Origin of the sequence: Niveispirillum sp., from assembly GCF_052437035.1 — a bacterium.
Taxonomy (GTDB): Bacteria; Pseudomonadota; Alphaproteobacteria; order Azospirillales; family Azospirillaceae; genus Niveispirillum.
Genome location: NZ_JBQVOH010000009.1, coordinates 171,874 through 229,544, shown reverse-complemented (window position 1 = coordinate 229,544; position 57,671 = coordinate 171,874). Strand labels below are relative to the sequence as shown.

The window sequence follows — 57,671 nt, the reverse complement described above, 5'->3', positions numbered from 1 at the left end:
GCGTCGCAAAGCTGGTAATGGTGGAGAAGAACTGCAGAAGTCGCCCGTCGGGATGGTGCAGCATGGTAGTCACCATCGGTGACGGCCCCGCCGCCAGGTCCCGGAAGCGCCAGCTGGCTGGCACATCGGGATAGCGCAGGCATTCATCCAGCAGCGCCTTCGCCATCCGGTCGGCCGGGTTCATCGCTACTTCCTGGTACAGATGGCGCAGCAGGTCCCCGGCAATCTCATGCCAGTTCGCCACAGCGTCGCGGAACGGGCCGGGATTGAAAATCTGCCGCATCATATTGTCGTGCAGGGCGGGCGCACCACGCGTGACGCAATCATTAACCCGCGCCGCCGCCGCATTGGCCTGAATGATGTTCCAGCGCCGGTCCAGCACGAAGGCCGGATAGGGTTCCTGTTGTGCCAGAATGGCCTCAATGGCCTGTTTCATCCCCACCAGCTTCGGCGTGCCAAGGCCGGTTTCCCGGAAGATCGGGGCGAAGCCGCCGGCCACAAGCAAGCCATTACGTTCACGCAGCGGCATTTCCAGGGCGTCCGCTAGCCGCATCAGCACTTCGCGAGAGGGCTGCGCCTTTCCGGTTTCGATATAGGACAGGTGCCGGGCGGAAATGTCCGCATCCAAGGCCAGATCCAGTTGGCTCAACCGTCGCGCCGCCCGCCATTCGCGCAGCATGACGCCCAGGCTGGCATTGGACGGAAAGATGACGGGGTGGGATTGCGTCTGTGGCTTGATCATGGGGAGCAGCGTAAGGGCTGAATGCAGCCCAGGACAATAACCTCCCAGGTCATATCGCCATGATCGGGGGCGTCATTGAGGGCATGACCCCTGCTCGGCATTGCTTGTGGCCTGTCCACCAGAACTGTGAGCCCTGCCATGAACCGCCGTTCCTTCGCCCTGTCCAGCCTGGGTCTGCTGGCCGCTACCGCCCTGCCGGTGCGTCATGTCCTTGCCAGCCCCGCTATACAAGCGGTCGAAGCCCTTGATGCCAGAGCCTTTAATGCCGCCCGCCGGTTTTTGAAAACCGGCTTCGGCGACATTGCGTATGTGGAGCGGGGCCAGGGTCCTGCCGCCCTGTTCCTGCACGGATTTCCGTTGAACGGATTTCAGTGGCGCGGACAGCTGGAGCGTCTGTCACCCTGGCGCCGCTGTCTGGCCCCGGATTTCATGGGCCTTGGCTACACCAAGGTGCGGGCCGGCCAAAGTCTGGCACCGGCGGCACAGGCCGACATGCTGGCCGCCTTCCTGGACGGGTTGGGCGAGCGCTATGTCGATATCGTCGCCAATGACAGCGGCGTCGCCGTGGCCCAGCTTTTCCTGGTGAAATATCCGGATCGGGTGCGCAGTCTGTTGCTGACCAATGGCGACACCGAAATTGATTGCCCCCCACCCGCCTTGCTGCCCGTGATTGAACGGGCCAAGGCCGGCGCTTTCGCCCGCGAATGGCTGGCCCCCGATCTGGCCGATCATGACCGCGCCCGTTCCAAGATCGGCCTGGGTGGCCAGACCTTTACCTATCCGGCCCGGATGGAGGATGCCACGATCGACATGTATCTGGCCCCCTTGGTCGCCAACCAGAACCTGACCAATGGCTACGCCTTGGCCCTGGAAGCCAATTCCCTGGCCGGGACCGAGGCTGTATTGCGCCAGAAAGGACAGCCCGTCCGCATCATCTGGGGCACTGGTGATCCGATTTTCACACCCAAGGCACCCGCCTATCTGAACGCCCTGTTCCCGAACGCCATGGGCGTGAGGGAGATACCCGGCGGGATGCTGTTCTTCCCGGAGGAGTTTCCCGACACGATCGCCGAAGAGGCCAAGCGCCTGTGGGGCATCGCCTGACATTATCTCTAACCATCTGAAAGGGCTGATAAAGCCCGTGCGGACCTGCTGGTCCGCGCGGGCTTTCTTTGTGCCCCCGATATTTCTGCATGGCTGCCGAGGCGGCCCATGCCTTGCTTATAGTAAGCATGCTTATATTATGTATGCCTATGAGCAACCTTGATCCCACTCCCCCATTCGGCGCCTCCCTGGCGGATACGGCCCGGCTGCTGCGCAAGCGCTTTGACCAGCGGCTGCGCTTCACTGGCAGCACGCGCGCCCAATGGCACGCCATCTTCAAGATCTCCAAACAGGAGGGGATGAAGCAGGCGGAGCTGGCCGAGGCGCTGGATGTGGAACCGATCACGCTGACCCGCCTTCTGGACCGGATGGAGGAAGGCGGCTGGGTACAGCGTCAGCCCGACCCGACCGACCGCCGCGCCCGGCTACTGTTCCTTACGGAAAAGGCGCGGGAGGCGCTGGCCCCCATGCGGTTGGTGGTTGACGAGATTTATGAGGAAGCGCTGGCCGGCCTGGACAAGGCGGAGCGTGAACAACTGATGCATCTGCTGTCGCGGGTGCGGACCAACCTTTCCAAAGGTGAAAATCATGAGTGACACGGCAAAGCGCCCCCTGCCCGCTTGGCGCCGACTGGCGCTGGGCCTGGCCCTGCCGGTCGTGCTGGCGGGTACCGGCGCCTATGTCTGGGCCACCGGTGGCCGCTATGTCAGCACAGACAATGCCTATGTGAAGCAGGACAAGGTGGCCGTGGCACCAGAGGTGCAGGGTCTGGTCACCGCCGTGCATGTGGCGGAAAGCATGCCGGTGAAGCGTGGCGACGTGCTGTTCGAGATTGACGCCCAGCCCTACCGCATCGCCCTGGCCCAGTCCGAAGCCGCCATCGCGACCGCCCGGCTGAATGTCGAGCGCATGCGTGCCGACCTGTCGCAGAAGCGGGCCGAACTGGCAGAAGCCGAACAGGAGCTGGAGTTCCGGCAGCGCGACCACGACCGGCAGGCCAGCCTCGCCCGCAACGGCTATGCCGCCCTGGCCAAACTGGATGAGGCGCGCAATCAGCTCCGCGCCGCCGAACAGGGTGTTGCCAAGGCCCGGCAGGGTGTGGCGGCCGCCCTGGCCGACCTTGGCGGTGACCCTGCCATCGCCACCGACAGCCACCCGACCGTGATGCAGGCTCTGGCCGCGCGTGACCGGGCCACCCTGGATCTGGAGCGCACTCTGGTCCACGCGCCTGCCGACGGCATCGCGAGCCAGACGGATCGGCTGCGTGTGGGACAGTTCGCCCTGCCCGGCATGTCGATGTTGAGCGTGGTGGAAACCCAGGCCACCTATGTGGAAGCCAATGTCAAGGAAACCGACCTGACCAACATGAAGCCGGGTCAGACCGCGACCATAGAACTGGATGCCTATCCGGGCCGGACCCTGACGGCAAAGGTCGTCAGCATCGGTGCCGGCACGGGGTCGGAATTCTCCGTCCTGCCCGCACAGAACGCGACAGGCAACTGGGTGAAGGTGGTGCAGCGCGTGCCCGTCCGTCTGCAACTGGCAGAGGGGCAGCAGGTACCGCTGCGTGCCGGCCTGTCCGCCAATGTCGATATCGATACCGGCCATAGCCGCGGCCTGCCCGGCTTTGCCACCGCACAGGCGGCGGCCCGGTAACGCGGGGGATCCGCCATGACCGACACAGCCACCATTAAAAAGGGCCCCCTGACTGTCGCCATCATGATGGCGACGATCATGCAGGTACTGGACACAACCATCGCCAATGTCGCCCTGCCCAGCATGCAGGGCAGCCTGGGAGCCGCACAGGATAGCATTACCTGGGTGCTGACCTCCTATATCGTTGCGTCTGCCATCATGACGCCGATGACCGGATGGCTGACCGACCGGATCGGGCTGAAACAGCTTTTCCTGATCTCCGTGGTCGGCTTCACGGCTGCCTCCATGCTGTGCGGCACCGCCGGCAGCCTGACGGAAATGGTCATCTGGCGGCTGCTGCAGGGCGTGTTCGGTGCCGCCCTTGTGCCCCTGTCACAGACGGTGCTGCTGAACATCAATCCGCCCGACCGACATGGACAGGCCATGGCCATGTGGGGGGCGGGTGTCATGGTTGGCCCCGTCATCGGCCCTACCCTGGGTGGCTGGCTGACCGAAAGCCTGAACTGGCGCTGGGTTTTTTACATCAACGTGCCCATCGGCATCATGGCCTTCCTGGGCATCCTGGCTTGGCTGCCCAAGGCGCCGACGCGGCAGCGGGGGTTTGATTTCGTCGGCTTCGCGCTGCTGTCCATCGGTGTGGGCACGTTGCAGCTGATGTTGGACCGGGGCGAACAGCTGGACTGGTTCGCCTCTCCCGAAATCTGGCTGGAACTGGGTGTGGCGGTATCGGCGTTCTGGGGTTTCAGTGTGCATATGATGACGACGGAAAAGCCGTTTCTGCCGCCACATCTGCTGCGCGACCGCAACCTGCTGCTGGGGCTGGTCTTCATCTTCATTATCGGCATCGTCGTCCTGGCCGCCATGGCCCTGCTGCCACCGATGCTGCAACGGTTGATGGGCTATCCCACCATCACTACGGGCATGGTGATGGCGCCGCGCGGCGTGGGCGTAATGATCTCCATGCTGATGGTCGGACGGCTGATGCGGGTGGTGGATCCGCGGCTGCTGATCCTGACGGGTCTTTGCGTCACCGGCTGGTCACTGCATATGATGACGGGCTTCACCATCGTGATGGATTCGAGCCCCATCATCCTGTCCGGTGTGATCCAGGGTTTGGGGATCGGCATGGTGTTCGTGCCACTGTCGACCATGGCCTTTGCGACCCTGGCCCCCGCCGACCGGCCCGATGCCGCCGGCCTGTTCAGTCTGGTACGCAACATGGGCAACAGCCTGGGCGTGTCGGTTGTGACGGCGGCGCTGGCGCATTTCACCCAGGTCAACCATGCCGAACTGTCCGCCCATATCAGCCCTTTCAACACCAACATTGACGGGCCGATCAGCATGGTAGGACAGGCCGCCCCGGAAGTGCTGGCCGCTGCCGACCTGATGGTGAACCGGCAGGCAGCGATGATCGCCTATCTCAATGATTTCCATATGATGATGCTGGTCACGCTGGCGGCGATTCCGCTATTGCTGCTGCTGCGCAAGCCGAAGGCGACCGCCGCAGTGGACAAGCATGCCGCCGTGATGGAATGACCGCACCGCGCCGGCTGCACTTTTCATTCGCATGCAGGTTGCATTACTGTGGTCGCATCTGAAGAGGTGACGGTATGAGCGACGCGATCCGGCAAATCAGGGCACGCGCCCGCCGCAAGGCGGCGGGGCTGGTGCGGCTTGAATTCTGGGTGCCGGCCACACGCCGGGACGATGTGCGGGCCGCCGTGGCGGCTGTCCTGGCCGATGAACAGGCCGACGACGTAGCGTCGATGGCAGAGGTGCCGGACGCCACGACCGGTGGTGCCGACAATGTCCCGGTTGTGCAGCGGCGTCAGCGGTTGATGACCGATATTGACGGTCTGCTGGACTGATCAGCGGCGCGCCGGCCCCGGTGCCGTCAGCGGCAGTTGCGACGATTGCAGCGAGGTTGACAATCCCAGATCGCGCAGCATCACCGCCAATGTTCCATCCGACGCCAATGACTGGATGGCAAGGTTCATTTCGGGCACGGTCACTGGACTGGCGGGACTAACCAGACACACGCGGTCACGCGCGGCAACCGGGATAAAATCCGGTCTGGCGACCATTGCCAGGGCCTCGTCACGCGATACAGCCAGACGCCATGTCGCCAGCGGCAGGATAACCGCATCCAGGCGCCCGCCCTGCAGCTTGCGCAGATTGCCATCGGCATTGCGCGCATCGATACGTTCCGCCTTTCCACTGCTGAACAGCGCTTCGACGGCAGCAGGGTAGAGAAAACCCAACACCGTCCCCACCCGCGCGCCCAGCAGCGAGTCTATTGCCGCCGGACCGCGCAATCCGGCGGACAGCAGCACGATGTCGTGATCAGTGAAGAATGACTGGGTGAAACGGTCGGGCGCGAAGGCCGGATAATAGGGCTGTGCCGCCAGACAATAGGCATCGACGCTGCCAGTAGAGATTTCAGCAGCGATACGATTACGCGGCACGAAGCGGAACGCGGCATCCAGACCCAGCCGTGAGGCCAGCGCCCGGCCAAACTCCAGTGCGAACCCGCCCTTCAACTGCCCATTTTCGACAATGGCGAACGGTGCCTCGTTATGGTCACCAAAGGCAAATGTCAGGGGACGGGCCATGGCTGGGATGGATATCATGATAACGGCCAGAAGGGCCGCCAATCGCCACCACATTCCGCTGAAACGACCGGTCATCCCGGTTCCCCCTTAACCCACGGGATATGTTCCGTTCACATATCGCAGGTTTAAGGATTTTTTAATAAATTTTTTGTGGTTAATGCGAAATATTGCAACCTTGAAACAAAAGGTCACATGCCGGGCTGGGCATGTGACCTGAAGGCTTGGAATCTGGTTAAAGCCTCGACTTATTCGAGGAAGACAGCTTGTCAAGCCAGCCCATGAGCACCGCCGAAACCACAAAGGTCAGGTGGATGATGACCAGCCACATCAGCTTGTCATTCGTTACCTTGTCGGCATCCATGAAGCTTTTCAGCAGATGGATGGACGAAATGGCCACGATGGAGGCGGCGACCTTAACTTTCAGCGTGCCGCTATCCAGCTTGCCCAGCCAAGACAGCTTCTCATCATTCTCATCCAACTCAATCCGGGAGACGAAATTTTCATACCCACTGATCATCACCATGATCACAAGACTGCCCACAAGGACCAGATCAACCAGCGTCAGGGCCGCCAGGATCAGATCAGCCTCGCTTTCCCCATAAAGGGCGTAACCAAACAGGTCTACCAGTTCCACGCCGAACCGGACCGTGAACGCGATCAAGACAAGGGCGAGACACAGATACATCGGCACCAGCAGCCAGCGGCATGCGTAGAGAGTGCGCTCAATATAGCGTTCGATCACGGGGCTTTCTCCATCGGGTCGGGCGTGGCCAGCAGATGCCCGAGCGCAGGGCCTCTGTCAACCGCATCGGCATTGCCTAATTTTTACGCGCTCCAATCAGGCAGGTTGCCCGCAACTGCGCCATATGCTGGCGATCCATCCAGCGATTCTGGCGATTTATGGCTGGCACGAACCTTGCTGCTATGCAGCGTATTAAAGGTGGCTAGGGTTCCGGCCGTGGATGACACGGGTGTCTGGTCCGAGAGCTGCCGCCAGACACGGCCTATCGGCCCCGTCTGGTACACGGCGGGACAAAAGCCCGGGAGATCGAGGTGGGTTGGCGCCCCCTTACGGTCTCCGCCAACCCCCAAACCGGTTTGGAACGATAGGGGTTGGATGATGAAGACGCGCCGCTTCCTTGGAAAATTGACCGCCGGCCTGGTTGCCGCCTCGCTGCTCTCCCTTCCCGCCTATGCGGCGCCGAAGAAGGACTTCAAGCTGGCCTGGTCCATCTATGTCGGCTGGATGCCGTGGCAGTATGCCGCCGACCAAGGCATCGTGAAGAAATGGGCCGACAAGTACGGCATCAAGATCGAGGTGGTGCAGTTCAACGATTATGTTGAAAGCATCAACCAATACACCGCCGGCGCCTTCGACGCCGTCACTGTCACCAACATGGACGCCCTGTCCATCCCCGCCGCCGGTGGCGTCGACACCACCGCCGTCATCGTGGGCGATTTCTCCAACGGCAATGACGCCGTCATCCTGAAGGGCAAGGATAAGCTGGCCGACATCAAGGGCCAGAAGGTCAATCTGGTGGAATATTCGGTCAGCCATTATCTGCTGACCCGCGCGCTGGAAAGCGTGAAGCTGACGGAAAAGAAGGATGTCAGCGTCGTTTCCACCTCCGACGCCGACATGGTCGCTGCATGGTCCACCGCGGATGTCACGGCAGTGGTCACCTGGAACCCTCTGGTCGCCGAGATCCTGGCCACGCCGGGTGCGAAGAAGGTGTTCGACAGCAGCCAGATCCCTGGCGAAATCATCGACCTGACCGTCGCGAACACTGATGTGCTGAAGGACAATCCGGCCTTCGGCAAGGCGCTGGCCGGCATCTGGTATGAGACCATGGCCCTGATGTCCGCCGACACCCCCGCGGGTGTAGCCGCCCGCACCGCCATGGGCAAGGCGTCAGGCACCGATCTGGCAGGCTTTGAGGCGCAGTTGAAGGCCACCCGCATGTTCTACAAGCCTGCCGACGCGCTGGGCTTTGTGCGCGGGGCCGAACCGAAGGCCACCATGCAGAAGGTGGCGGGCTTCCTGTTCGACCACGGCCTGCTGGGCAACGGTGCACCGTCGGCAGAAGCCGTGGGGATCGAGTTCCCGGGCGGTGTCACCTACGGCAATGCCAAGTTCGTGAAGCTCCGCTTCACCGACACGTACATGGCGGCGGCAGCAGACGGGAAGCTGTAAGCGGCGGCGGCAGCAATCTCTCACCTTTCATTTGCTTCCCCCGCGAAAGCGGGGGTCCAGGGTCACAGGCACGACGGCCCCTGTATCCCCGCTTTCGCGGGGAAGGCAGCGAGAGACAGCGTGACAAACGCCCAACCACGGGACCCCGCCCATGCGTCTGATCAACAAGCGACCCGATCGAACAAGCTGGATGCTTCTGGCAGCCCTGCCCTTTCTGGCGGTTCTGATTGCCTATGCGTTGGGGTCGGCGGTGCGGCTGGCCGAAAACCCGGCGGACAAGTTGCTGCCGGGTTTGACCGCCTTTGCCGATGCCATCGACCGCATGGCGTTTACCGCCGACAAGCGCACGGGCGATGTCCTGCTGTGGCTGGATACCGGCGCCTCGCTGGCCCGGCTGGCGGTGGGCATCGCCATCGCGGCGGCGGGTGGATTGCTGGTTGGGTTGTCCGCCGGTCTGCTGCCCTATGTCCGCGCCACCCTGTCCCCGTTTGTTACGGTGGTGTCGATGGTGCCGCCGCTGGCCGTGCTGCCTATCCTGTTCATCATGGTGGGGCTGGGAGAGGCATCCAAGATCACCCTGATCGTGGTCGGGGTCCTTCCCTGCCTGATCCGCGACCTGATGCTGAAGATCGACGATCTGCCACGACAGCAATTGATCAAGGCGCAGACGCTGGGGGCCAATAGCTGGACCATCGCCATCCGCGTGGTGCTGCCACAGATATTGCCGCGCCTGATCGACAGCATCCGCCTGAACCTTGGGCCCGCCTGGCTGTTCCTGATCTCGGCAGAGGCGATTGCCAGTGAAAGCGGCCTTGGTTACCGCATCTTCCTGGTGCGCCGCTATCTGGCCATGGATGTGATCCTGCCCTATGTCGCCTGGATCACTCTGCTGTGCTTCCTGATGGATCTGGGCTTGCGGGTGCTGCAACGCCGCGCCTTCCCGTGGTTTGAGGATGCGAGGGCCGGGGCATGACACAGATTTCCGTTCGCAATGTCTGGAAGGAATATGGCGAGCAGGTGGTTCTGGAACAGATCAATCTGGAAATCGCCCCGCGTTCCTTCGTGGCCCTGGTCGGCCCGTCCGGCTGTGGCAAAACCACCTTTCTGCGCATGCTGCTGTCACAGGAAACGCCGACCAAGGGCGAAATCCTGATTGACGGCTTACCCATCTCGCCCGAACCCGGCCCTGACCGGGGCGTGGTGTTCCAACGTTATTCCGTTTTCCCGCACCTGACGGTGCTGGGCAATGTGTTGCTGGGGGCAGAACTGAAGGGCGGCGGCGTGTTGGGTCGCCTGTTCGGTGCCGCCCGGCGTCAGGCCAGGGATGAGGCGGCCCGGCTGCTGGATGCGGTCGGCCTGAGCCACGCGCTGGATAAGTACCCAGCCCAACTCTCCGGCGGCATGCAGCAGCGGCTGGCCCTGGCCCAAGCCTTGATTGCCAAGCCCAAGGTGCTGCTGCTCGATGAACCGTTCGGCGCGCTGGACCCCGGTATCCGGGGCGATGTGCATAAGCTGATGCGCAAACTGTGGCACGAACATCCGATGAGCGTCGTCATGGTCACCCATGACCTGTCGGAAGCCTTCCACCTGGGCACCCGCGTCATAGCCTTTGACCGCCGCCGTAACCTGCCGGAAGAACGGCTGCGCTATGGTGCCAGCATCACCAACGATATCGAGGTCTGGCCCCGCCGCGTGGCGGGCAATCCAGGCTCCGGCACAGACCCCAATCCGCCCCGCCGGGACGACCCGGCCACTGTCGACGGGCAACCGGACCGGGACGACCCGACCGACGCCGCGTGAGGAGGGAGCATCATGCCCCGCCAGACCCTAGAACAGATCGCCGCCAACCGCGCCCGTTACCTGGAACTGAAATCCGCCGGTGCCGGCCATGCGCCGCTGGTCCTGCCGCCGCCAAGCCCGCGTGACATGGCTCGGCCCAGCGCCGACAGCATCATTCTGTCCGAGAGCCTGCCCGGCGGCTGGTACTGGACCGGGGTGATCCGGCGCCGGCAGGTGCTGCGCATCACCAATCCGGGGGCGACGCCGGGCGTGTCGCTGCTGGCCTGGAATCTGGCCGACCCGTCGGAACGGTACAACCACGCCGACACGATTAAGATTCAGTGGACGGCTGACCTGCGGAAGGGCCGGGTCCTGTTCTCCGACATGGGCCGGGTGCTGCTGTCCATTGTGGAGGATAGTTGCGGGCGGCATGACACAGTGATCGGCGGGTCCACCCCGGCCTCTGTCACCCGTACCTATGGCCCCGACAGCGGGGTGCGCAACGCGCGGGATAATTTCATCCTGGCAGCTGGCAAACATGGGCTGACACAGCGGGATATCCCGCCCTGCATCACCTTTTTCGCCCCCGCCAGTGTAAGTGCGGACGGCACCTTCGCCTTTGATGCCAGCGCCGTGACGCCCGGTGATTTCGTGTCGCTGCGCGCCGAAATGGATCTGATCCTGGCCATCTCCAATACCCCCCACCCGCTGGCCCCCAAGGTTGAGCCGGCGCCAGTAGCGTTGACCATCCACACGGCCCCCGCACCAGCCACGGATGATCTGTGCCGCACCGCCACGGCAGAAGCTGTGCGCGGTTTCGTCAATACTGATGCCTATCTGTCGGCCTGAACCGGGGGAGGGAAGAGATCATGAGCAACAGCACATTCACCCCCGTCCTGTCCAACCGCGACATGGCCACCGCCATCCATGACGAGGTGATCCCGGCGGAACATCCCTGGTCCGGCATCGTGCGCAAGGGCCAGGTCTTCCGCATCATCGACAGCAAGGGCTGTCAGGCCGTCGACACCCTGTTCTATAGCCTGGCCGACCATACCGAGCGTTACAGCGCGCAGGATACGGTGCTGGCCCAGGGCACGCCCTATATCGGGCCGGGATCAGTGCTTTATTCCAATCGGGGCAACCCGTTGGCCACCGTGATTGCCGATACCAGCGGCAGCCATGATACATCCGCCGGGGCGTGTAGTTGCGAAAGCAACACTGTGCGCTTTGGTCATCAGACCAAATACATGCATGCCTGTCGGGAAAACTTCCTGATTGCCGTGTCGCGCCATGGCATGGGCAAGCGCGATATCGTGCCCAACATCAATTTCTTCATGAATGTGCCCATAGACGCCGACGGCACGCTGGCCATTGCCGATGGCGTGTCATCGGGCGGGGATTATGTGGAAATGGTGGCGCATCAGGATTTGCTCTGCGTCATCTCCAACTGTCCCCAGGTGAACAATCCCTGCAACGGTTTCGACCCCACGCCCATCCGGGTGCTGGTCTGGGCTGCCTGACGCCAAAGGGGATATGTGATGTTCACCAAGGTCCTGATCGCCAATCGTGGCGAGATCTGCGCACGGGTGGTCAAAACCCTGCGGCGCATGGGTATCGCGTCTGTCGCCGTCTATTCCGACGCCGACCGTTTCACCCTGCCGGTCCTGTCGGCGGACGAGGCCGTGCACATCGGCCCCGCGCCCGCCAAGCAATCCTATTTGGATATTGATGCCGTCATCGCCGCCTGCAAGGCGACGGGGGCGCAGGCTGTTCACCCCGGCTATGGCTTCCTGTCGGAAAATGCCCGGTTCGTGGAACGGCTGAATGAAGCGGGCATCACCTTCATCGGCCCGCGTGTGGAACATCTGCAAGGTTTCGGCCTGAAGCACACGGCCCGCGCCCTGGCCAAGGCGGCAGGCGTACCGCTGCTGCCCGGCACCGACATTCTGGACAGCGTGGAACAGGCGCAGGTGGCGGCCGCCGAAATCGGCTTCCCCGTTATGCTGAAAAGTACCGCGGGCGGCGGTGGCATCGGCATGCAGCTTTGCCATTCCGCCGAGGAGCTGGCCGCCAAATTCGCCGCCGTACAGCGCATGGCCACCAGCAGCTTTGGCGATGCGCGCGTCTATCTTGAACGGTTCGTGGCCGAGGCGCGGCATGTCGAGGTGCAGATTTTCGGCGATGGCAAGGGCGGGGTCGTGGCGCTGGGGGAGCGCGACTGCTCCCTGCAACGCCGTAACCAGAAGGTGGTGGAAGAAACGCCCGCCCCCGGCCTGCCTGATCCGGTGCGCATGCACCTGCGCGATGCCGCCATCGCCCTGGGCCAGTCAGTCAAGTACGCATCCGCTGGCACGGTTGAGTTCATCTATGACGTGGCCCGCGCCCGGGTCTATTTCCTGGAGGTGAATACCCGGCTGCAGGTCGAACATCCGGTGACAGAGGCCGTGTTCGGCGTCGATCTGGTGGAATGGATGGTGCGGCAGGCCGCCGGTGATTTCACCCTGCCCTCCCAGGAAAGCCTGATCCCGCATGGGGCCGCGATTGAGGTCCGGCTTTATGCCGAAAATGCCGCCGCCGATTTCCGCCCGTCCACCGGTCTGTTGACAGAGGTGACCTTCCCCACCGACATCCGTGTCGATGGCTGGATGGCGACCGGCACGGAGGTGACGGCCAATTACGACCCGATGCTGGCCAAGCTGATCGTGCATGCGGATACGCGTGATGCGGCGATTGACAAGCTGTCAGCCGCCCTGGCCGCCAGCCGCGTGGCGGGGATTGAAACCAACCTGTCCTATCTGGCCGCCATCATCGGGTCGGATGTGTTCCGCCAGGGGAAGGTCGCCACATCGGTGCTGAAGGATTTCGCCTTCACCCCGGCCACGATTGAGGTGCTGGCCCCCGGTGCCCAGACCTCCATCCAGGATTGGCCGGGGCGGCTGGGATATTGGGATGTGGGGGTGCCGCCATCGGGGCCGATGGATGATAAATCCTTCCGTCTGGCCAACCGGCTGCTGGGCAATGCAGATGGTACGGCGGCGCTGGAATGCACCCTGACCGGACCCACCCTGCGCTTCAATACCGATACCACCATCGCTCTGACGGGTGCCATCATGGCGGCCACCCTGGACGGTGCGCCCGTAGCCCACGGCACGCCGGTCACCGTCAAGGCCGGGCAGACCCTGGCGCTGGGCCGCATCCAGGGGGCGGGACAGCGTACCTATCTGGCCGTGGCCGGTGGCTTTGATGCGCCGACATATCTGGGCTCCAAGGCCACCTTCTCGCTCGGCCGCTTTGGCGGTCACGCCACCGGTTGCCTGAAGGCGGGTGACACGCTGACGCTGGCGGGGCTGCCGGTGGGTCCGGCGGAAGTGCCTGCTCTGCCCGTTCTGTCCAACGATTGGCAATTGTCCGTCCATTATGGACCGCACGGCGCGCCTGACTTTTTTCAGGAAGACGACATCGCCGACCTGTTCGCCGCGACCTATGAGGTGCATTTCAATTCCGCCCGTACCGGCGTCCGCCTGATCGGTCCCCGCCCGAAATGGGCGCGGGCGGATGGGGGGGAGGCGGGGCTGCACCCTTCCAACATCCATGACAATGCCTATGCCATCGGGGCCGTGGACTTTACCGGTGACATGCCCATCATTCTTGGCCCCGATGGCCCCAGTCTGGGCGGGTTCGTCTGCCCCGTGGTCGTCACCAAGGATGATCTGTGGAAGGTCGGGCAGTTGCGGCCCGGCGATAAGGTTCGGTTTGTGCCGGTATCCGTGACGCCCAGCGCCCCCGCCATCATCACCCACGCCACCCTCCCCTCCCCCATCCTGTCGCGGATCGACGGGCCGGTGCTCGTCGTCTATCGCCGGGCGGGGGATGATTATCTGTTGGTCGAATACGGGCCGATGGCGCTGGATCTGGGCCTGCGGCTGCGCGTGCATCTGCTGGTCACGGCGCTCCGCGCCCGCGCCCTACCCGGCATCATCGACCTGACACCGGGCATCCGCTCTCTCCAGGTTCATTACGATAGCGGAACGTTAAAGCTATCCACGCTGTTGCGTGTGCTGGCGGAGATCGAGGCGGGCCTGGGCAGCATCGAACAGGCCAAGGTGCCCAGCCGCATCGTGCATCTGCCCCTATCCTGGAACGATCCCCAGGTCCGGCTGGCCATGACCAAGTATCAGGAACTGGTGCGGGCCGACGCCCCCTGGTGCCCGGACAATATCGAGTTTATCCGCCGTATCAATGGGTTGGACAGCCAGGAGGATGTGAAGCGCATTGTCTTCGACGCCTCCTACCTTGTCTATGGATTGGGTGACGTCTATCTGGGCGCGCCGGTAGCCACGCCGCTGGACCCGCGCCACCGGCTGGTGACCACCAAATATAATCCCGCCCGCACCTGGACCCCGGAAAATGCCGTGGGCATCGGCGGAGCCTATATGTGCATCTATGGTATGGAGGGGCCGGGCGGATACCAATTGTTTGGCCGCACCATTCAGGTGTGGAATTCCTGGCGCAACACCCCGCCTTTCCAGCAGGGTAGCCCCTGGCTGCTGCGCTTCTTTGACCAAATTCGTTTCTTCCCCGTAACGGAACAGGAATTGGCGGAAGCGCGCGAGGCCTTCCCCCATGGCCGATATCCGGTGCGGATCGAGGAAACCACCCTGGATTATGCCGCGCACCTGGGCTTTCAGGCTGAGAATGCCGCCAGCATCGACGCCTTCAAAACCCGCCAGCAGGCGGCGTTCGAGGCCGAGCGGGAAGATTGGAAGGCTCGTGGCCTGGACAGTTTCGTCAGCGACGATGGCGGCCCGGTGGCCGACAATACCAGCATGCCCGATGGTTGTTCCGGTGTCGAAACGGGTGTAACGGGCAATGTGTGGAAGGTGATGGTGGAGCCGGGCCAGGTGGTGGCCGCCGGTGACACCATCCTGATCCTGGAAAGCATGAAGATGGAGATGGAGGTCAAGGCCGCCAGTGCGGGCCGGGTGCGGGAAATCACCGTGAAGCCGGGCCGTACCGTCAATGCCGGACAGACCGTCGCCATCCTGGAGGATATTGTCTGATGCTACCCGAAAAACTGACCATCCAGGCCCTGACCGAGCTTTATCGCAGCGGGGCCAGCAACCCGGTGGCGGTGATAGAGGCGGTGCTGGCACGTCTGGCCGCCAACCCCGACCCCGCCGCCTGGATCAACACGGTGCCCGCCGATCAGTTGCGCGCCGAGGCAGCGGCGCTGACGGCGGGTGGATACGATCCGTCAAAGCCGCTCTGGGGTATCCCCTTCGCCGCGAAAGATAACATCGACGCCGTCGGCCTGCTCACCACCGCCGCCTGCCCTGCCTTTGCCTTCACGCCCGCATCCGACAGTACGGTGGTGGCCAGGCTGCGCGCCGCCGGGGCCATCCTGGTGGGCAAGACCAACCTTGATCAGTTCGCCACGGGCCTGAACGGCACGCGCAGCCCCTATGGGGCCCCGCGCTGTGTGTTCAACAGCGACTATATCTCTGGTGGGTCCAGTTCCGGGTCGGCGGTGGTGGTGGCGCACGGGCAGGTGGCCTTCGCGCTGGGCACCGACACGGCGGGATCGGGCCGGGTGCCTGCCGCCTTCAACGATCTGGTGGGGATCAAGCCCAGCAAGGGCCTGCTGTCCACCAGCGGTCTGGTGCCCGCTTGCCGCTCGCAGGATTGCATCACGGTTCTGGCCCATGATGTGGCCGATGGCGATCTGGTCCGCCGCGTGGCGGAAGGGTTTGATGCCGCCGACCCTTTCTCCCGCCCGGTCCAGACCCGCCCCTTGCGCCTGTCTGGCTTCCGCTTTGGCGTGCTGACGGGGGCGGAGAAGGAGTTCTTGGGCGATCACGCGGCAGCGGCGCTGTATGACGCATCGGTGGAACGGTTGATGTCCCTGGGCGGCACTGCGGTGCCGTTTGATTACAAGCCGCTGCGCGAATGCGCCCATCTGCTTTATGGCGGCCCCTGGGTGGCCGAGCGGCTGGCCGCGATTGAGGAGTTTTTTGAGGGTCAGGCCGATGCCATGGATCCGACCGTGCGCGCCATCATCGCGGGGGCCGAGGGCAAGACAGCGGTGGAGGCCTTTGTCGGCCAGTATTCGCTGGCCTTCTATACCCAGGAAATCGCCCGTATCTGGTCCGAGCTGGACCTGCTGCTGCTGCCCACCACACCGACAATCTATTCGGTGGCAGACATGCTGGCTGATCCCGTGCGCCTGAACAGCAATCTGGGCCGCTACACCAATTTTGTGAACCTGCTGGACTGTGCCGCCGTGGCCGTGCCCGCCGGGTTCCGCCCCAATGGCCTGCCCTTCGGCGTCACGCTGATCGGGCCGGCCTTCACCGATCATGGCTTGGCCGTGCTGGCCAGCCGCCTGCATGGCAAGGGAGAGATCATGCCGACCGCACCCGCCGACTGGCTGCCCATCGTGGTGGTCGGTGCCCATCTGTCAGGCATGCCGCTGAACCAGGAGCTGACCAGCGTCGGCGGGATCAAGCTGGGCGATGTCCGCACCGCGCCGGATTACCGCTTCTATGCCCTGGCCGGGACGGTCCCGCCGAAGCCCGGTCTGGTGCGCGAGCCGGGCTTTGCGGGGCCGGGCATCGTGGCAGAGGAATGGGCCCTGCCGCCCGCCGCCTTCGGCCAATTCGTCGCCCGCATCCCCGCCCCGCTGGGCGTAGGCAAGGTGGCGCTGGATGATGGACGGCAGGTCACCTGCTTCCTGTGCGAAAGCCACGCCCTGGCCGGTGCCACCGACATCACCGAATTCGGGGGCTGGCGGGCCTATCGCGCCAGCCTGGGATAGGTCGCCGCCAGATACCCGCAAAATCTGCGGCAATCTTGTCCGCTGTCTCTTCGCTATATCCTGTCCCCGGCACGGGCCATGCTGGCCTCAACGGCGGCATCTGACCGCCGCGTGGATGGGGACAGGAAACATGGCCAAGACAAACGCGTGGAATGCCGCCTATATGGCGGGGCTGCTGACCGGCATCGCGGTGCTGCCCGTTTGGGCGCAGGAGACGGGCCAGGGCGATACGTTGGCCCTGGAAGAAATTGTGGTGACGGCCCGGCGGTCGGCGGAGCGGCTGCAGGATGCACCCGTGGCCGTAACGGCCCTGTCGGCGGATGCGCTGAACCGACTGGGCGCGTCCGACCTGGGCGACCTGCAGGCCGCCGTGCCCAACCTGACCCTGCATGAGGGCGATGCGTCCAACGCCGTCGTCTATATCCGCGGCGTGGGGCAGATCGACAGCCTGGCCTTTGCCGATCCCGGTGTCGGCATCTATCTGGATGATGTCTATCTGGGCCGTGCCCAGGGCGCCTTCCTGGATGTGTTCGATACGGAGCGGGTGGAGGTGCTGCGCGGTCCGCAGGGCACGCTCTATGGCCGCAATACCATTGGCGGCGCTGTCAAATTCGTCTCCAAACAGCCCGACGACCGCACCGCCGCCAGTGTCGAGGCCACGATCGGCGACTATGACCGCCGCGACGTGAAGGCCTCCGTCCGGGGTCCCTTGATCCCTGAAAAACTGGCCGGCAGTGCCGCCGTGGCCTACCTGTCGCGCGATGGCTACGCGAAGAACTCGGTGGGCGGCAAGGATGATGGCGATCAGGAGACCTTCGCCTGGCGTCTGGGCCTGAAGGCCACGCCCAATGACCGGCTGACCATCAGCCTGTCCGCCGATGGTTCCGATGACCGGCCCGACACGTCGCGGACCCCGGCCCGCGCCACCGCCGTCTTCGGCACCCCGCCCAATGCCGACCCGTTCAAGGTCGATGCCGATTTCAACGGGTTGAACAAGCTGTCGGTGCGCGGTGTCGCCGCCCATATCGACTGGGACGCCAGCGAGGCCGTCAGCCTGAAATCCATCACCGCCTACCGGACCATGGATTACAAGACACACCTGGACCTGGACGCCACGGGTGCGGCCATTTTCGGCGTCTTCGTGGATGAGGCGCAGAAGCAGTTCAGCCAGGAATTCCAGGCCAATGTGAAGAGTGACCGGTTCAACGGCGTCTTCGGCCTTTATTATTTCCGCGAGCATGACGAGACGGAAAGCGGCCTTGCCGGCCCTGTCATCAGCCTGGTCACCAACTCCCTGAATGATCAGACCAACCGCTCCTATGCCGCCTATGGTCAGGGCAGCTATCACGTCTCCGACGCCCTGTCCCTGACCGCCGGCCTTCGCTACACCTATGAGAAGAAGTCCTTCGACCGTATCCAGGAATTCTTCGCGGCCACGGCCCCGATCCCCCCGGCGCTGGGCACCGGCCTGCGGATCACGGATGTGAAGACGGGTGACAACTGGTCATCGCTGTCGCCCAAGCTGGGCCTGGATTACAAGGTCAGCGACGATGTCATGGCCTATGCCAGTGCGGCGCGCGGGTTCAAGAGCGGTGGCTTCGATGGCCGGTCCAACAACCCGGCCCAGGCGGTTGCCTATGATCCGGAGACCATGTGGTCCTATGAAGTCGGCCTGAAATCCAGCCTGCTGGACCGCCGGATGACGCTCAATCTGGCCAGCTTCTACAATGACTACAAGGATTTGCAGCTTTCCAGCTTTGTCGCCGATAGTACGGGCGGCTTTGCGGCCCTGTTCACCAATGCCGGTGCCGCCACGACCAAGGGGCTGGAGCTGGAAATGACGGCGCGGGCCACGCAGGACCTGACCCTGTCGGCCACCGCTGCCTGGCTGGACGCGCAGTATGACGAATATAAGGGGCCGGGCGGGGCCGACATTGCCCACCTGCGCACCCCCGTCAATTCCCCGGAATGGAGCTTCCGCCTCGGCGCCAACTGGCAGCGAGAGATTGGCGATGCCGGTCGGGTCATCGTCGATGGTGACCTCTCCTACCGCTCCAAGACCTATCCCACCGTCAGCAGCAGCGAAGTGCTTGCCCAGTCCGGCTATGCCCTGCTGAATGCTCAAATCGCCTTCCAGACGGCGGACGAGCATTGGACCGGCACATTCGGCGTCCGCAACATCACCGACAAGCGCTATGTGAGCCACGGTTTCGACCTGTCGGACAGCCTGGGTTACCAGCTTGCCTATTACGGCGCGCCGCGTACCTGGTCGCTGGGCCTGAAATACCGCTACTGACGGGGAGTGGCCGATCGTGACGCTGGACCCCCAGTCCCTCGCCCTTCTTGAAAGCTTCCGACAGGCGGGCGGCACCGCCATCGATGATATCGACATGGCAACCGCCCGGCGTGACTACGACCTGCTGTTCACACAGCTGGGCGGGCTGGTAGCGGATGATGTCTCCATCCGGATGGAGGGGGTGCCCCTGGCCGATCATCCCCTGCCGCTACGGATCTACCGTCCGCAGACGGTCCGGGGGCCGGCACCGGCGCTGCTGTTCTTCCATGGCGGCGGCTGGTCCATGGGGGGCCTTGCCTGCTATGACGCGCCGCTGTCGCATCTGGCGGCAAAGAGCGGGTTCATTGTGGCCAGTGTGGGTTACCGTCTGGCCCCGGAGAACCCGTTTCCCGCCCCGCTGGACGATGCGTTGAACAGCACACGCTGGGCGCTGGCCCGCATCGGCGATCATGGCGGGGACCCGGCCCGGCTGCTGATCGGCGGCGACAGTGCCGGCGGCACCCTGGCCGCTTGCGCCTGTCAGTTGCTGTGCCCGACGGAGCGGCGGCCAAGGGGCCAAGTGCTGTTCTATCCCGTGCTGACCCTGGCCGATGGCGATCCGCGCCTCCCCTCCCGGCAGACCAAGGGTAATGGCGAATATTTCCTGTCGCGGGATGGCATCGCCTGGGCCAAGGGCAACTACCTGACCGATCCGGGTCTGGCCTTCCTGCCGGCGGTATCGCCCCTGCTGTCACCCGATCTGCGCGGCTTGCCGCCGGCCCTGCTGATCACCGGCGGATATGATCCGCTGCATGATGAAGCCGCCTTGTATGCCACGCGGCTGCGCGATGCGGGCGGGCGGGCCGAACACCTGACCTACCCCGGCACGTTCCACGGTTTTATATCCTTCTGCGGTGTTCTGGATGTCGCAAAGCAGGCGATCACCGATACGGCGGAACGCATGCGCGCGATGGTGTAAGGGGCGTACCCGACCAACCCCTGAATTCGGAGTTAGTGACGGACCGTCTCCGACCTGATTTCGGTTTCGTGCAACCAAGTGAAACATAAAATCAGGGGGTGTTACATGACCCACGGCGCGCGCCAGTCCGAAAGCCGATGGCTCCGAATAGCGTTGGACGCGTTTATGCCGTTGATGTGGACAGCATAGCAAAAAGAGGGCTGGAAGTCAGCAACTCCGGCCCTTTGCCCTGCCAGCGACTGATGTTTTCAACCGTCTCCCACCGCCGATCCATTTGACGGCGGTCCTCCCCTCCCGTCCCAGGACGGGAGGGCTTTTTACATGCCGGCCAGAGCGATGAAACCCAGGGCAAAGACAGCCAGCAGCGCCGTCTGTCCCACCAGGGCCGCCACCGGGCGCGGACCCAGGGCCGCCATATCGCGCAGGCTGGTCTTCATGCCCAGCGCCGCCACAGCCACGACCAGACAGCCGCGCGACAGTTCACCCATCACGCCAAGCGCAACCGTCGGCAGCAGACCCAGGCTGTTGACAGCCACCAGCGCCATGAAGCCCAGCAGGAACAGCGGAATGGTCGGAAGGCTGGCCTTCTTTGCCCCATCCACCGCACGGTCGCGGAAAATCCAGGCCACCGCCATGACCACCGGCACCAGACAGGCCACCCGCATCAGCTTGACGATGGCCGCCACCTCCGCCGTGTGGTCGGAAATCAGGTAGCCTGCACCCACCACCTGCGCCACATCATGGATGCTGGCCCCGAAGAACAGGCCCGCCTGTTCCTCCCCCAGACCCAGCAGGCGGGCCAGCAGCGGATAGGCCAGCATGGCGATGGTGGACAGCGCGGTAACACCGACGACGACCAGCAAGGTGGGCTTTTCCGCCTGATGGCGGGCCGGCAGGGCCGCGGAAATAGCCAATGCCGCAGATGCTCCGCAGATGGCGACGGAGCCGGCGGACAGCAACGCATGCGCCGGCGGCAGTTTCAACATCCGGCCAATGACATAGCCACCCGTCAGGGTCACCAGCAGGCCGGACACGGCGAGCGCCACGGCGCCCCAACCCAGGCCCAGCATATCGCCCAGCGTCACCTTGGCCCCCAGCAGAGCCACGCCCAGGCGCAGGATCGGTTTGGTCGCGATGGTGATACCGGGGGTGCAGCGGGCATCGGCCGCCAAGAAATTCAGCCCCATGCCGAAGACCAGGGCGTAAAGCATGACCGGCCCACCCTGCCACGCCGACATATGGGCCGCCGCCAGCGCCACGATAGCGGCCAGCAGCAAACCCGGCAGCACATCCCGTCCCCGCTGGACCAGCGGATGGCGCGTCTGCTGGCTGGTCCAGGGGGCGAAGGTCATCGGGCCAGCGTCCCAGGCGCCATCATGGTGCGGCGGTCGCGGTGGGTGACCATGCGTTCATGCAGGCGGCGGATCGTGTTGCTGCCCGTCTTCACGAACAGGAAGGGGAAGAATCCGTGCAGGATGCAGGCAATCGCCGCGAACAGCATCGTAAAGCCGAAGGAAAAGGCCTGCCCCATATGGGCCAGATAGCTTTCACCGACAGAGGCCGGATGGTCTGTGAACAGGCGGTGCAGCATGGCTTTCCTCCAGGTGCCGGAAACAAGGAAAGCCTATCACCAGCTTCGGGTGATTTTTGTCTAAACTTTGTGGTATCTTGCGGCCAACTTCGTAATTTTCTTCTACCTATTGCGCATAATGGAGAAGATTTTGGATCAGATCGACCGCAAGATCCTGGCCACCCTGCAATCAGACGCGTCCGGCTCCGTCGCCGAAATCGCCGAACGGGCCGGTGTGTCGCAGACCCCCGCATGGCGGCGGATCAAGCGGCTGGAGGATGAAGGAATTATCCGCAAGCGCGTGGCCCTGCTGGACCCGGCAAAGCTAAACCTGGGCCTGACCGGCTTTATCCTGATCCGCACCGCAACCCATTCAGAGGAATGGCTGCAGAAATTCTCCGAAGGGGTCAGCCGGATTCCAGAGGTGATCGAACTTCACCGCATGTCGGGCGACATCGACTATCTGGTGAAGTTCATGGTGGACAGCATCGCCGGTTACGATGCGCTGTATAAGCGCCTGATCAAGGTAGCCAACCTGTCGGACGTGTCCGCCGGCTTCTCCATGGAATGCCTGAAATACACGACCGAACTGCCGCTGGATTATGTGAAGGGGTGATTTGTTGTTCCCTTAATCGCCGGACGGCGGCCTCCGCCGCCTTGGTTTCCGGCGCACGAGCGCCGGGCAGGCAGTCTCCGGCCTCCAGTGGCATGAGTCAGAAACTCATGCCACTGGTATCAACCCCTCGCCGCCAGCGCCCGGCCCACCTTGCTGCCATTGGGACGGTTCAGTTCCCCGCTGATCCAGTTGCCGATAGCAGCTAGCGCGTCCAGGTCCACGCCCGTAGACAGGCCCATGCCGTTCAGCATGTACAGCACATCCTCCGTCGCGACATTGCCCGACGCGCCCTTGGCGTAGGGGCAGCCGCCCAGCCCCGCCACAGCCCCATCGAACACCCGCGCGCCCAACTCGATACAGGCCAGGATATTGGCCAGGGCCTGTCCGTAAGTGTCATGGAAATGCAGGGCGATGCGGCCCATGGGCACCTCTTCGGCCACGCGTTTCAACATGGACCGGGCGGCGCGCGGGTTGCCGACGCCGATCGTGTCGCCCAGGCTGACCTCGTAACAGCCCATGGCCATCAGGCTGGCCGCCACCTCGGCCACCTTGCCCGGATCAACCGCCCCTTCATAGGGGCAGCCCAGGACGCAGGAGACATAGCCCCGCACCTTCACGCCCGCCAGCTTGGCCCGGTCAATCACGGGGCGGAAGCGGTCCAGGCTTTCGGCGATGCTGCAATTGATATTCTTCTGGCTGAACGCCTCCGACGCGGCCCCGAACACCGCCACCTCCGTCACACCCACGGCAAGGGCTGCTTCCAGCCCCTTCTCATTGGGGACCAGGACCGGATAGGTGACGCCGGATTTGCGGGTGATGGCATGCATCACATCCGCGCTGTCGGCCATCTGCGGCACCCATTTCGGGCTGACAAAGGCCCCGGCCTCCACCACCGACAGGCCGGTGGCGGATAGCCGGTTCACCAGTTCGATCTTGGTAGCCAGCGGCACCAGGGTCTTTTCATTCTGAAGCCCGTCGCGCGGGCCCACTTCGACAAGGCGGATGTCGTGCATGATCAATCGACCGTGAGGATGGGAAAGGGATATGATGGGGTCAGGTCGCCTTGGCAATCCCGCCGCCACCGCTGACCGGGCGCTGCGCCAGGACGGCATTCACCTGCGGCATCAGGCCGGCAAAGGCCGAACTGCGACCGATACAGAGATGATAGGGCTGTGTGGCCAGGATATTGGGCAGTTCCACCAGCCTGCCATTGAACTCCGGCGCAGCCAGCCGTACCCGCATGGATACGGCATTGTCGACCAGCGCATCGACACGGCCATTGGCGACCAGACGCATGGCGCCCGTCAGATCGGCCGCCCATTGGATATCCAGTCCCAGGGGCCGCAGATTGGCATCGGCCCAGCCGGAGCCGATATAGTGACCGACACGGAAGGACCGCAGATCCTCCAGCCGCCTCACCTGATGCAATTCGGTCAGGCGCGGACTGTCGGCGGCGGCGATGATGCACATGGGAAAGGTGAAGACGGGCCGCGCGCTGGCCAGCACGTAGGACAGGCGTTCGGTGGTCGGCACCGTCAGGAAGCCATCCGCTTCCCCACCGCGCACCATGGCCTGGGCACGGGCCCAGGGAAACCCCTGATGCTCCACCCCCTGGCCAAGCTTTTCGCGCAGGAGCGTTTCCGCCGCCTCCACAAACAGGCCGCGCACCCGACCGGTATCGTCCACCTGCGAGAAAGGGGCGAAATCCCCGAAATAGACCATGCGGAAGGCCGCAGGAAGGGCAAGCGCCGGACGCCACAATGGAAGCGTCCCGACGGCGGTCAGTCCTCTCAGGATTTTCCTGCGAGAGAACATGGCGGTTCCTCACCGTGCCTGCCTTGGATATCAACTCTAATCCCCTTTGGTCCGAAGGGAAACGAAGTTGAATGCACACTCACATGACATTTTCATGCAAGTGTGCATGTCTCGCCTACCATCAGGCAGCCTCAAACCCGACAAGTTCAACCCCTTCACTGACCTGATCACCCACCTGATAGCGCAGATGCGTGACCTTGCCGTCGGCAGGGGCCTTCAGCGTATGTTCCATCTTCATGGCTTCCAGCACGATGACGGGCTGGCCCTTGGCTACGCTGGCGCCTTCCTCCACCAGGATAGCGATCACCTTGCCCGGCATCGGGGCCGTCAGGCGGCCATGGCCGCCATGATCGGCATGGGCGCCGGCGTGCGGATCAACCAGGGACAGGGTGCGCGTCGTCCCGGCATGGAACAGGCTGACATGATCGCCCCAGCAGACCCAGCGTGCCGTGACCCGCGCGCCGCCCAGCGTGGCCGTCAGGGTGCCATCGGCAGACAGGCTGCCGGCAACGGACAGGGTTTCACCAGCAGCGGTGACGGTAAAGCCGCTGCGTGCCCAGGTGACATCCACCTTATGGGCCGCGCCCTCCTCGCCTGCTTCCTGCCACTCGATCCGATCGGTGGCGGGCAGGTTCAGCAGAAAGCCGCCAACGGAATCCCACGGATCGCCGCCACCGGCGCGGCGGGACAGGGTCAGGCCCAGGCTGAACAGGGCCAGGGTGGCCGCGTCCGGCGCGGTGGCCGTGGGCAGAAGGTCGGCCTCGTACCGCTCGATGAAGCGTGTATCCAGATCGGCGGCCAGAAAGCCGGGGTGCCCCGCCACGGCGGACAGGAAGGGCACATTGGCGTTCAGGCCCGCCACTTCCGTCTCGGCCAGCGCCTTTTCCAGACGGCGAACAGCGCTGTCGCGGTCCTTGTCCCAGACGATCAGCTTGGCGATCATCGGGTCGTAGAAGATGGAAATGGCATCGCCCGACCGCACGCCGGTATCCACGCGCACATGCTCGCCCTGTTCGGGGAAGCGCAGATGCGCCAGCGTGCCCGTCTGCGGCAGGAACCCCTTGGCCGGGTCCTCGGCATAAAGCCGGACCTCGATGGCGTGGCCGTTGATGGTCAACTGCTCCTGGGTCAGGGGCAGGGGTTCGCCCGCCGCCACCCGCAACTGCCACTCGACCAGATCCTGGCCCGTGATCTTCTCCGTCACGGGATGTTCCACCTGCAGGCGGGTATTCATCTCCATGAAATAGAAGGAGCCGTCGGTATCCAGAAGGAATTCAACAGTACCGGCGCCGACATAGCCGATGGCCTTGGCGGCGGCGACCGCGGCCTGTCCCATGCGGGCGCGGATGGCGGGGTCCATGCCGGGGGCCGGGGCCTCCTCCACCACCTTCTGGTGACGACGCTGGATGGAGCAGTCGCGTTCGAACAGATAGACGCAATTGCCGTGGCTGTCGGCAAAGACCTGGATTTCCACATGGCGCGGACGGGCCAGATACTTCTCGATCAGGACACGGTCATCGCCAAAGCTGGCCTTGGCCTCACGCTTGGCCGATGCGAGCGCCGCCGGGAATTCTTCGGCGCTAGCGGCCACCTTCATGCCCTTGCCGCCGCCGCCAGCGGAGGCCTTGATCAGCACAGGGAAGCCGATGCGGGTTGCTTCGGCTGCCAGCAGGGCACCGTCCTGATCCTCGCCATGATAACCCGGCACCAGCGGCACGCCGGCCTTTTCCATCAGGGCCTTGGCCTCTGATTTGCCGCCCATGGCGCGGATGGCGCTGGCTGGCGGGCCGATGAAGATAAGGCCGGCAGCGGCCACGGCATCGGCAAAGCCGGCATTTTCCGACAGAAAGCCGTATCCGGGATGGATGGCATCCGCCCCCGTTGCCTTGGCCGCCGCGATGATGCGGTCGATGACCAGATAGCTTTCACGCGCCGGGGCCGGGCCGATATGCACCGCCTGATCGGCACTGGCCACATGCAGGGCCTTGGCGTCGGCATCGGAAAAGACGGCGACGGTGCCCAGGCCCAGGCGCCGGGCGGTGCGCATGACGCGGGCGGCAATCTCGCCACGGTTGGCGATCAGGACTTTCGAAATCCGGCTCATTTCACCCATCCCGGCTTGCGCTTGTCAAAGAAGGCGGACAGGCCCTCGCGGCCCTCATCACCCGACCGTGCATCGGCGATGCGGGCGGCAGTATCGGCGACCGTTTCGTCGGTGACCGGGCCATCGACGGCGCGGATCAAATCCTTCGCCGCGCCCAGCGCCATTGGCCCGGCCAGCAGCAGATTGTCGATATGGCGTTCGGCGGCGGCGTCCAGATCATCCTGACCCACCACCTCATGCACCAGACCCAGCCGATGCGCCTCGGCCACGCCAAACCGCTCTGCGGTCAGGAAGTAGCGGCGGCAGGCGCGTGCGCCCATGGCGGCCACCACATAGGGGCCGATGGTGGCGGGGATCAGGCCCAGCCGCACCTCTGTCAGGGCAAACTGCACCGGATCGGCGGCGATTGCGATATCGCAAGCCGCGACAAGCCCCACAGCACCGGCAAAGCAATGGCCATGGATGACGGCGATGGTCGGTTTCGGCAACTCGTTCAGGGTCCGCAGCATGGTGGCCAGACCGACGGCATCAGTCAGGTTCTCCACCCGGCTATAGCCGGCCATGCGGCGCATCCAGTTCAGGTCGCCCCCGGCGGAAAAGCTTTTGCCCGCACCGCGCAGCACCACGATGCGCACAACCGGGTTCGCCCCCAGATCGCGGAAAATGCGGGTCAATTCCGCAATGACTTCATCGTTGAAGGCATTGTGGATTTCTGGGCGGTTCAGGGTGACGGTCGCCACCCCGCGCGCGTCAATATCGGTCAGGATCATCACCGCCCCCATCACATCCGGAACACGCCGAATTTCGCCGGCGGTATCGGCGCGTTCAGCGCCGCCGACAGCGACAGGCCCAGCACCGACCGCGTGTCTGCGGGGTCGATGACCCCATCATCCCACAGGCGGGCAGAGGCGTAATACGGATGGCCCTGTTTCTCATACTGGTCGCGGATGGGGGCCTTGAACGCTGCCTCCTCCTCCGCACTCCATTCCTTGCCGGCAGCCTCCATCCCGTCACGACGGACGGTGGCCAGCACGGTGGCCGCCTGCTCCCCGCCCATCACGGAGATGCGGGCATTGGGCCACATATAGAGGAAGCGGGGGCTGTAGGCGCGGCCACACATGCCGTAATTGCCGGCCCCGAAGCTGCCGCCGATGATCAGGGTGATCTTCGGCACATTGGCGCAGGCCACCGCCGTCACCAGCTTGGCCCCGTCCTTGGCGATGCCCGCATTCTCGTACTTGCGGCCCACCATGAAGCCGGTGATGTTCTGCAAGAACAGCAGCGGGATCTTGCGCTGGCAGCACAGTTCAATGAAATGCGCGCCCTTGACCGCACTTTCGCTGAACAGGATGCCGTTATTGGCGATGATGCCGACGGGCATGCCCCACAAGCGGGCAAAGCCGCAGACTAGGGTGGTGCCATAATTGGCCTTGAACTCATCCAGTTCAGAGCCATCCACGATGCGGGCGATGATTTCGCGTACGTCATAGGGCTTGCGCGTGTCGGTGGGGATGATGCCGTAGATATCGTCGGCGCTGTACAGCGGCTCGCGAACCGGTTTGATATCAACCTCCGGGGCCTTCACCCGGTTCAGGTTGCCGACGATACGCCGCGCGATGCCCAGGGCATGGCCGTCATCGCTGGCCAGATGGTCCGCCACGCCGGAGATGCGGGTATGCACATCGCCGCCGCCCAGATCTTCCGCTGACACAACCTCGCCCGTCGCGGCCTTCACCAGCGGCGGGCCGCCCAGGAAGATGGTGCCCTGGTTTTTGACGATAATGCTTTCATCCGCCATGGCCGGCACATAGGCGCCGCCCGCCGTGCAGGACCCCATCACCACCGCAATCTGCGGCACGCCATTGGCCGAGAGCGTGGCCTGATTATAGAAGATGCGGCCGAAATGGTCGCGGTCGGGGAAGACCTCGTCCTGGTTGGGCAGGTTCGCCCCGCCGCTATCGACCAGATAAACGCAGGGCAGGTTGTTTTCCCGCGCGATATCCTGCGCCCGCAGATGCTTCTTCACGGTCAGCGGATAATAGGTGCCGCCCTTGACCGTCGCGTCATTGGCCACGACCACGCATTCCTGGCCATTGACGCGCCCGATACCGGTAATGATGCCAGCGGCGGGCACATCATCGGCATAGACCTGATAGGCGGCCAGCTGGCTGAATTCCAGGAAGGGCGTGCCCGGGTCCAGCAGGGTGCGTACCCGGTCGCGGGGGCTGAGCTTGCCACGGGCCAGATGCTTGGCCATGGCCTTCTCCCCGCCGCCCAGGCTGATCCGCCCGATGGTGGCGCGCAGATCATCCACCTGCGCCTTCATGGAGGCCGCGTTCTCGGCAAAGGCCGGGCTGCGCGTGTCGATGTTGGTGGGAAGGACGGGCATGGGCGCCTCGCGATCGTTTCTTCCCCTTTCCCGTCATCCCGGCGAAAGCCGGGACCCAGGGGCCAAGCGCCCAACCTTTCGGCAGCGTCGCTGGTGGCAAGGGGAAATGGTGATGCCTGGGGCCCCTGGGTCCCGGCTTTCGCCGGGATGACGACAGGGGTAACGAAAGGAAATTGCGTCAGCTGTTACGCCGTTTCCTTGAACAGCTCGCGCCCGATCAGCATGCGGCGGATTTCGCTGGTACCGGCGCCGATTTCGTACAGCTTGGCATCGCGCAGCAGGCGGCCCGTCGGGTATTCGTTGATATAGCCGTTGCCGCCAAGGATCTGGATGGCGTCCAGGGCCAGCTGCGTCGCCTTTTCGGCAGCCAGCAGGATGGCACCGGCGGCGTCCTTACGGGTGATGCGCTTGGCATCCGCCGCACGACCGACGGCATAAACATAGGCGCGGCAGGAATTCAGCGCGACATACATGTCCGCCACCTTACCCTGGATCAGCTGGAACTCGCCAATCGACTGCCCGAACTGCTTGCGCTCATGAATATAGGGCACAACCACATCCATGCAGGCCTGCATGATGCCCAGCGGGCCGGCAGCCAGAACCGCACGTTCATAATCCAGGCCGGACATCAGCACGCCGACACCGCCATTCAAGCGACCCAGCACATTCTCTTCCGGGATTTCGCAATCCTCGAACACCAGCTCGCCCGTGTGGCTGCCGCGCATGCCCAGCTTGTCCAGCTTTTGCGCGACCGAGAAGCCCTTAAAGCCCTTTTCCACCAGAAAGGCGGTGATGCCACGCGGGCCGGCATCGGGGTCGGTTTTTGCATAGACGACCAGGACGTCAGCGTCTGGCCCGTTGGTGATCCACATCTTGGTGCCGTTCAGGACGTAGCGATCACCCTTCTTGTCGGCGCGCAGGCGCATGGACACGACGTCCGAACCGGCCCCCGGCTCGCTCATCGCCAGCGCGCCCACGAAATCACCGCTGATCAGCTTGGGCAGGTAACGGCCCTTCTGGTCGGCATTGCCGTTCAGGCGGATCTGGTTGACGCAGAGATTGGAATGCGCGCCATAGGACAGGCCGACCGAGGCCGAGGCGCGGGAGATTTCCTCCATCGCCACCATATGCTCGATATAGCCCATGCCGGCACCGCCATATTCCTCTTCCGCTGTCACGCCCAGCACACCCAAGTCGCCCATCTTCTTCCACAGGTCCATGGGGAACTGATCGGTGCGGTCGATCTCCGCCGCGCGCGGCGCAATCTCATCCGCCGAAAAGCACGCCACGGCATCGCGCAGCGCGTCCGCCGTCTCACCAAGGCCGAAATCGAACAGGGGCAGGCTGTTGCGCAGCATGTGCGGGGCATCCTCTCTTGATTGTCAGCCCGGATCAGGGGCGTTTATAGAAACGGTCATACGTTTTTTTAGTAGCCATTTCAACAAGGAATCCTGCGGGCCTCGCCGCAGGATGCATGCGTGAATTCCGGTTGACGGCACCCCCTTCCCCGCCGCAGTTTGCGCCAAGGATGATTCTGTCAATGAAGAGAGGCCGTTGATGGCCCGTACCGCCGGCAGCCATGGGCCGAAAACCATGGAAGCGATCCGCAAGGCGGCGCTGACCCTGATCTATCGCAAGGGGTATGAGGCAATCACGCTGCGCCAGCTGGCCGACGCCGTCGGCATCCAGCCGGGGTCGCTCTACAACCATGTCCGCAACAAGCAGGACATCCTGTTCGATCTGGTCCATGACCATATGACCACCCTGCTGGCGGAGGTGGAACAAGCGGTACCGGCGGGGGCCGCACCCCTGGCGCAGCTTGAAGCCTTCATCGCCTTCCATGTCGGGTATCATATCACCCGGCGGGAGCAGGTGTTCATCGCCAATTCGGAATTGCGCAGCCTGGAAGCCCCCAACCATTCGGTGATCGTGGGCCTGCGCAAGCAGTATGAGGGCGTGCTGATCGACATCCTGCGCCGGGGGGGCGCGGATGGGTCGCTGCGTGTGGATGAGCCGACCATCGCGGCCTATGCCATCTTATCCATGCTGACCGGCATCTGCTCCTGGTACCAGCCGTCAGGCCGCAAATCCGCCGAACAGGTGGCCACCCTGCACCGCGACCTGATCCTGCGCGGCATCGTTGCATAAAAAAGGCCGCGACCCGGAAGGTCGCGGCCTGAAAGATGGAAACAGCGGGCGGCGTGGGTCCGCCCCTGCCCTTGAACTTAAAACTTCACATTCACACCGGCGTAGAAGAACCGGCCACGATTGTCCCAGTTGCCGGACGTGGCGCTACCGGTACCCTGATAGACCGTCGGGTGGTTCGGCGGACGGTCATTCATCACGTTCTGCACGCCGGCGCGCAGCACCAGATCCTGCGTGACCTTATAGAGCACGCGGACATCATGGTACCAGACGTCGCCCGTGTAGAACGGGATACGCGGCAGCGGCTGGCCATCGGCAATCGGCAGCAGGGTTTCGTCCGCCACCTGATTGTCTTCGAACCGGGTAGTCCAGGCGAAGGTGAAGACATCGTCGGAATAGCTGGCGGTACCCGACAGCTTCCAGGACGGGGTGCCGGCGGTACCGGCATACTTGCGTGCCGCCTGCCCGGCCTGGGCAACGAAATCGTACTGCAACAGGTGCGTACCCTGGAGGCTCAGGTCGATACGGCTGTCATCCTTGGCCGCGTCCAGCATGTCCTTCAGGTCAAAACCATAAGCAACCGAGAAGTCGATGCCACGGTTCTTAAAGCTGGCAATGTTGGACTGGGTCAGGCTGACACTGTCGACACCGCCAACGACATTGGTCCGCGCACCGGTCTGGTCACGCACGATCAGCTGGCAAAGCGGGCTGCCGCCGGCCGTGTCATAGCAGGCCTGGAACACGCCCGACAGGGCCGGCAGGTTGATCGCGTCCTTGATGTTGATGTCGTAGTAATCGACGGTGGCCGAGAAACCATCCAGGAAGGTCGGCTGAATGACCGTACCAATAGTGAAGGTCTCTGCCGTTTCCTCATTCAGGTTGACGTTGCCGCCCTGCAAAAGGCGCAGGGAGGAACGGCCCGTGCCGATATTGCTGTCGAACGTGGCGGCGTTATAGCCGGGGATATCGCGCGTGCAGTTGGCGACGCGGATATTTCGGGCCTCACCGGTCAGCGTGGCGACACGGGAACGGTCGCAGGGGTCCTGCTGCGTGCCCGTGAAATTCTCACCCGTGGGGGCATACAGTTCGATGATGTTCGGGGCGCGCACCGATTCCGAATAGGTGCCACGGAAGCGAATATCATCGACGGGGGTGTAATCCAGACCCACCTTCCACTGGCTGACACCGCCAACCGTGCTGTAATCGGCCCAGCGATAGGCACCATCCAGGGTCAGTTCCTTGGCCAGGAACATGTCGGACAGCAGCGGGACCAGCGCTTCGGCGTAATATTCGGCAACGTCATAGCCACCCTTGCGGCGCGGAATGGCGTTGGTGAACAGCAGGCCCTGGGCGGTGGCGCTGTCGGTTTCCTGATCCGACTTCTCCTCGCGGTACTCGGCACCGACGGCGATGCCCAGCGGGCCTGCCGGCAGGTCGAACAGGTCGGTGGTCACGTTGAACGCGGCCACCTGCTGGCTGGCCTGACCGATGGTGACGGAGGTCGCCTTGGAGTAATCGATGGCGGCCTGGCTGGGTCCGTTCAACCAGTCGAACGGGATACAGCCGGCGGCGGCAGCGCGGACACCGGCGTCGGTGGACAGCAGGTCGCGGCAGATCGGGCGACCCGTGGCGGGATCGATCACCGAATCCAGCTGACGGGCATAGCGGTCCTTGTTGAACTGACCACGGTTCAGCGACTTACCGTCCAGCTGGCCGTACTGGTAGTAGGTGTCCCACTTGACGGTGCGGTCGCCCGCCTCGAAATCGCCTTCGAAGCCGATCACGGTGCGGATCATGTCGCGCTGCTGTTCGATCACGCGCTGACCGAATTCTTCCGTGAAACGGTACAGTTCCGCCGACGCGGTGGGCGCCGTCAGGCCATTGGCGTCGAAGATGCGACGCAGTTCGACGGCGTTCGCGCTGGTTCCGGCCAGGAAGGCATTGTCACGACGAACATTGTGACGGAACGAGGCCGTGCCCGTGAAGGCCGGCTGGGCGCGCGGGTTGGAGCTGTCGACACTGGCGGCGCCGATTTCCGCCGTCATCTTCACGTAATCATTGATCTGGTACGACCCATAGGCACGGCCCAGCAGACGCTCGCTCTCCCCCTGCAGCGTCGTATAGATCGACGTGTAATCCAGCGAAGGATCATCGCAGAGCGGGGTGGCAGCCGTCGGGTTGTTGCGCGGGGCCAGACAGTTGGCATTCAGACCCTGAACCGACCGCGTCTCAAAATCGATCGACACGCCGGCCTGCGCGTTGGCGGCCAGCGGACCGGCGCCCGGATTGGCGACCAGGGTGCGGAACACACCGCCACGGCCCGTACGGCTCTTCGGGTTCTGGATGGAGGTATTGGGCGTCACCAGCGTGTTGAAGGTGATGCCGGGGCTGGCCCAGTTGCGGTCATCAGCGAGGACGCTATCGACCTTGGTATATTCCACGCCGGCCAGGATATAACCCTTGCCCTCGTCGAATTTCGCGCCGAACACGGCACTGTGCTGCATCTCCTGCCCGTCACCATGTTCGGTGATGCCATAGGAGCTGTCGACTTCCACACCCTGGAAATCCTTGCGCAGCAGGACGTTGACCACGCCGGCCACGGCCTCTGAACCGTACACGGCGGACGCACCGCCGGTGATGATTTCCGTACGCTGCACCATGCTGGTCGGGATGGTGTTCAGATCGACGGCGGAGCTGTCGAGCGCGCCCGTGATGTGGCGCTTGCCATCCACCAGCACCAGCGTGCGGTTGGTACCCAGGCCGCGCAGATCGACGCGGCTCTGCCCGCCCACAAACAGGAAGCCGCCCGAGGACTGCCCATTCAGGGCCGGCGCCAGTTGCGGCGCGGCGGACACGGCATCGGCCAGATTGGTGAAACCGGCGAAGCGGATTTCCGTCTCGCCCACCACATTCAACGGCACCGTGGAATTCAGGTTGGTGCGCGCAATGCGCGAACCGGTAACGACGATCTCTTCCAACTGCTCCTGGGCCATGGCGGTGCCCGTCATTCCGACCGCCGCCCCCAGCATCAGAAGTCCGCGTAGCGCGCGTATGGTCTTGCTGTCCGTCTTTGTCATTGCATGCCTCTCCGATTGCGCCCCGCCGGTTCTTCTATGGCGAGGGCGTGGTAAGGCCGCGATTGAGACATCGCAGAAGCATGTTGATCAAATAATAATCGTCATCCAAGAATCCAAATCAAGTGGTCGTGTTATATTTAACACCATTGATTTCAAATTTGCAAAAATCTTTGCAACGACAAAACAAAAAACAACTGAACCAAACAAGTACAAATTCACTTCTCTTTAACCATCCAAAATCTGTCGAGCAGACAGCTGTTGTATATTTCATTTGTTACAGCCATTGGCACCATCCCCGCCAAAAGAAAAACGGCGGGTCCCGAGGGACCCGCCGTGAGTGATGAAGCAGAGATGACGACCGGGATCAGAACTTGACCGAGGTCGAGATAAAGAACCGCTGCCCCAACGCGTCATACGTGTTGGTGAAGCTGTTCTGCTGGGAACCGATCATGGTGTCGGGCAGCATCGGCGGCTGCTTGTCGAACAGGTTGGTGACACCGGCCGACACGGCGACACCCTCGACAACCTCGTACGAACCGGACAGATCGAACAGGTTGTAGGAACCGACCTTCGGATAGACCAGCGTGGTCGGGTTGGTACCGAACAGGATGGCATCGTTCTTCCAGGAACCGATATAGTTCCACTGCACCGACGCCGTCACCGGGCCGCTCTGGTACGTGAAGGTCGTGGTGGCCTTCCATTCCGGGATCGGCTCGCCGCATATGTTGGTACCGCCATAGCCGGCGCACTTGTAGATGGTGCCGTTGATGGCGGGCTGCACATCGAACTTGTCACGCCAGGACACGTCCGTCTTGACGCGGAACTGGCCCTCGCCGTCGATGGCCAGGCTTTCCGGCAGGTCCTGACGCCAAGTGAAGCCCAGATCCACACCGGAGGTCTTCAGACCGGCATTGTTGACGGTCGGGACCTGGACGATGGCCAGGTAACCGTCACCAGTACGGGTGATGGCCTGGCAGGTCGCGCTCTGCAGGTTCTTGTTGGTGAAGCAGTCGCGGACCACGCCCGCCGCACCACCACCGAAGCCGCCGATGGCGTCATCCAGCTTGATCTGCCACCAGTCAACCGTGGCCGTGAGTTCCGGCAGGAAGGACGGCGTCAGCACCGCACCGATGGTCCAGGTCTTGGACTGTTCCTCGGTCAGGTTGAAGCCGGCAACAGACGCGCCCTGGCTCAACTGCTGGAACTGCGTGGGACGGGCATTGTTGAAGGCCGTGGTGCCGACGCTGGCCGCCGGCACGCCCTGGCTGCGGCAGAATGCAGCGTCATAGCCGGCAGCGGTGGACAGCAGGCAGGGATCGACGGTGGAGTTCAGGGTCGGGAAGCCGACGGCACCGCCCTGATACAGCTCCAGCACGTTCGGTGCACGGATGGCAGACTGGAACTGACCACGGAAGCCGATATCCTTGACCGGCGACCATTCCATGCCGGCCTTCCAGGTCTGGACAGCGCCAACCGACGAATAGTCGGAATAGCGGATGGCGGCTTCGGCGGACAGGTTCTCAAAGAACGGCTGATCGGTGACCAGCGGGATGTAGGTTTCAGCAAACCCTTCCCAGACATCGAACGAACCCGACGAAGACAGGGCGGGGTTGAAGCCCAGGATGTCGCCCGTGCGGATGCTGTCATCCACGCGGTCGAAATACTTGTTCTTGCGCCATTCGCCGCCGAACGCCACGCCCACGGGACCCGCCGGCAGTTCGAACAGATCGCCGCTGATGGCGCCATTCCAGACCTGCTGCTCGAATTCCTGGACGCGGTTGGTGTCGGTACGGACGTAGGCAGCGGCTTCCTTGCTGATGCGGCCCGGGCCGAAGATATCGATGGGCACGCAACCCTGGGCGCGGGCCGTGGCATCCACGCAGATCGCCTTGCCGGCGGCATCACGCGTGGCGTTCAGGGCCTGACGCAGACGGGCCGATGACACGTCGTTACGGACGATGACGTCACGGGTGACGCGGCCGAACGTGAAGTAGGTGTCATAGGTGAAGCCGCCGATCAGGTCGCCCTTGATACCGGTCGTGCTGTTGAAGGCGTTCTGGTTGTTATCCTGCTCGCGGGGACCCAGTTCTGTCATACGGCGGGACAGGGCATTGGCCGTCGTGATCGAGGCATAGTCGTTGGCGGTAAAGCCAGCCGGTGCCACGAAGGTCGGATCAGCAGAGGCCGGATACAGGGCACGCAGCTGGGTAACCGTCTGGGCCGTCAGCAGCGGATTGGTCAGGTTGATGCGGATGGGAGGCACGCCGGGACGCGGCTGCGGGATCACGGCGGGCGTTTCGGCCAGCTGCAGCGGCACGCGGTTGGTGACGAAGTTGAACTCTTCGTAAATCTTGAAATTATCGTTGAACTCATGATTGCCCAGCGCGAAAAGCGACAGGCGCTCCTGCGGGACGCGCAGATAGTTCACGGGCGAGAAGTTATAGAGATCGCCGGCGCTGCTGGTGGTACGGGTGCTGTTGAAATTGCGCGGCACGCCATTGGCGTCCCAGGTCAGCACGGTAGTGCCACGGGCCAGACGGGCGCCGGGGGCGGTGGAGGAGCCGCTGAACAGGATCGTCGGCTTGCCGTCAACGACACCTTCGGTGATCGCCTGCTTGGAATAGTCGCGATCGCCAGCCATCACGTCGTCGCGCTTATTGTATTCCGCGAACAGGGTCAGGTTGGACTTGCCATCATCGGAACCGGTGCCGATGGTCAGGTTGATGTTGCGTTCCTTGCCATCACCTTCCTTGGTGACGCCATAGCGCGCGCTGGCCTTTGCGCCCTTGAAGTCATCCTGGAGGATGAAGTTGACGACGCCGGAGATGGCGTCCGAACCATACACAGCGGAAGCGCCGCCCGTCAGAACCTGCACCTGCTTGATCAGCGAGGCCGGGACGTTGTTCAGGTCGACGGTGCCGGTGCCGTTGGTGGGGATGTAGCGGCGGCCATTGACCAGCACCAGGGTGCGGGCCGAACCGATGCCGCGCAGGTCGACGGTGGCCGAACCGTTACCGCCATTGTTGGAGAAGGCGCCCAGAGCGGGGATGATCTGCGGCAGTTCGTTCAGCACGCTGTCAACGGTGGCGGCACCGGCCTGCTCAAACGCGGCGGCATCGACGACCGTGACGGGGCTGGAGCTGGTCAGTTCCGGACGCGCAATACGCGAACCGGTCACCACGATTTCCTCAAGCTGCAATTCCTGCGCGCCGGCCACACCGGTCGCGGCCAGACCAATGGCGGCACCCAACAGCAGGCCCCGCTGGAAACGGCGCGACGAACGCCCCTGAACCATCTTCATCGTTAATCCCTCTCCGGATTGCTGGGGCCTGCCGTCTTATATCTATCGGCATAGACCCAATGGAATTTGGAAAATGACGCACGGATGCAACAGCGCAATAGCTCAGCCTGCGTGTAACTAATTTGTGATTCTGATGTTGCACATAAGCAACTTAACTTGATAGAGAATGGTTAAAGTTTATTAATACTAAAAATAAGACTCCCCGAAATCGAAAGTATCTTTTTAGGATAATTAATGTTTCTTGTGGAAACTTTCATATTTTTTGGTATGTAATCTTATATTCGACGTTTTGTATTGATTTTGATACAATATGATACAATTCAGTAACATTATCTGGCGCCGACGCATACGCCTAACGGACTAGGCCTATTGATCTATTAACATTATTGAGAAGGATGATTTCATTACGTATCTGCAACAGGATACGACCTGCGATCTGCCGGCCCGGGACACCCCTGCCCGCGCACCGATCCAGCCCTGATAGCCGGGTTGTCGGCACGATGATCAGATTTCGCGAATCATGCCGGCAACGGCGCCAATGCCCGCTGTGACCGGTAAACAAAAAAGGCGACCCACCTGGGGTCGCCCTTCATGACGTTCGATCCTTGCGGGAAACTTTTACTTCGGCGCCATGCGGATGGCACCATCCAGACGGATCGTCTCGCCATTGATCATGCTGTTGGCCACGATATGCAGGGCCAGAGAGGCATATTCCTCCGGCTTGCCCAGGCGGGACGGGAACGGCACCTGCTTGCCCAGGCTGTCCTGCGCGTCCTGCGGAAGGCCCAGCATCATCGGCGTCAGGAAGATGCCCGGCGCAATGGTGACCACACGGATGCCGCTGCGGGCCAGTTCACGGGCCGCCGGCAGGGTCAGCGCATGCACGCCCCCCTTCGACGCGCCATACGCGGCCTGCCCGATCTGGCCGTCAAAGGCCGCGACAGAGGCGGTATTGATGATCACGCCCCGTTCGCCATCGGCGGTCACCGGCTCCAGCCCCTGCATGCCGGCGGCGGCCAGACGCAGCATGTTGAAGGTGCCGATCAGGTTGACCTCAATCACCTTTCGGAACAGGTCCAGATCGTGTGGGCCATCGCGGCCCACGATCTTCGCCGGCGGAGCGATACCCGCGCAATTGACGGCAATGCGGGCCGGGCCGTGGGCAGCAGCAGCAGCGGCGATGGCCGCCTGGGCGCTATCACCGCTGGTGACATCGCACTTCACCGCGATGCCGCCAATCTCTGCCGCAACGGCATTCGCCGCATCCACATTGACATCCAGCAGCGCCACCTTGGCCCCACCAGCCGCCAGTGCGCGCGCCGTGGCGGCCCCAAGGCCGGAGCCACCGCCACTGATGATCGCGGAAACGCCCTTGATGTCCATTGTCTCACTCCCTTGCCATCGTTCCGGGACCGGTCAGCCCGCTTATCCTATGTGGCACTATCCCAGTGCAAAGCCGCACGGGCAATTTGGAAGTTCGAACAGTGGAGGTGCATGAATCCCCGTACGGTGGAAACAGGCGGTAGAATCAAAAAGGGCGGCCCCAAGCGGGACCGCCCTTTTCTTACTGAGAGCCAGACCGGGATCAGGCGCCGGGCGCTGCCTGGTTGGCGCGGTCGGAATAGATGTAGAGCGGCTTGGCGCGGCCCTCCACCACTTCCTTATTGACCACGATCTCCTCGACACCTGTCAGGCCGGGCAGATCATACATGGGATCAAGCAGGATGCTTTCCATGATGGACCGCAGACCACGGGCACCGGTCTTACGCTCAATCGCCTTGCGGGAGATGGAACGCAGGGCCTCCTCATGCACCGTGAGCTTCACGTCCTCCATCTCGAACAGGCGCTGGTACTGCTTGACCAGTGCGTTCTTCGGCTTGGACAGAATCTCGATCAGGGCGGCTTCGTCCAGATCATGCAGGGTAGCCAGAACCGGCAGGCGGCCAACGAACTCAGGAATCAGGCCGAACTTCAGCAGATCCTCGGGCTCCACCTCGCGCAGGACATCGCCCATGCGCCGCTCGTCCGGGCCACGGACATCGGCACCAAAGCCGATGGAGGTGCCCTTGCCGCGCGCGGCGATGATCTTTTCCAGGCCGGCGAAGGCGCCACCACAGATGAACAGGATGTTGGTCGTGTCCACCTGCAGGAATTCCTGCTGCGGATGCTTGCGCCCACCCTGCGGCGGCACGGAGGCAACCGTGCCTTCCATGATCTTCAGCAGGGCCTGCTGCACGCCCTCACCCGACACGTCACGCGTGATGGACGGGTTGTCGGACTTGCGGCTGATCTTGTCGACCTCGTCGATATAGACGATGCCGCGCTGCGCCCGCTCCACATTGTAATCGGCGGCCTGAAGCAGCTTCAGGATGATGTTCTCGACATCCTCGCCCACATAACCGGCTTCGGTCAGGGTCGTGGCATCGGCCATGGTGAAGGGCACGTCGATGATGCGGGCCAGGGTCTGCGCCAGCAGCGTCTTACCCGAACCGGTGGGACCCACCAGCAGGATGTTCGACTTGGCCAGTTCCACATCATTATGCTTCGCGCCATGGGCCAGGCGCTTGTAATGGTTATGCACGGCCACGGACAGCACGCGCTTGGCATGCTCCTGACCAATCACATAATCATCCAGCACCGTGCTGATATCGCGCGGGGACGGCACACCGTCGCGGGACTTCACCAGCGTGGTCTTGTTTTCCTCGCGGATGATGTCCATGCACAGCTCGACGCATTCATCGCAGATGAACACGGTGGGGCCGGCAATGAGCTTGCGCACCTCATGCTGGCTCTTTCCGCAGAAAGAGCAGTAGAGGGTATTCTTGCTGTCGCCGCCGGTCGACTTGGTCATTTGCGCTCCGTACATCACCGGATGGCGCATGGAAGGTGGCCCGGCTGGCCCCCGACCGATACGCCCCAACACCCCTGCGGGATGCCTGCTTCAGGGGGCGTCCTTGCCTTCTCCGGTTCCCGGTCCATCCCAGTGACGGGAGGCGGAACCCCAGGGCTGACAGTGACGCCCTCTACACACCTATTCAACAACACCCAAAGCGGCGGGATCAATATATACTTGTTCGCCACCGCTTCCGCTTTACGCCACCTGGGTGAGACCACCCGGACGGCCAGCGATCACCTCATCGATGATCCCGAAAGCCTTGGCCTCCTCCGGGCTCATGAACTTGTCACGTTCCACAGCCTTTTCAATGACATCCAGGCTCTGGCCCGTGTGCTTCACGAAAATCTCGTTGAGCCGCTCACGCAGGCGCAGGATTTCCTGGGCCTGAATCTCGATATCGGCCGCCTGACCCTGTGCCCCGCCCGAGGGCTGGTGGATCATGATTCGGCTGTTGGGCAGCGAGAAGCGCTTACCCTTGCCACCACCGGCCAGCAGCAGAGCACCCATGGAAGAGGCCTGGCCCATGCAGATGGTCGCCACGGGGCAGCGGATATACTGCATCGTGTCATAAATCGCCAACCCTGCCGTCACGTAACCGCCCGGCGAGTTGATGTAGAAGGAGATTTCCTTGGTCGGATTCTCAGCTTCCAGGAACAGAAGCTGGGCACAGACCAAGCTGGCCACGGCATCGTTCACGCCACCGACCAGGAAGATGATCCGTTCCTTCAGGAGGCGGGAGTAGATGTCGTATGCCCGTTCGCCGCGGTTGGTCTGCTCGACCACCATGGGAACCAGCGCGTTCATCTGCGGTTCAATCATGATCCCTGCTTCGCTCCTAACCAGAAGCCGCGGGGTCCTGGATTGGCCCCCGCGGTACTATATGGCTGCCTCAGGCGGCGGCCACTTCGTCCTCGTCCGGATCGCGCATCAGCTCTTCAACCGACACGGTCACTTCGTTCACCTTAACGGTTCCGAGGATGAAGTCGACAACCTTATCCTCGTAAATCGGCGCGCGGAGGCTTTCAACGGCCTGCGGGTTCTTCTGGAAGAACTCGAAAACCTGCTGCTCCTGGCCCGGATAGCGACGAACCTCGTCGAACATGGCCTTCTGCAGCTCCTCGCGCGAAACAGTGATATTGTTACGGCGACCGATTTCGGAAAGGAGCAAGCCCAGACGTACGCGCCGGACAGCAATGTCGCGATACTCGGCCTTCAGGTCGTCTTCGCTCTTGCCTTCGTCCTCGGCGTCCGCACCACCGCGGGCCAGTTCTTCCTGCAGGCGCTTCCAGATCTGCTCGAACTCGATCTCGACCATACCGGCCGGAACGTCGAAGCTGTGCAGCTCGGCCAGCTTGTCCAGCAGGGCGCGCTTGGCACGCAGACGCGAGGTCTGGCCATACTCGCCTTCGGTGCGCTCCTTGATGGCGGCCTTCAGGGCTTCCAGATCGTCGAAGCCGAAGGTCTTGGCCAGGTCGTCATTCAGCTCGGCATCCTTACCGACGCGGATTTCCTTGACCTTCACCTCGAAGACAGCGGCCTTACCGGCCAGCTCGGCAGCGTGGTATTCAGCCGGGAAAGAAACATTGACGCTGACATCGCTGCCGGCCTTGGCGCCGACCAGCTGGTCCTCGAAGCCGGGGATGAAGGAACCGGAGCCCAGCTCCAGCTCATAATCGTCGCCCTTCATGCCAGGACGCTTCTCGCCATCGACGGAACCGTCGAAGTCGATCAGCAGGATGTCGCCGGTCACGGCGGCGCGATCTTCCTCGACCTTCTCGGTGGTCCGGCGACCCTTCGACAGACGGCCCAGCGCTTCCGTCACGGTGTCATCGGCGACGGCGGCAACCGGCTTCTCGATCTCGACGGCAGACAGGTCCGCCGGTTCGATCTCGGGCAGCAGCTCAACCTGCACGGCGAATTCCAGGTCCTGACCCGGATCGAACTTCAGCACTTCGATCTTGGGCTGCAGGGCCGGACGCAGGTTGTTGTCGGAGACGGCCTTCTGGGCGCCATCATTGACGGCGGCTTCCAGAACTTCGCCCATGACCGACTGGCCATAGCGCTGCTTCAGGATCGGCATCGGGACCTTGCCGGGGCGGAAGCCCGGGATCTTCACGGTCTTGCCGACCTCGGTCAGCCGGGTCTGCACCCGCGATTCGATATCCTGGGCCGTGATGACGACCTTGAAGTCGCGGCGGAGGCCTTCAGCGCTGGTCTCGGTGATCTGCATGGGACGAAATGCCTGTCTTCTGTCTGTTCGCCCCAGCCCCCTCTGCCTTTAACAGGGACCGAAGCTCCCGCGGGTGGGCCGGATTTCCGGCTTCCGCGGTGGGTTGCGGGTCAAAACTCAAAACTCGTGGTGCGGGCGAAGGGACTTGAACCCCCACGTCTTTCGACACTGGAACCTAAATCCAGCGCGTCTACCATTCCGCCACGCCCGCCCGTCAGGCAAACCATGAGGCCGCCCGTGGGAGCGCACCGTATAGCAAGCTGTTTAAGGCTCGCCAAGCGCGGAATCTGCCAGGGCAGTCGTGCCCGCGATAAAGGTGCCGTACCTATTCCAGCAGCACCCGCGCGACGGCATCGATGATGGCATCCGCATCCAGGCGCAGGGCGGCGTAAAGGTCGGGCAGATCGGCAGATTGACCAAAGGTTTCCACCCCCAGTGCAGCCACCTTGTGCCCCCGCACCCCGCCCAGCCAGGACAAGGCGGATGGGTGTCCATCGGTGATGGTGACGAGACGCGCCGTTGCAGGCAGGGCGGACAGCAGACGCTCCACCGGCGCCACCGCCACTTGCCCCGCCTGCCGTGCGCGGCGCGCGGCCATCCAGCCCTGATGCAGCCGGTCCGCCGACGTCACGGCCAGCAGGCCGGCACCCGGCACATCCTCCAGCAGCTGCGCATGCGCGGACAGCACCTCCGGCGCCAGGGCACCCATATAGATGAGGGTCAGATCGGCATCCGGTGCCGGCGGACGCAGCCAATAGCCGCCATCAATGACCGCCTCGGCGTCCAGCGGGCGAGACGGCTGCTCCAGGCTGCGTGTGGACAGGCGCAGATAGAGGCTGCCGCCATCGGGTTTCTGCATGTGCGCGAACCCCCAGCGCATGATGACCGCCAGTTCATCGACATAGGCAGGTTCAAAGCTGGACAGTTTCGGCAGGCCCATGCCGATCAGGGGGGTGGCGATGGATTGATGCGCCCCGCCCTCCGGCGCCAGGGTCACGCCGCTGGGTGTCGCGACCAGCATGAAGCGCGAGTCCTGATAAAGGGCGTAGTTGAACGCATCCAGCCCGCGCATCACGAACGGATCATAAAGCGTACCCACCGGCAGCAGCCGCGCCCCGAACAAATCATGGCTGAGGCCCAGGGCCGCCAGCATCAGGAACAGATTATGTTCGGCGATGCCCAGTTCGATATGCTGGCCCTGCGGATCGCCCTGCCAGCGCTGCGCCGACACGACCTTCTGTTCCTTGAAGATGTCGTGCCGTTCATGCCGGTCGAACAGGCCGCGCCGGTTGACCCAGGCACCCAGGTTGGTGGAGACAGTGACGTCCGGGCTGGTCGTCACGATGCGTGATGCCAGTTCGGTGTCGCCCTTGGCCAGCTCGGCCAGGACCTTGCCGAATCCCTCCTGTGTGCTCATCCGTTCCGTTACCGAAACATCAAGTCGTTCCGGTACCGGTACAAATCCGGCAGACAGGCGGCGCGTTGGGGTGGCGGTGAAAGGCACCTCCTCCGTCAGGAAGCGCTTCAGGTCCTCCACATCCACGTCCAGGCCCGCAAACGGTTCCCATTCCTGGCCGTCCTTGATGCCGCACTGCGCCTTGAAGGCGGCCATCTGCTCCAGGTTCATCAGGCCGGAATGGTTATCCTTGTGCCCCTGGAACGGTAGCCCCATGCCCTTGACCGTATAGGCCACGAAACAGGCCGGGCGTTCGGCATCCGGGCCGTTGGCGGCGGCATGGAAAGTGTCCAGGATGGTCGGCAGGTCATGGCCGGCCAGATTGGTCATCAACCGCGCCAGCATCGCATCATCATGACTGTCCAGCAGTCCCCGGATGCCGCTGGTCGTGCCCAGATCGCGGATCAGCGCCTCGCGCCAGGCCGCCCCGCCCTTAAAGCACAGGGCCGCATAAAGCTGGTTCGGACAGGTGTCGATCCATTGGCGCAGCGCCTCACCACCCGGTTCCAAGAACGCCGCCTCCAGCAGGCGGCCATATTTCATGATGACGACATTCCAGTCGAGCGACCGGAACATGCCGGTAATCGGCTCCCACAGCTTGTCGGAAACGACGCTATCCAGGCTCTGCCGGTTATAATCAATGATCCACCAGGCATTGCGCAGGTCATGCTTCCAACCTTCCAGCATGGCCTCGAAGACATTGCCCTCGTCCATCTCGGCATCGCCGACCAGGGCCACCATGCGGCCCTCGGGCTGATCCGACAGGCCCTTCAGGCGCACATAATCCTGCACCATGCTGGCAAAGGCCGTGACCGCCACACCCAGACCGACGGAGCCGGTGGAAAAATCCACGTCATCGGTATCCTTGGTGCGCGATGGATAGGATTGGGCACCGCCAAAGGCGCGGAACCGTTCCATCTTCTCCCGCGTCTGCCGACCCATCAGATATTGGATGGCGTGGAAGACGGGGCTGGCATGGGGCTTCACCGCGACCCGGTCCTGCGGGCGCAGCACATCGAAGAACAAAGCCGTCATAAGGCTGACCATGGAAGCGCTGGAGGCCTGATGCCCGCCCACCTTCAACCCATCGCGCGACGGGCGCAGGTGATTGGCATTGTGGATCATCCATGTGGACAGCCACAGCGCCTTTTTCTCCAGCGCGCGCAGATGCGCCAGATGGCGGCCATCGCGGGCGGCACCGGGGATGGCGGGGCGAATATCGGGCATGGTGGACGTGTCCCTGACAGAAGGCATCTGGCCCCGTCACCGCACGCCCGACCAAAGCCGGCCAACAGGCAAACCGCCGACGGAAGACCCATGGGCGCTTATATCAGCAAATTCGTCTCAGGTGAAACGATCAGCCCGCGCGCGGGCTGCCGAACAGCCGCGTAAAACTGTCGACCGTCAGGGTGCGCACCGCCCCCTTGTCCCGGCGCAGGCCATGCGGGTCCGGCCCGTCCACCACATCATTGCGCGCCACATAGCGCACATGGGGGAGCGGAAAACCGTCCTGTGTCACGGCCAGCACGCGGGCCGTTTCCACGGTGTTGAAGATCACCCGCTGGTACACGGCACCCGGAACAGGGGCCGCCAACGGTTTGGAACGCTTGAACAACGACACGCTCATCGTAACGCCCCCCATTTCGGTTCACCCCGGACTTGACCCGCCATTGGCCGTCCGTTTCCCAAAAGTGGTACCGCTTTTCCGGTATATGGAAATTAACGCATTCATTTTGTGCGCGCAATAAGATGTCACAGAATCCTGCGACTATCTTCCCAGGATTTATCGGGGATTTTAGGCAAATCAATGAAACATCACCGTCACACGGATCGGATGTTAGGATATCATTCTGGCAATACTTAACAGCGTAGATTAGCGCCCAGGCGTTGCCAAAACGAAACCCTGGAGACGTTACCCCGCGCACAGGACGGGACGTGCAACAACATTACCTGACTGTTTTTCAAAGATTATTCTGTTTCAGAACAGCCGGCACCGCCTCCGGCAGATCCTCGGCGATCAGACCCCGGCCACAATATTCGCCCGCAGCGCCATGCAGCCAGGCACCGGCACTGGCGGCATCGAACGGGTCCATCCCCTGGGCCAGCAGGGCCAGGATCAGGCCCGACAGCACATCGCCACTACCCGCAATGGCGAGGTCGGGCGGTGCATTATGGTTGATGCGGACCCGCCCGTCGGGATGCGCGATCACCGTATCCGGTCCCTTCAGCAACACCACCGCCCCCGACTCCGCCGCCGCATGGCGCGCACGGTCCAGGCGGGAACCCGGCAGCGGACCGAACAGCCGCGCAAACTCCCCTTCATGCGGGGTCAGTACCCAGCGGTCATTGAGGCCAGCCTGCCGCAGCGTCGAAAGCTGCCCGGCGAAGCTGCTGAAAAAATCAGCATCCAGCACGCCCGTCTTTCCTGCGCGCAGGCTGGCCAGTACCGCATCGTGCAGAAGCGGTCCCGTCCCGGCACCCGGCCCCAGCAAGACGGCATTGCGGCGCGGATCGGCCAGCAGTTCCGAAAAACCGACCCCGTCGGCAATGGGCTGCGCGATTAGGCTGGGCATGGACAGGCAGTAGACCAGTTGTGCCGCCGGCTCACAGGCCAGCGTCACCAGCCCGGCCCCCAGCCGCAGGGCAGCCCGCGCCGACAGCCGGGCCGCCCCCGTCATCAACGTCCCGCCCAGGATCAGGGCGTGGCCGCGCTGATATTTGTGTCCGGTGACAGAGGGCCTGGGGAATTGTGAGCGCCAGAGGGCCGGGCCATTGGCCTGGACGGTCGCGCCGATGCTGGCCAGAACGGAGGCCGGGATGCCGATATCGGCAATGACCAGTCGCCCGACATGGCCGCGTGCAGGATAAAGGTAATGAGCGGGTTTGGGCCGGAAGAAGCTGACGGTGACATCCGCGACGGGTGCCGCACCCAAAATCATCCCATCATCGCCATTGATACCGCTGGGCACATCCACGGCCAGAACCGGTACCCCGTGCCCCGCCATGGCCTGCACTAGCGCCAGCGCCTGCCCGTCCAGCGGACGGTTCAGCCCTGCCCCGAACATCGCGTCGATCACCAGACCGGCACCGGACAGCAGGTCAGGTGAAGCCAGTTCCACACCGCCGGTCCAGCGTTCTGCCGCCCAAGCCGCATCCCCGCGCAACGCCGCACGGTCGCCCAAAAGCCCGACCCGCACCGGCCAGCCGGCGGCAGACAGATGCCGGGCCGCCACGAACCCATCGCCCCCATTATTGCCGGGACCGCAGAGGATGACGACAGGCCGGGGCCGTCCGCCGCACAGAATAACGGCCTCACGCGCCACGGCCATGCCCGCGCGTTCCATTAGCAGGGTGCCGGGTATGCCGGCCTGCATGGCGGCGCGGTCGGCCGCCACCATCTGGGCCACGGTCAGGATTTCTTGGGCCATGCCCTGTCTTCCAGCTTGGGAGAAAGCATGGGGCCATTCTGCGCCAGGGCGGGCATGGCCCAGAAATGAAAAAGGCCGCCCGAAGGCAGCCTTTTTTCCAATTTCTCCGCGCAGGGAGAATGGGGCGATGGACGGGACTCGAACCCGCGACCACTCGGACCACAACCGAGAGCTCTACCAACTGAGCTACCACCGCCGCCGGAGGCCGCCTTATGCAACAACAGCCCCAGGGCGTCAAGCATTCCTTTCACAAAAAATCGCAGGCCCGCCTTGCTTGGAGCAAGGCCGCAGGAGAGACGGCACTTTGCCACTGAACAAGGCGCTTCGCTTGGTTAATGCGCAGTTTTTCGGCCTGACGATTAAAAAGTGATCACATATTTGCACATTATTTGATCACATTACCCGCAAAACATGATCAAATGCCAGCGATCCCATGCCACATCCAACTGGCATGGGGCATGCTTATAGTATGGTCGCACCGATCAGGATGGAAACAGCCGGGCCGGTGCCGAAATTTGGAGCTGCGGGACGCGATGAAGAAGATTGAAGCGATCATCAAGCCCTTCAAGCTGGATGAGGTGAAGGAAGCCCTCCACGAAGTGGGGATCAAGGGCATCACCGTGACCGAAGCCAAGGGCTTTGGCCGCCAGAAGGGCCATACCGAACTCTACCGGGGGGCCGAGTATGTCGTCGACTTCCTGCCCAAGGTGAAGATCGAGGTCGTCATGGATGACAGCCTGGTGGAACGCGCCGTCGATGCGATCCAGCAGGCCGCCCATACGGGTCGCATCGGCGACGGCAAGATCTTCGTGACCCCGGTGGAAGAGGTGATCCGCATCCGCACCGGCGAGCGCGGTCCCGACGCCATCTGACTTTTTTTCGGGCGTTTCGGTAACATCCGAAGCGCCCGAAACCAGGGCACAGAATTTTCTTTCAAATGGTCCGGGGATGGGGTAACGCCACCAACCGGCGGCCCCAAAAGCCCGGGACCGGTTCCTTCCACGACAAACCTCAAACCACGGAAGCAGAGGCTATGTCTGATTTGGCCAAGTTCTTCGACCTGATCAAGGAAAACGACGTCAAGTATGTCGATTTCCGCTTCACCGACATCAAGGGGAAGGTTCACCACGTTTCCCAGCATATCTGCACTGTCGATGAAGATCTGCTGACCGACGGCGTCATGTTCGACGGCTCGTCCATCGCCGGCTGGAAGGCGATCAACGAGTCCGACATGACCCTGCTGCCGGACCTGTCGACGGCCGTCATGGACCCGTTCTCGGCCCAGCCGCTGCTGACCGTTCTGTGCGACGTGCTGGAGCCCTCCACCCGTCAGCCCTACAGCCGTGACCCGCGCTCCATCGCCAAGGCCGCTGAGCGCTACATGGCGTCGGCCGGCATCGGCGACACCGCGTTCTTCGGCCCGGAAGCCGAGTTCTTCGTGTTCGACGACGTGAAGTTCGAAGTCTCGATGAACAAGGTCATGTACGAGTTCGACTCCGAAGAGGGTCCGTACAATTCCGGTCGTTCGTACGAAGGCGGTAACCTGGGTCACCGTCCAGGCGTCAAGGGCGGCTACTTCCCCGTGGCCCCGATCGACAGCGCCCAGGACCTGCGCGCCGAGATGCTGACGGTTCTCGCCGAGATGGGCGTCGAAGTCGAGAAGCACCACCACGAAGTGGCCGCCTCGCAGCATGAGCTGGGCGTCAAGTTCGGCACGCTGGTCAAGATGGCCGACGGCATGCAGCTGTTCAAGTATGTGGTCCACAATGTGGCCCATCAGTACGGCAAGTCCGCGACCTTCATGCCGAAGCCGGTGTTCGGCGATAACGGCTCGGGCATGCACTGCCACCAGTCGATCTGGAAGGACGGCAAGCCGCTGTTCGCCGGCAACCAGTATGCCGACCTGTCGGAAACCGCCCTGTTCTATATCGGCGGCATCATCAAGCATGCCCGCGCCCTGAACGCCTTCACCAACCCGCTGACCAACAGCTACAAGCGTCTGGTCCCGGGCTATGAGGCACCGGTGCTGCTGGCTTATTCCAGCCGCAACCGTTCGGCTTCCTGCCGTATCCCGCACGTGTCGAGCCCGAAGGGCAAGCGCGTCGAGGTCCGCTTCCCCGATCCGGGCGCGAACCCCTATCTGGCGTTCGCCGCCATGCTGATGGCCGGTCTGGATGGTATCCAGAACAAGATCCATCCGGGCGAAGCCATGGACAAGAACCTGTACGATCTGCCGCCCGAAGAACTGAAGGAAATCCCGACGGTTTGCCGCTCGCTGCGCGAAGCCCTGGAAAGCCTGAACGCCGACCGCGACTTCCTGAAGAAGGGCGACGTCTTCACCGACGACATGATCGACAGCTTCATCGAGCTGAAGATGGAAGAAGTGCTGGCGTTCGAAACCTCGCCGCACCCGATCGAGTACAAGATGTACTACAGCGTCTGATGCCTTCGGCCCGGCAACGGGCCGGCACTCAGCGACGATCAGCAGACCCCCGCCGGGCAACCGGCGGGGGTTTCGCATTTCAAGGCGGTGCGCTACTCTCCGGCCCGTAATGCAGAATCCGACCTCCCCGTCCGATCACGCCCTTTATGCCCCCGGCTTCCTGGGCGGATCGCCCCGGCGCATCATGGGCATGGTGATGCGCAACTGGTTCCTGATCCGGCAAAGCTGGCCGCGCATGCTGGAGCTTTGCTACTGGCCCACGGTGCAGCTTCTGGTCTGGGGGTTCATGTCGCAGTTCCTGCGTGGTCAGACCTCGCTGCTGGCTGGTGCTGCTGGCGTGCTGATCTCTGCCGTGCTGCTGTGGGAGGTGCTGGTCCGCACCCAGATCGGGATGAGCATCACCTTTCTGGAGGAGCTTTGGTCCCGCAACCTGGGCAACCTGTTCGTCAGCCCGCTGCGCCCCTGGGAATGGGTGGTGTCGCTGGTGGTGATGGGGTTCATCCGCGTCATCCTGGGCGTGGCGCCGCCGGTGGTGCTGGCCGTTCTGTTCTTCGACATCTCGATCTTCGATCTTGGCCTGCCGCTGGCGGCGTTCTTCGCCAATCTGATGATGTTGGGCGTGGCGGTCGGGCTGCTGACATCAGGCATGATTCTGCGGCACGGGTTGGGGGCGGAGTCGCTGTGCTGGATGGCCGTGTTCGTGCTGGCCCCCTTCTCCGCCGTCTACTACCCCGTCTCCGCCCTGCCGCCGGCGGTGCAATATGTCGCCATGGCCCTGCCATCGACCCATGTGTTCGAGGGGATGCGGGCCGTCCTGTATCAGGGGACCATCGAATGGCGGATGCTGGGGCTGGCCGTCATTCTTAATCTTTTCTATCTGGGGCTGGCTTCCCTATATTTCCTGCGGGCGTTCCGCAATGCGCGGCAGCGCGGCGCGCTGTTGCAGGCGGGTGAATAGTCGGGGCATCAATTGGCGGAACGCAAATACGCGATACAGCGGCCCAAAGGGGCGAAATGGGAAACCCTGTCCCTGGTCGATGATCTGGGCCAGGGCAAGATGGAATTCCGCAATGCCGTGAACCTGCACGGCGCCGGTCCCGTCCGCCTGATCCAGGTGGATTTCGTCAGCGATGAGGCCCTGGCCGATTTCGACTGGCGCCTGATTGAGCTGCACGACCCCCGCAAGGGCGACCGGCCCAAGCCGACCGTGGTGGCGGGCAGCGAGCGGGCGAAACCCAAGCAGCAGCCCACCAAAGGCAAAGGGGCCGGCACGGCCAAGGGTCGCGGCCCCGCCGGTCCCGACGAAAAGGTGCCCGTGCCGGTGAAGACCTATATGCTGGCGTTTCTGTTCGGGGCCGTTTCCCTGGCCATCTGGGCGCTGTTCTACAGGACCTGAAGCCATGTCCATGCCACGTATTGCCATTGTCGGGGCGGGCGCCATCGGCACCGTCATCGCTGCCCGCCTGTCGGCCCGCGGCGGGCTGGATGTCAGCCTGTGCCTGCGCACCGGCGGCTTCAGCAGCCTGGAGGTGCAGGGGCCGGACGGCACCGTCACCGCCACCCCGTCCCTGTATGCTGATCCCGCGGAGACCCACCCCGTCGACTGGGTGATCGCTACCACCAAGGCCTATGACAGCGCCGCCATCGCCGGCACTTGGCTGCCCGCCCTGATGGGGCCGCAGACGCGGCTGGCCGTGCTTCAAAACGGGGTGGAGCATGTGGCGAATTTCGGGACCCTTGTCGACCCGGCCCGCATCCTGCCCGTGATGCTGGACATCCCCGCCGAACGTCTGGGCCCTGGTCGCGTCCTGCAACGCGCCGCCGGCATCATGGTGGTGCCGCAGGGACCGGACAGTGCCGGCTTCATCACCCTGTTCGACGGAACCGGCATCAAGGTGACGGCAGATGCCGATTTCACCACGGTCGTCTGGCGCAAGCTGTGCCTGAATGCCGCCGGTGCGGTGTCGGCCCTGCTGCGGCAGCCGGCGGGTATCGTCCATCATGCGGGGGCGGCACCGGTGATGCGCGCCCTGGTGGCCGAATGCGTCGCGGTTGCCCGCGCCGAAGGGGCCAAGCTGGATGATCAGACGGTGGATCAGGTGATGGATGCCTGCCGCGCGGCGGCACCGGCGGGGATCAATTCCCTGCTGGCCGACCGGATGGCGGGGCGGCCCATGGAGCTTGATGCCCGCAACGGCGTGATCATCCGGCGCGGCACCGCCCACGGCATCCCGACACCGGTCAACCAGACCGTCCACGATCTGATCCTGGCCGCCGTATCGGTGGAGCAGCCTCAGCGGTAAAGGCGCGGCACCTCGATCATCGGGCAACGGTCCATGATCACGGTGCTGCCCAGCGCCTCCGCCCTGGCCGCCGCCGCATCATTGCGGATACCCAGTTGCATCCAGATGAAAGGAATGCCGCGTTGGGCCGCGTCCACCGCAACCTCCCCCGCCGCGTCCGCCCGGCGGAAGATATCGACCATGTCGGGCCGTTCCGGCAGGTCGGCCAGGCTGGCATAGGCGGTCTGCCCCAGCACCGTTCGCCCCGCCAGCGCCGGATTCACGGGGATCACCCGATGCCCACGGTCATGCAGGAACTTCATCACGTAAAAGCTGGGCTTGGCCGGATCCGCCGTCGCCCCCACCACCGCAATGGTGCGGGCGCTGTCCAGAACATGGCGGATCAGATCATCGGAATAATGGTCATGGTTCATGGGCCGCTATCCCTTTCATTTGACCTTGGTCGCTTATCACTCCGCCTTCTTGGGCACTGGTCCCAGGGCCATCGGTGCTTCCGCCGCCAGCCAGGCGAAGCTGGCAAAGGCCGCCGTGGCCTGATCCAGCTTCTTTGGGTCAACCTTGTCCAGCGTGTCGTCAGCCGTGTGGTGGTAATCGAAATAGTCGGTGCCATCCAGGCCCAGGCCGCCCGTCGGCACCCCCTGTGCCGCCAGCGGCCCGATATCGGGTCCGCCGCTGCTGGAGCCACGTCCCGGCACGATGCCCAGCGGGGCCAGCGCCTTGCCGATGGCGTCGGCCACGGGCTTCGCCTCTGGCCGGAAGTTGGCATTGAAGGTGATGACGGGACCGGCACCGAAATCCGCCTCTGTCCCAACCTGATGCTTGGGCAGTTCGGCGGCATGCTGCTTGGCATAGGCATAGGCACCGACCAGCCCCACCTCCTCCGCCCCGAACAGGACGAAGCGGATGGTGCGGCGCGGGGCCTGCGGCATAGATTTGATGATCTTGGCCGCCGCCAGGACGATGCCAACCCCGGCCCCGTCATCCAGGGCGCCGGTACCCAGATCCCAACTGTCCAGATGCGCGCCGATCACCACGATCTCTTCGGGCAGTTCGCGGCCCTTGATCTCCGCCATGACATTGGCGTCAGACAGCGGCCCCATAGCCTGGCTGGACAGGACCATCTTCACCGACACCGGCTGACCCAGCGCCAGCACGCGGTTCAGCTGATCCGCGTCGGGATTGGACAGGGCACCGGCGGGGATGGCCGTCACACCGTCGGCATAGCGGGTGATGCCGGTATGGGGGAAACGGTGGCTGTCGGTGCCGATGGACCGGATCAGCAGACCGACCGCCCCCTTGCGCGCTGCCGCCTCCGGCCCCTTGCCGCGCACGCCCACCGCCTCGCCATAGCCGCCGCCATCCTGCAGGCGGTTCATCTTCTTGTCGACGAAGGCGATCTTGCCTTTCAGGCTGCCTTCCGGTGCGGCCTCCAGGTCTTCCAGCGTGTCAAACCGCACGACAGGGGCCGTGATACCCTCTGGCGGGGTCGTTACGGAATGGCCAAGAGCCGTGACATGCAGGTGATGGGCAACAGGGGTCAGGATCGACGCATGCTCGATCCCGCGTTCCCAGCCATCCACCGTGAACGGCTCGACCTTGATATTGGCCAGCCCCAGTTCCTTGAACCGTGCTTCGGCCCATTGATGCGACAGCTTGGCGGCGGGCGACCCCGCCAGACGCGGGCCGACACGCACCGTCAATGATTCGACGAACCCGTAGGCACCGGACCCGGCCATAGCCTTGGCCTGGATATCGCTGCTGGCCTTCAGAGTGGCGGGGGTAAAGACATTGGCATCGGCGGCGAAGGCCGGCTGCCCCAGGGCCAGCAACGCCACACCGGCGGCCAGCAGAAAACCGAAACGCTTCAAGGCACAGGCTCCTTCAACGGACGGCGGGGATGGCAGGCACCCCGGATTGCCGAAAGGGTAACCCAGCAGGCCGTTGGGGGAACAAGGGATTTGTCACGGTCACAATTGGGCGTGCCACCATTGATGGCGCGCAGACGCCCGCTTGCATAGTTTCGCCATGTCGTGACCTTTGGGATAGGGTGTGGAGGCACCCCACAAAAACGCTTGACGCCCATGCGCAACGGGCGCACCATCAAATCGTAACAAAGACACGGAGGGTGATTTTGACGGTAAAGACGCCCCCTACGCAGTGGGCGGCCGAGTAAGTCCGGCGATCGACTGCGCTCCGTAGACTGGGAGGGTGTGTAAAAACATGACCCCACCGCAGCATAACTTGGCGATTACTTGATATATCGCAGCAACCATCCCGAAACCGCGCTTTGACATAGGTCCTTGTGGTTTCGGAATTGAGAAGACCCCCGTAGGCGCATCCAGCTACGGGGGTTTTCTTTTTGTGGCCTGTCTTGTGGAACGCCCCGATGTCGGCTTCCCGACGATGGCTGTACCCAGGGCGCACAAGCATCAACTTCACCGTCTCGGTATGCGCAGCACCATCTATGGCCCCTGCATTCCACCGTATGGCAACTCCATCCCCACAGAGTTTGCGGAAAGGCTGTTAGAGCCTTAAGGCGCAATGGCTTTGGCTGTTTCTTCTGCTATCATCGGCTTGGCGATAAGGGGAAGGACAGCCGCATCTTGATTTCACGCGGACCCGTCAAGAACTGTCAGGACAGCGGCGGCTGGTTCCTTTGCCTAATCTTTACCTGTCTTATCCTTGTTCTTTTGCCGCTGCCGGCAGCGGCGGAGCGCTGGGACGCGCTGGCCGATACCGTGTTCCAGAATTATGGCCGCGATCAGGGGCTGCCCCATATCGTGCCCACAACGCTGGCGCAGGACCGGCAGGGCTTCATCTGGATCGGGACTCAGGGCGGTTTGGCCCGCTGGGACGGGTACCGTTTCCGCACCTACCGCGCCGACCCGGCACAACCCGGCAGCCTGCCCGATGATTGGGTCCAGCGGCTGTTCGTGGACAAGGCCGGACACCTGTGGGTGGGCGGCTCCGCCGGCGGCCTGTCGCGCTTCGACGGCACCACCGACACCTTCATTCCCGTCGCCCTGAAACCCGCCGGCCAGCGCACGCATATCGGCGCCCTTTCCGATGATGGCCAGGGCGGCCTGTGGATCGGTACGGATGAAGGGCTGCACCATCTGGACGGCAGCAGCAATCAGGTCCGGCATCTGACGGGGGAGAATGCAACCAAAGCCGGCCTGCCCGTGGGACGTGTCCTGTCACTGCTGCGTGAGGATAAGGGAACCCTGTGGGTTGGCACGGTAAAGGGCTTGGCCCGCAGCGACGATGCCGGCGGCAGTTTCACCCTGTTGCCGATCGCGGAGGGTACGGGGGGCGTTTCGGTCCTGTTGCGGGATGATCAGGGGCGGTTGTGGGTTGGGACCCGGCGCGGTGGTCTTTTCTTCCTGGACACCGGTGACAGCACCCTGCGCCCCGTCGATGCAGGCCCCCTGGTCGGTGCGGCACGGGGCGTGTCGGCGCTGTCCCTGGTGCGACCGCAGGAACTGTGGGTTGGGCTGCGCGGTGGCGGTATCTGGGCGGTTGACCTGCGCAGCCTGGAAATGCGCCCCATTCGCCATGACCGGACGCTGCCCAACAGTCTGGTCCATGATGATGTCTGGTCGCTTCTGCGCGATGATGCGGGATCGGTCTGGGTGGGCACGACGGGCGGGCTGTCATACCGTCCCTTCGACAGCGGTATCGTTTCGACCATTTTCGGCGGCACCCTGCGGCCCAAGGCGCCGCGCGGCAGCGACGTCTCCGTCATCCGGCCCACACGCGACGGGCGTTTCTGGCTGGGTTACCTGACGGGTGGTGCGGACCTTATCGATCCGGTGAAGGGCCTGATCGATACCGTGACGCCCGAACAGGACAATCCGGAGGCCGGCCTGCCCCAGGATGCCGTCTTCGCCATTGCCGAAGATGCCGATGGCCGCGTCTATTTCGCGAGCCGCCGGGGCCTTTACATCCGCGAACCCGGACGGTCGGGTCTGCGGCTGACCACGATACCGGGTCGTGACCGGCACACAGCGGTCACCACCCTGTCGTTCGAAGAGGGGGTTCTGTGGATCGGCGGGGAAGATGATGGCATCTGGGGCGTGGTACCCGGCGGGGGGGATGGCATCGGCACGGTTGTGCTGGGCCGGGCGGACGGGCTGCACCTGCCCGATCCCGGCGTCACGGTCACCCGGCGCGGCCAGGGGGATGATCTATGGGTCGGCACCCGCAACGGGCTGGTGCTGATCGACCTCACCGCCCGCACCAGCAGCCTGATCCCGGCGGCACCGACCGATCCGATGGGTCTGCCGGCGCGGTTCGTCTCCTGTCTGCTGTTCGACCGGCAGGGGCGGCTTTGGGTTGGCACGTTCGGGGGCGGCCTTGCCCTGATGACCGGGCGCGATGCGGAGGGGCGGCCCCGGTTCCGCCGCCTGGGCACGGCTGATGGCCTGCCCCATGCCAATGTCGACAGTTTGCAGATGGATGGGTCGGGTGCCATCTGGGCCGGGACAGATGATGGTCTGGCCCTGATCGATCCCGTTGCTATGACAGTACGGCCCGTGCGCCGGGCCGACGGCGCGCCGCTGGTCGATTATTTCGTAGGCGCCGGTGCCACCAGCCTGGAGGGGGAAGGCCTGTTCGGTGCCAAGGGAGGTATCACGGTCACACGCCCCGGCACCCTGCCCCCTTGGCGCTTCCGCCCGCCCATCGTTGTGACCGACCTGCGTGTCGGCGGCACGCCGCTGCCCGTTGCACCTTTCAACCATGCCACGGCACCGGCACCGCCGGTGATCATTACGCCAGAGGCCAACAGCCTGGCGTTGGAGTTCGCGGCACTCGATTACACCTCCCCGGAACGCAACCTCTATGCCTATCGCCTGGAGGGGTATGACCGCGACTGGATCGCCACCGATTCCAGCCGCCGGCTGGCCGTCTATGCCAACCTTTCGCCGGGCACCTATACGCTGCGCCTGCGCGGCAGCAACCGTGACGGGCTGTGGACCGATCAGGCCCTGGCCCTTACGGTCCGGGTCATGCCGGCCTGGTATCAGCTTCTCTGGGTGCGGTTGCTGGCCCTGCTGGCCGGACTGTCTGCGGTGGCGGGCCTTGTCGGATGGCGCACCGCCTATCTGCGGCAAAAACAGGTGGAGTTGGAACAGCAGATCGCCGACCGCACCGCCGACCTGCGCTCGGCCAATGAAATGCTGGAACAGCTGGCCATGACCGATCCGCTGACCGGCTGCGCCAACCGCCGTCACTTCATGGAACGCGCCGGACAGATGATCGATCTGGCACAGCGCCATGGCACGCCCCTGTCGCTGGCGGTTCTGGACCTGGATGATTTCAAGCGGGTCAATGATACCTTTGGCCATCCGGGCGGCGACGCCGCCTTGGCCATGGCCGGAAAGCTTCTGTCAGACCATATGCGCGGCACCGACCTGATCGGTCGGATCGGGGGGGAGGAGTTCGCCCTGCTGATGCCGCACACCGATATCGCGGGCGCCATGCCGCTGGCCGAAAGGCTGCGTCAGGCCATTGAGCATGGGGAGGTTACCACCGATGGTCAGACGATCCGCGTGACGGCCAGCCTGGGTATCGCCGAACTGCGCCCGGAAGAGGATTTCGACGGCCTCTACGCCCGCGCCGACTATGCGCTTTATGCCGCCAAGCAGGGCGGGCGCAACCGGGTGGAACAGGCAGGCGGGGATTAAACGCTGCGTTGCCCAAGCCCGGCAGACAAACGATGTTCTGCCACGATCCGCGATAC

General features: G+C 63.5%; 45 protein-coding genes, 2 tRNA genes and 1 riboswitch (2 of these 48 only partly in view). Of the genes, 22 read left to right on the top strand and 25 right to left on the bottom strand.

Annotated features, from left to right (window positions below; translation table 11 throughout):
• On the bottom strand, positions 1–742 hold the 5' portion of the coding sequence (locus ACT6Q8_RS20630) for a helix-turn-helix domain-containing protein (RefSeq protein ID WP_444734001.1). Its footprint begins 101 nt before the window's first position; the window shows 742 of its 843 coding nt (coding positions 1–742); it begins with the start codon at positions 740–742; the stop codon falls past the left edge of the window.
• Between the two features lie 138 nt (positions 743–880).
• Here ACT6Q8_RS20630 and ACT6Q8_RS20625 point away from each other — a divergent pair, with 138 nt between their 5' ends.
• From ACT6Q8_RS20625 to ACT6Q8_RS20605, 5 genes are all read left to right on the top strand, one after another.
• Positions 881–1,846, top strand: coding sequence for an alpha/beta fold hydrolase (locus ACT6Q8_RS20625; protein WP_444734000.1), 966 nt, complete (start codon positions 881–883; stop codon positions 1,844–1,846).
• A gap of 149 nt (positions 1,847–1,995) precedes the next feature.
• On the top strand, positions 1,996–2,442 hold the full coding sequence (locus tag ACT6Q8_RS20620; RefSeq protein WP_156344753.1) for a MarR family transcriptional regulator: 447 nt from the start codon (positions 1,996–1,998) through the stop codon (positions 2,440–2,442).
• Positions 2,435–3,502, top strand: coding sequence for an HlyD family secretion protein (locus ACT6Q8_RS20615; protein ID WP_054169375.1), 1,068 nt, complete (start codon positions 2,435–2,437; stop codon positions 3,500–3,502). The genes ACT6Q8_RS20620 and ACT6Q8_RS20615 overlap by 8 nt, the downstream gene beginning before the upstream one ends.
• A gap of 15 nt (positions 3,503–3,517) precedes the next feature.
• Positions 3,518–5,038, top strand: coding sequence for a DHA2 family efflux MFS transporter permease subunit (locus tag ACT6Q8_RS20610; RefSeq protein WP_444733999.1), 1,521 nt, complete (start codon positions 3,518–3,520; stop codon positions 5,036–5,038).
• A 74-nt stretch (positions 5,039–5,112) separates the two neighbouring features.
• Positions 5,113–5,370: a hypothetical protein gene (locus ACT6Q8_RS20605; RefSeq protein ID WP_054169373.1), complete on the top strand. Its 258-nt coding sequence runs from the start codon at positions 5,113–5,115 to the stop codon at positions 5,368–5,370.
• On the opposite strand, the gene ACT6Q8_RS20600 is transcribed toward ACT6Q8_RS20605, so the two are convergent.
• Positions 5,371–6,189: a transporter substrate-binding domain-containing protein gene (locus ACT6Q8_RS20600; RefSeq protein WP_082372523.1), complete on the bottom strand. Its 819-nt coding sequence runs from the start codon at positions 6,187–6,189 to the stop codon at positions 5,371–5,373.
• A 157-nt stretch (positions 6,190–6,346) separates the two neighbouring features.
• Positions 6,347–6,856, bottom strand: a complete 510-nt coding sequence (locus tag ACT6Q8_RS20595; protein ID WP_444733998.1) for a TIGR00645 family protein — start codon at positions 6,854–6,856, stop codon at positions 6,347–6,349.
• Positions 6,857–7,047: 191 nt separating this feature from the next.
• A riboswitch (guanidine-I (ykkC/yxkD leader) is annotated at positions 7,048–7,163 on the top strand.
• Positions 7,164–7,231: 68 nt separating this feature from the next.
• On the opposite strand from ACT6Q8_RS20595, the gene ACT6Q8_RS20590 reads away from it, so the two are divergent.
• The 9 genes from ACT6Q8_RS20590 (at position 7,232) to ACT6Q8_RS20550 (ending at position 20,155) form a co-directional block, all read left to right on the top strand.
• Positions 7,232–8,308, top strand: coding sequence for a putative urea ABC transporter substrate-binding protein (locus tag ACT6Q8_RS20590; RefSeq protein WP_444733997.1), 1,077 nt, complete (start codon positions 7,232–7,234; stop codon positions 8,306–8,308).
• Positions 8,309–8,459: 151 nt separating this feature from the next.
• Positions 8,460–9,281, top strand: a complete 822-nt coding sequence (locus ACT6Q8_RS20585; RefSeq protein ID WP_444733996.1) for an ABC transporter permease — start codon at positions 8,460–8,462, stop codon at positions 9,279–9,281.
• On the top strand, positions 9,278–10,108 hold the full coding sequence (locus ACT6Q8_RS20580; RefSeq protein ID WP_054169370.1) for an ABC transporter ATP-binding protein: 831 nt from the start codon (positions 9,278–9,280) through the stop codon (positions 10,106–10,108). The genes ACT6Q8_RS20585 and ACT6Q8_RS20580 overlap by 4 nt, the downstream gene beginning before the upstream one ends.
• A 12-nt stretch (positions 10,109–10,120) precedes the next feature.
• Complete coding sequence (locus tag ACT6Q8_RS20575) at positions 10,121–10,936, top strand: urea amidolyase associated protein UAAP1 (protein ID WP_444733995.1); 816 nt, start codon at positions 10,121–10,123, stop codon at positions 10,934–10,936.
• A gap of 20 nt (positions 10,937–10,956) precedes the next feature.
• A complete protein-coding gene (locus tag ACT6Q8_RS20570) occupies positions 10,957–11,607 on the top strand; it encodes an urea amidolyase associated protein UAAP2 (protein ID WP_444733994.1) in 651 nt (216 codons plus the stop codon).
• A gap of 18 nt (positions 11,608–11,625) precedes the next feature.
• Positions 11,626–15,147 carry an urea carboxylase gene (uca, locus tag ACT6Q8_RS20565; RefSeq protein ID WP_444733993.1) on the top strand — a complete coding sequence of 1,174 codons (3,522 nt, stop codon included), beginning with the start codon at positions 11,626–11,628 and terminating at the stop codon, positions 15,145–15,147.
• Positions 15,147–16,901, top strand: coding sequence for an allophanate hydrolase (atzF, locus tag ACT6Q8_RS20560; protein WP_444733992.1), 1,755 nt, complete (start codon positions 15,147–15,149; stop codon positions 16,899–16,901). Before uca ends, atzF begins: the two co-directional genes overlap by 1 nt.
• 130 nt (positions 16,902–17,031) lie before the next feature.
• Positions 17,032–19,197 (top strand): TonB-dependent receptor, encoded by a 2,166-nt coding sequence (locus ACT6Q8_RS20555; RefSeq protein ID WP_444733991.1) that lies wholly within the window; start codon positions 17,032–17,034, stop codon positions 19,195–19,197.
• A 16-nt stretch (positions 19,198–19,213) separates the two neighbouring features.
• Positions 19,214–20,155 carry an alpha/beta hydrolase gene (locus ACT6Q8_RS20550; protein ID WP_054169365.1) on the top strand — a complete coding sequence of 314 codons (942 nt, stop codon included), beginning with the start codon at positions 19,214–19,216 and terminating at the stop codon, positions 20,153–20,155.
• 317 nt (positions 20,156–20,472) lie between these two features.
• Here ACT6Q8_RS20550 and ACT6Q8_RS20545 read toward each other — a convergent pair whose 3' ends face one another.
• Complete coding sequence (locus ACT6Q8_RS20545; RefSeq protein ID WP_054169364.1) at positions 20,473–21,507, bottom strand: YeiH family protein; 1,035 nt, start codon at positions 21,505–21,507, stop codon at positions 20,473–20,475.
• Positions 21,504–21,746 carry a DUF6356 family protein gene (locus ACT6Q8_RS20540; protein ID WP_444733990.1) on the bottom strand — a complete coding sequence of 81 codons (243 nt, stop codon included), beginning with the start codon at positions 21,744–21,746 and terminating at the stop codon, positions 21,504–21,506. The genes ACT6Q8_RS20545 and ACT6Q8_RS20540 overlap by 4 nt, the downstream gene beginning before the upstream one ends.
• Positions 21,747–21,876: 130 nt before the next feature.
• On the opposite strand from ACT6Q8_RS20540, the gene ACT6Q8_RS20535 reads away from it, so the two are divergent.
• Entirely contained in the window at positions 21,877–22,341 is a 465-nt protein-coding gene (locus tag ACT6Q8_RS20535) for an Lrp/AsnC family transcriptional regulator (RefSeq protein ID WP_054169388.1), read from the top strand.
• Positions 22,342–22,460: 119 nt separating this feature from the next.
• Here the strand turns inward: ACT6Q8_RS20535 and ACT6Q8_RS20530 are convergent, their stop codons facing one another.
• The 6 genes from ACT6Q8_RS20530 to ACT6Q8_RS20505 all read right to left on the bottom strand — a co-directional run bounded on the left by ACT6Q8_RS20530 (position 22,461) and on the right by ACT6Q8_RS20505 (position 30,007).
• Complete coding sequence (locus tag ACT6Q8_RS20530; protein WP_444733989.1) at positions 22,461–23,354, bottom strand: hydroxymethylglutaryl-CoA lyase; 894 nt, start codon at positions 23,352–23,354, stop codon at positions 22,461–22,463.
• Between the two features lie 40 nt (positions 23,355–23,394).
• On the bottom strand, positions 23,395–24,102 hold the full coding sequence (locus ACT6Q8_RS20525; RefSeq protein WP_054169361.1) for a substrate-binding periplasmic protein: 708 nt from the start codon (positions 24,100–24,102) through the stop codon (positions 23,395–23,397).
• 175 nt (positions 24,103–24,277) lie between these two features.
• The gene (locus ACT6Q8_RS20520; RefSeq protein WP_444733988.1) at positions 24,278–26,260 is read right to left on the bottom strand and encodes an acetyl/propionyl/methylcrotonyl-CoA carboxylase subunit alpha; all 1,983 of its coding nucleotides are present in this window, start codon (positions 26,258–26,260) and stop codon (positions 24,278–24,280) included.
• Complete coding sequence (locus ACT6Q8_RS20515; protein WP_444733987.1) at positions 26,257–27,030, bottom strand: enoyl-CoA hydratase/isomerase family protein; 774 nt, start codon at positions 27,028–27,030, stop codon at positions 26,257–26,259. The genes ACT6Q8_RS20520 and ACT6Q8_RS20515 overlap by 4 nt, the downstream gene beginning before the upstream one ends.
• An 11-nt stretch (positions 27,031–27,041) precedes the next feature.
• Positions 27,042–28,649 carry a carboxyl transferase domain-containing protein gene (locus ACT6Q8_RS20510; protein ID WP_444733986.1) on the bottom strand — a complete coding sequence of 536 codons (1,608 nt, stop codon included), beginning with the start codon at positions 28,647–28,649 and terminating at the stop codon, positions 27,042–27,044.
• Between the two features lie 185 nt (positions 28,650–28,834).
• Entirely contained in the window at positions 28,835–30,007 is a 1,173-nt protein-coding gene (locus tag ACT6Q8_RS20505; protein WP_444733985.1) for an isovaleryl-CoA dehydrogenase, read from the bottom strand.
• Positions 30,008–30,206: 199 nt separating this feature from the next.
• Here ACT6Q8_RS20505 and ACT6Q8_RS20500 point away from each other — a divergent pair, with 199 nt between their 5' ends.
• Positions 30,207–30,797 carry a TetR/AcrR family transcriptional regulator gene (locus ACT6Q8_RS20500; RefSeq protein WP_054169356.1) on the top strand — a complete coding sequence of 197 codons (591 nt, stop codon included), beginning with the start codon at positions 30,207–30,209 and terminating at the stop codon, positions 30,795–30,797.
• Positions 30,798–30,874: 77 nt separating this feature from the next.
• Here ACT6Q8_RS20500 and ACT6Q8_RS20495 read toward each other — a convergent pair whose 3' ends face one another.
• The 11 genes from ACT6Q8_RS20495 to ACT6Q8_RS20445 form a co-directional block, all read right to left on the bottom strand.
• Positions 30,875–33,871: a TonB-dependent receptor plug domain-containing protein gene (locus tag ACT6Q8_RS20495; protein ID WP_444733984.1), complete on the bottom strand. Its 2,997-nt coding sequence runs from the start codon at positions 33,869–33,871 to the stop codon at positions 30,875–30,877.
• Between the two features lie 364 nt (positions 33,872–34,235).
• Positions 34,236–37,172 carry a TonB-dependent receptor domain-containing protein gene (locus ACT6Q8_RS20490; protein WP_444733983.1) on the bottom strand — a complete coding sequence of 979 codons (2,937 nt, stop codon included), beginning with the start codon at positions 37,170–37,172 and terminating at the stop codon, positions 34,236–34,238.
• Between the two features lie 618 nt (positions 37,173–37,790).
• Positions 37,791–38,555, bottom strand: coding sequence for an SDR family NAD(P)-dependent oxidoreductase (locus ACT6Q8_RS20485; RefSeq protein WP_444733982.1), 765 nt, complete (start codon positions 38,553–38,555; stop codon positions 37,791–37,793).
• A 202-nt stretch (positions 38,556–38,757) separates the two neighbouring features.
• Entirely contained in the window at positions 38,758–40,023 is a 1,266-nt protein-coding gene (gene clpX, locus ACT6Q8_RS20480) for an ATP-dependent Clp protease ATP-binding subunit ClpX (protein ID WP_054168975.1), read from the bottom strand.
• Between the two features lie 240 nt (positions 40,024–40,263).
• A complete protein-coding gene (gene clpP, locus ACT6Q8_RS20475; protein ID WP_054168976.1) occupies positions 40,264–40,887 on the bottom strand; it encodes an ATP-dependent Clp endopeptidase proteolytic subunit ClpP in 624 nt (207 codons plus the stop codon).
• A 70-nt stretch (positions 40,888–40,957) separates the two neighbouring features.
• Positions 40,958–42,298, bottom strand: coding sequence for a trigger factor (gene tig / locus ACT6Q8_RS20470; protein ID WP_444733981.1), 1,341 nt, complete (start codon positions 42,296–42,298; stop codon positions 40,958–40,960).
• Between the two features lie 127 nt (positions 42,299–42,425).
• A tRNA-Leu gene (locus ACT6Q8_RS20465) sits at positions 42,426–42,509 on the bottom strand.
• A 114-nt stretch (positions 42,510–42,623) separates the two neighbouring features.
• Entirely contained in the window at positions 42,624–44,981 is a 2,358-nt protein-coding gene (locus ACT6Q8_RS20460; protein WP_444733980.1) for a 1-deoxy-D-xylulose-5-phosphate synthase N-terminal domain-containing protein, read from the bottom strand.
• Positions 44,982–45,111: 130 nt separating this feature from the next.
• Positions 45,112–45,381, bottom strand: a complete 270-nt coding sequence (locus tag ACT6Q8_RS20455; RefSeq protein ID WP_054168979.1) for a hypothetical protein — start codon at positions 45,379–45,381, stop codon at positions 45,112–45,114.
• Positions 45,382–45,715: 334 nt separating this feature from the next.
• Positions 45,716–47,182: an NAD(P)H-hydrate dehydratase gene (locus ACT6Q8_RS20450; RefSeq protein WP_444733979.1), complete on the bottom strand. Its 1,467-nt coding sequence runs from the start codon at positions 47,180–47,182 to the stop codon at positions 45,716–45,718.
• Positions 47,183–47,302: 120 nt separating this feature from the next.
• Positions 47,303–47,378: transfer RNA gene (locus ACT6Q8_RS20445), tRNA-His, on the bottom strand.
• A 337-nt stretch (positions 47,379–47,715) separates the two neighbouring features.
• On the opposite strand from ACT6Q8_RS20445, the gene ACT6Q8_RS20440 reads away from it, so the two are divergent.
• The 5 genes from ACT6Q8_RS20440 to ACT6Q8_RS20420 all read left to right on the top strand — a co-directional run bounded on the left by ACT6Q8_RS20440 (position 47,716) and on the right by ACT6Q8_RS20420 (position 51,928).
• A complete protein-coding gene (locus ACT6Q8_RS20440; RefSeq protein ID WP_054168981.1) occupies positions 47,716–48,054 on the top strand; it encodes a P-II family nitrogen regulator in 339 nt (112 codons plus the stop codon).
• Between the two features lie 161 nt (positions 48,055–48,215).
• Entirely contained in the window at positions 48,216–49,625 is a 1,410-nt protein-coding gene (gene glnA / locus ACT6Q8_RS20435) for a type I glutamate--ammonia ligase (RefSeq protein WP_054168982.1), read from the top strand.
• Positions 49,626–49,734: 109 nt separating this feature from the next.
• The gene (locus ACT6Q8_RS20430; RefSeq protein ID WP_444733978.1) at positions 49,735–50,583 is read left to right on the top strand and encodes an ABC transporter permease; all 849 of its coding nucleotides are present in this window, start codon (positions 49,735–49,737) and stop codon (positions 50,581–50,583) included.
• A 12-nt stretch (positions 50,584–50,595) separates the two neighbouring features.
• A complete protein-coding gene (locus ACT6Q8_RS20425; RefSeq protein ID WP_444733977.1) occupies positions 50,596–51,021 on the top strand; it encodes a hypothetical protein in 426 nt (141 codons plus the stop codon).
• Positions 51,022–51,025: 4 nt separating this feature from the next.
• Positions 51,026–51,928 (top strand): 2-dehydropantoate 2-reductase, encoded by a 903-nt coding sequence (locus ACT6Q8_RS20420; RefSeq protein ID WP_444733976.1) that lies wholly within the window; start codon positions 51,026–51,028, stop codon positions 51,926–51,928.
• On the opposite strand, the gene ACT6Q8_RS20415 is transcribed toward ACT6Q8_RS20420, so the two are convergent.
• Both ACT6Q8_RS20415 and ACT6Q8_RS20410 read right to left on the bottom strand, forming a co-directional pair.
• Positions 51,919–52,341, bottom strand: a complete 423-nt coding sequence (locus ACT6Q8_RS20415; RefSeq protein WP_444733975.1) for a CoA-binding protein — start codon at positions 52,339–52,341, stop codon at positions 51,919–51,921. The genes ACT6Q8_RS20420 and ACT6Q8_RS20415 overlap by 10 nt on opposite strands.
• Positions 52,342–52,377: 36 nt before the next feature.
• Positions 52,378–53,796, bottom strand: coding sequence for a M20/M25/M40 family metallo-hydrolase (locus ACT6Q8_RS20410; RefSeq protein WP_054168994.1), 1,419 nt, complete (start codon positions 53,794–53,796; stop codon positions 52,378–52,380).
• A gap of 735 nt (positions 53,797–54,531) precedes the next feature.
• On the opposite strand from ACT6Q8_RS20410, the gene ACT6Q8_RS20405 reads away from it, so the two are divergent.
• Positions 54,532–57,615: a ligand-binding sensor domain-containing protein gene (locus ACT6Q8_RS20405; RefSeq protein WP_444733974.1), complete on the top strand. Its 3,084-nt coding sequence runs from the start codon at positions 54,532–54,534 to the stop codon at positions 57,613–57,615.
• Here ACT6Q8_RS20405 and ACT6Q8_RS20400 read toward each other — a convergent pair.
• Positions 57,612–57,671: the final stretch of a recombinase family protein gene (locus ACT6Q8_RS20400; RefSeq protein WP_444733973.1), read on the bottom strand. The gene runs 528 nt beyond the window's last position; only the last 60 of its 588 coding nucleotides appear in the window; its start codon lies beyond the right edge, outside the window; the stop codon is at positions 57,612–57,614. The two genes, ACT6Q8_RS20405 and ACT6Q8_RS20400, sit on opposite strands and share 4 nt — an antisense overlap.

Excerpts from the sequence above, each read along its gene's own strand:
- ACT6Q8_RS20625 (WP_444734000.1), top strand. The coding sequence starts at position 881 with ATGAACCGCCGTTCCTTCGCCCTGTCCAGCCTGGGTCTGCTGGCCGCT.
- ACT6Q8_RS20620 (WP_156344753.1), top strand. The coding sequence starts at position 1,996 with ATGAGCAACCTTGATCCCACTCCCCCATTCGGCGCCTCCCTGGCGGAT.
- ACT6Q8_RS20615 (WP_054169375.1), top strand. The coding sequence starts at position 2,435 with ATGAGTGACACGGCAAAGCGCCCCCTGCCCGCTTGGCGCCGACTGGCG.
- ACT6Q8_RS20610 (WP_444733999.1), top strand. The coding sequence starts at position 3,518 with ATGACCGACACAGCCACCATTAAAAAGGGCCCCCTGACTGTCGCCATC.
- ACT6Q8_RS20605 (WP_054169373.1), top strand. The coding sequence starts at position 5,113 with ATGAGCGACGCGATCCGGCAAATCAGGGCACGCGCCCGCCGCAAGGCG.
- ACT6Q8_RS20600 (WP_082372523.1), bottom strand. The coding sequence starts at position 6,189 with ATGACCGGTCGTTTCAGCGGAATGTGGTGGCGATTGGCGGCCCTTCTG.
- ACT6Q8_RS20590 (WP_444733997.1), top strand. The coding sequence starts at position 7,232 with ATGATGAAGACGCGCCGCTTCCTTGGAAAATTGACCGCCGGCCTGGTT.
- ACT6Q8_RS20585 (WP_444733996.1), top strand. The coding sequence starts at position 8,460 with ATGCGTCTGATCAACAAGCGACCCGATCGAACAAGCTGGATGCTTCTG.
- ACT6Q8_RS20580 (WP_054169370.1), top strand. The coding sequence starts at position 9,278 with ATGACACAGATTTCCGTTCGCAATGTCTGGAAGGAATATGGCGAGCAG.
- ACT6Q8_RS20575 (WP_444733995.1), top strand. The coding sequence starts at position 10,121 with ATGCCCCGCCAGACCCTAGAACAGATCGCCGCCAACCGCGCCCGTTAC.
- ACT6Q8_RS20570 (WP_444733994.1), top strand. The coding sequence starts at position 10,957 with ATGAGCAACAGCACATTCACCCCCGTCCTGTCCAACCGCGACATGGCC.
- uca (WP_444733993.1), top strand. The coding sequence starts at position 11,626 with ATGTTCACCAAGGTCCTGATCGCCAATCGTGGCGAGATCTGCGCACGG.
- atzF (WP_444733992.1), top strand. The coding sequence starts at position 15,147 with ATGCTACCCGAAAAACTGACCATCCAGGCCCTGACCGAGCTTTATCGC.
- ACT6Q8_RS20555 (WP_444733991.1), top strand. The coding sequence starts at position 17,032 with ATGGCCAAGACAAACGCGTGGAATGCCGCCTATATGGCGGGGCTGCTG.
- ACT6Q8_RS20545 (WP_054169364.1), bottom strand. The coding sequence starts at position 21,507 with ATGACCTTCGCCCCCTGGACCAGCCAGCAGACGCGCCATCCGCTGGTC.
- ACT6Q8_RS20540 (WP_444733990.1), bottom strand. The coding sequence starts at position 21,746 with ATGCTGCACCGCCTGTTCACAGACCATCCGGCCTCTGTCGGTGAAAGC.
- ACT6Q8_RS20530 (WP_444733989.1), bottom strand. The coding sequence starts at position 23,354 with ATGCACGACATCCGCCTTGTCGAAGTGGGCCCGCGCGACGGGCTTCAG.
- ACT6Q8_RS20520 (WP_444733988.1), bottom strand. The coding sequence starts at position 26,260 with ATGAGCCGGATTTCGAAAGTCCTGATCGCCAACCGTGGCGAGATTGCC.
- ACT6Q8_RS20515 (WP_444733987.1), bottom strand. The coding sequence starts at position 27,030 with ATGATCCTGACCGATATTGACGCGCGCGGGGTGGCGACCGTCACCCTG.
- ACT6Q8_RS20510 (WP_444733986.1), bottom strand. The coding sequence starts at position 28,649 with ATGCCCGTCCTTCCCACCAACATCGACACGCGCAGCCCGGCCTTTGCC.
- ACT6Q8_RS20505 (WP_444733985.1), bottom strand. The coding sequence starts at position 30,007 with ATGCTGCGCAACAGCCTGCCCCTGTTCGATTTCGGCCTTGGTGAGACG.
- ACT6Q8_RS20500 (WP_054169356.1), top strand. The coding sequence starts at position 30,207 with ATGGCCCGTACCGCCGGCAGCCATGGGCCGAAAACCATGGAAGCGATC.
- ACT6Q8_RS20495 (WP_444733984.1), bottom strand. The coding sequence starts at position 33,871 with ATGACAAAGACGGACAGCAAGACCATACGCGCGCTACGCGGACTTCTG.
- ACT6Q8_RS20490 (WP_444733983.1), bottom strand. The coding sequence starts at position 37,172 with ATGAAGATGGTTCAGGGGCGTTCGTCGCGCCGTTTCCAGCGGGGCCTG.
- ACT6Q8_RS20485 (WP_444733982.1), bottom strand. The coding sequence starts at position 38,555 with ATGGACATCAAGGGCGTTTCCGCGATCATCAGTGGCGGTGGCTCCGGC.
- clpX (WP_054168975.1), bottom strand. The coding sequence starts at position 40,023 with ATGACCAAGTCGACCGGCGGCGACAGCAAGAATACCCTCTACTGCTCT.
- clpP (WP_054168976.1), bottom strand. The coding sequence starts at position 40,887 with ATGATTGAACCGCAGATGAACGCGCTGGTTCCCATGGTGGTCGAGCAG.
- tig (WP_444733981.1), bottom strand. The coding sequence starts at position 42,298 with ATGCAGATCACCGAGACCAGCGCTGAAGGCCTCCGCCGCGACTTCAAG.
- ACT6Q8_RS20460 (WP_444733980.1), bottom strand. The coding sequence starts at position 44,981 with ATGCCCGATATTCGCCCCGCCATCCCCGGTGCCGCCCGCGATGGCCGC.
- ACT6Q8_RS20455 (WP_054168979.1), bottom strand. The coding sequence starts at position 45,381 with ATGAGCGTGTCGTTGTTCAAGCGTTCCAAACCGTTGGCGGCCCCTGTT.
- ACT6Q8_RS20450 (WP_444733979.1), bottom strand. The coding sequence starts at position 47,182 with ATGGCCCAAGAAATCCTGACCGTGGCCCAGATGGTGGCGGCCGACCGC.
- ACT6Q8_RS20440 (WP_054168981.1), top strand. The coding sequence starts at position 47,716 with ATGAAGAAGATTGAAGCGATCATCAAGCCCTTCAAGCTGGATGAGGTG.
- glnA (WP_054168982.1), top strand. The coding sequence starts at position 48,216 with ATGTCTGATTTGGCCAAGTTCTTCGACCTGATCAAGGAAAACGACGTC.
- ACT6Q8_RS20430 (WP_444733978.1), top strand. The coding sequence starts at position 49,735 with ATGCAGAATCCGACCTCCCCGTCCGATCACGCCCTTTATGCCCCCGGC.
- ACT6Q8_RS20420 (WP_444733976.1), top strand. The coding sequence starts at position 51,026 with ATGTCCATGCCACGTATTGCCATTGTCGGGGCGGGCGCCATCGGCACC.
- ACT6Q8_RS20415 (WP_444733975.1), bottom strand. The coding sequence starts at position 52,341 with ATGAACCATGACCATTATTCCGATGATCTGATCCGCCATGTTCTGGAC.